The organism is Rhodococcus daqingensis (genome assembly GCF_042665615.1).
GTDB classification, from domain to species: Bacteria; Actinomycetota; Actinomycetes; order Mycobacteriales; family Mycobacteriaceae; genus Rhodococcus_G; species Rhodococcus_G daqingensis.
The window spans coordinates 227,343-271,390 of sequence record NZ_JBHTCS010000010.1 but is presented as its reverse complement, the minus strand read 5'-3'; the positions used below and the strand labels follow the sequence as shown (position 1 = coordinate 271,390).

General features: G+C 69.1%; 39 protein-coding genes and 1 pseudogene (1 of these 40 only partly in view). 24 read left to right on the top strand and 16 right to left on the bottom strand.

Annotation, left to right across the window (positions count from 1 at the left end):
* Positions 1-284: 284 nt before the first annotated feature.
* Both otsB and kstR read right to left on the bottom strand, forming a co-directional pair.
* Positions 285-2,825 (bottom strand): trehalose-phosphatase, encoded by a 2,541-nt coding sequence (gene otsB, locus ACFQS9_RS09010; protein WP_378403667.1) that lies wholly within the window; start codon positions 2,823-2,825, stop codon positions 285-287.
* A 14-nt stretch (positions 2,826-2,839) separates the two neighbouring features.
* A complete protein-coding gene (kstR, locus tag ACFQS9_RS09005) occupies positions 2,840-3,502 on the bottom strand; it encodes a cholesterol catabolism transcriptional regulator KstR (protein ID WP_378403665.1) in 663 nt (220 codons plus the stop codon).
* A 129-nt stretch (positions 3,503-3,631) separates the two neighbouring features.
* Between kstR and ACFQS9_RS09000 the strand changes: the two genes are divergently transcribed.
* From ACFQS9_RS09000 to ACFQS9_RS08975, 6 genes are all read left to right on the top strand, one after another.
* Complete coding sequence (locus tag ACFQS9_RS09000) at positions 3,632-5,782, top strand: acyl-CoA dehydrogenase family protein (RefSeq protein WP_378403663.1); 2,151 nt, start codon at positions 3,632-3,634, stop codon at positions 5,780-5,782.
* A gap of 126 nt (positions 5,783-5,908) precedes the next feature.
* On the top strand, positions 5,909-6,973 hold the full coding sequence (locus ACFQS9_RS08995; protein WP_378403661.1) for an acyl-CoA dehydrogenase family protein: 1,065 nt from the start codon (positions 5,909-5,911) through the stop codon (positions 6,971-6,973).
* Positions 6,958-8,118, top strand: coding sequence for an acyl-CoA dehydrogenase family protein (locus ACFQS9_RS08990; RefSeq protein ID WP_378403659.1), 1,161 nt, complete (start codon positions 6,958-6,960; stop codon positions 8,116-8,118). Before ACFQS9_RS08995 ends, ACFQS9_RS08990 begins: the two co-directional genes overlap by 16 nt.
* Positions 8,115-9,161 carry a bifunctional MaoC family dehydratase N-terminal/OB-fold nucleic acid binding domain-containing protein gene (locus ACFQS9_RS08985; RefSeq protein WP_378403657.1) on the top strand — a complete coding sequence of 349 codons (1,047 nt, stop codon included), beginning with the start codon at positions 8,115-8,117 and terminating at the stop codon, positions 9,159-9,161. Before ACFQS9_RS08990 ends, ACFQS9_RS08985 begins: the two co-directional genes overlap by 4 nt.
* The gene (locus ACFQS9_RS08980; RefSeq protein ID WP_027502878.1) at positions 9,158-9,568 is read left to right on the top strand and encodes a MaoC family dehydratase; all 411 of its coding nucleotides are present in this window, start codon (positions 9,158-9,160) and stop codon (positions 9,566-9,568) included. Before ACFQS9_RS08985 ends, ACFQS9_RS08980 begins: the two co-directional genes overlap by 4 nt.
* Entirely contained in the window at positions 9,565-10,734 is a 1,170-nt protein-coding gene (locus tag ACFQS9_RS08975) for a lipid-transfer protein (RefSeq protein WP_077042935.1), read from the top strand. The genes ACFQS9_RS08980 and ACFQS9_RS08975 overlap by 4 nt, the downstream gene beginning before the upstream one ends.
* A gap of 33 nt (positions 10,735-10,767) precedes the next feature.
* On the opposite strand, the gene ACFQS9_RS08970 is transcribed toward ACFQS9_RS08975, so the two are convergent.
* Positions 10,768-11,379: a TetR/AcrR family transcriptional regulator gene (locus ACFQS9_RS08970; protein ID WP_378403654.1), complete on the bottom strand. Its 612-nt coding sequence runs from the start codon at positions 11,377-11,379 to the stop codon at positions 10,768-10,770.
* A 52-nt stretch (positions 11,380-11,431) separates the two neighbouring features.
* Between ACFQS9_RS08970 and zapE the strand changes: the two genes are divergently transcribed.
* Entirely contained in the window at positions 11,432-12,388 is a 957-nt protein-coding gene (gene zapE / locus ACFQS9_RS08965) for a cell division protein ZapE (RefSeq protein ID WP_378403652.1), read from the top strand.
* A gap of 15 nt (positions 12,389-12,403) precedes the next feature.
* Here the strand turns inward: zapE and ACFQS9_RS08960 are convergent, their stop codons facing one another.
* Positions 12,404-13,324 (bottom strand): bile acid:sodium symporter family protein, encoded by a 921-nt coding sequence (locus tag ACFQS9_RS08960; RefSeq protein WP_378403650.1) that lies wholly within the window; start codon positions 13,322-13,324, stop codon positions 12,404-12,406.
* Positions 13,325-13,515: 191 nt separating this feature from the next.
* Between ACFQS9_RS08960 and ACFQS9_RS08955 the strand changes: the two genes are divergently transcribed.
* The 6 genes from ACFQS9_RS08955 to ACFQS9_RS08930 all read left to right on the top strand — a co-directional run bounded on the left by ACFQS9_RS08955 (position 13,516) and on the right by ACFQS9_RS08930 (position 18,452).
* Complete coding sequence (locus ACFQS9_RS08955) at positions 13,516-14,259, top strand: SCO6745 family protein (RefSeq protein WP_378403648.1); 744 nt, start codon at positions 13,516-13,518, stop codon at positions 14,257-14,259.
* A 93-nt stretch (positions 14,260-14,352) separates the two neighbouring features.
* Positions 14,353-15,276 (top strand): DUF4129 domain-containing protein, encoded by a 924-nt coding sequence (locus tag ACFQS9_RS08950; RefSeq protein ID WP_378403646.1) that lies wholly within the window; start codon positions 14,353-14,355, stop codon positions 15,274-15,276.
* Positions 15,258-15,743, top strand: coding sequence for a hypothetical protein (locus ACFQS9_RS08945; protein WP_378403644.1), 486 nt, complete (start codon positions 15,258-15,260; stop codon positions 15,741-15,743). Before ACFQS9_RS08950 ends, ACFQS9_RS08945 begins: the two co-directional genes overlap by 19 nt.
* Entirely contained in the window at positions 15,740-16,699 is a 960-nt protein-coding gene (locus tag ACFQS9_RS08940; RefSeq protein ID WP_378403642.1) for an AAA family ATPase, read from the top strand. The genes ACFQS9_RS08945 and ACFQS9_RS08940 overlap by 4 nt, the downstream gene beginning before the upstream one ends.
* Positions 16,696-17,937, top strand: coding sequence for a DUF58 domain-containing protein (locus tag ACFQS9_RS08935; protein WP_378403641.1), 1,242 nt, complete (start codon positions 16,696-16,698; stop codon positions 17,935-17,937). Before ACFQS9_RS08940 ends, ACFQS9_RS08935 begins: the two co-directional genes overlap by 4 nt.
* The gene (locus tag ACFQS9_RS08930; RefSeq protein ID WP_378403639.1) at positions 17,934-18,452 is read left to right on the top strand and encodes a hypothetical protein; all 519 of its coding nucleotides are present in this window, start codon (positions 17,934-17,936) and stop codon (positions 18,450-18,452) included. Before ACFQS9_RS08935 ends, ACFQS9_RS08930 begins: the two co-directional genes overlap by 4 nt.
* Here the strand turns inward: ACFQS9_RS08930 and ACFQS9_RS08925 are convergent.
* The 3 genes from ACFQS9_RS08925 to kstD form a co-directional block, all read right to left on the bottom strand.
* On the bottom strand, positions 18,437-20,212 hold the full coding sequence (locus ACFQS9_RS08925) for a cholesterol oxidase substrate-binding domain-containing protein (protein ID WP_378403638.1): 1,776 nt from the start codon (positions 20,210-20,212) through the stop codon (positions 18,437-18,439). The two genes, ACFQS9_RS08930 and ACFQS9_RS08925, sit on opposite strands and share 16 nt — an antisense overlap.
* 107 nt (positions 20,213-20,319) lie before the next feature.
* Entirely contained in the window at positions 20,320-21,180 is an 861-nt protein-coding gene (locus tag ACFQS9_RS08920; protein ID WP_378403636.1) for a MaoC/PaaZ C-terminal domain-containing protein, read from the bottom strand.
* Positions 21,181-21,192: 12 nt separating this feature from the next.
* Positions 21,193-22,905, bottom strand: a complete 1,713-nt coding sequence (gene kstD / locus ACFQS9_RS08915; RefSeq protein WP_378403634.1) for a 3-oxosteroid 1-dehydrogenase — start codon at positions 22,903-22,905, stop codon at positions 21,193-21,195.
* Between the two features lie 126 nt (positions 22,906-23,031).
* Here kstD and ACFQS9_RS08910 point away from each other — a divergent pair, with 126 nt between their 5' ends.
* From ACFQS9_RS08910 to dmpG, 3 genes are all read left to right on the top strand, one after another.
* The gene (locus ACFQS9_RS08910; protein WP_378403632.1) at positions 23,032-24,627 is read left to right on the top strand and encodes an FAD-binding protein; all 1,596 of its coding nucleotides are present in this window, start codon (positions 23,032-23,034) and stop codon (positions 24,625-24,627) included.
* Positions 24,628-24,823: 196 nt separating this feature from the next.
* Positions 24,824-25,732: an acetaldehyde dehydrogenase (acetylating) gene (locus tag ACFQS9_RS08905; protein ID WP_378403630.1), complete on the top strand. Its 909-nt coding sequence runs from the start codon at positions 24,824-24,826 to the stop codon at positions 25,730-25,732.
* Between the two features lie 5 nt (positions 25,733-25,737).
* Positions 25,738-26,802, top strand: a complete 1,065-nt coding sequence (dmpG, locus tag ACFQS9_RS08900; RefSeq protein WP_378403691.1) for a 4-hydroxy-2-oxovalerate aldolase — start codon at positions 25,738-25,740, stop codon at positions 26,800-26,802.
* A gap of 86 nt (positions 26,803-26,888) precedes the next feature.
* On the opposite strand, the gene ACFQS9_RS08895 is transcribed toward dmpG, so the two are convergent.
* Positions 26,889-27,230 carry a hypothetical protein gene (locus ACFQS9_RS08895; RefSeq protein WP_378403628.1) on the bottom strand — a complete coding sequence of 114 codons (342 nt, stop codon included), beginning with the start codon at positions 27,228-27,230 and terminating at the stop codon, positions 26,889-26,891.
* Positions 27,227-28,405, bottom strand: a complete 1,179-nt coding sequence (locus ACFQS9_RS08890; protein ID WP_378403626.1) for a Rieske 2Fe-2S domain-containing protein — start codon at positions 28,403-28,405, stop codon at positions 27,227-27,229. Before ACFQS9_RS08890 ends, ACFQS9_RS08895 begins: the two co-directional genes overlap by 4 nt.
* A 193-nt stretch (positions 28,406-28,598) precedes the next feature.
* Here ACFQS9_RS08890 and hsaA point away from each other — a divergent pair, with 193 nt between their 5' ends.
* From hsaA to ACFQS9_RS08865, 5 genes are all read left to right on the top strand, one after another.
* Positions 28,599-29,774 carry a 3-hydroxy-9,10-secoandrosta-1,3,5(10)-triene-9,17-dione monooxygenase oxygenase subunit gene (hsaA, locus tag ACFQS9_RS08885; protein WP_378403625.1) on the top strand — a complete coding sequence of 392 codons (1,176 nt, stop codon included), beginning with the start codon at positions 28,599-28,601 and terminating at the stop codon, positions 29,772-29,774.
* Between the two features lie 11 nt (positions 29,775-29,785).
* Entirely contained in the window at positions 29,786-30,694 is a 909-nt protein-coding gene (gene hsaD, locus ACFQS9_RS08880) for a 4,5:9,10-diseco-3-hydroxy-5,9,17-trioxoandrosta-1(10),2-diene-4-oate hydrolase (RefSeq protein WP_378403623.1), read from the top strand.
* Positions 30,694-31,593: an iron-dependent extradiol dioxygenase HsaC gene (gene hsaC, locus ACFQS9_RS08875; RefSeq protein ID WP_378403621.1), complete on the top strand. Its 900-nt coding sequence runs from the start codon at positions 30,694-30,696 to the stop codon at positions 31,591-31,593. Before hsaD ends, hsaC begins: the two co-directional genes overlap by 1 nt.
* Positions 31,594-31,607: 14 nt before the next feature.
* A complete protein-coding gene (gene hsaB, locus ACFQS9_RS08870) occupies positions 31,608-32,177 on the top strand; it encodes a 3-hydroxy-9,10-secoandrosta-1,3,5(10)-triene-9,17-dione monooxygenase reductase subunit (protein WP_378403619.1) in 570 nt (189 codons plus the stop codon).
* Positions 32,178-32,316: 139 nt separating this feature from the next.
* Positions 32,317-33,168 carry a hypothetical protein gene (locus tag ACFQS9_RS08865; protein WP_378403617.1) on the top strand — a complete coding sequence of 284 codons (852 nt, stop codon included), beginning with the start codon at positions 32,317-32,319 and terminating at the stop codon, positions 33,166-33,168.
* A gap of 70 nt (positions 33,169-33,238) precedes the next feature.
* Here ACFQS9_RS08865 and ACFQS9_RS08860 read toward each other — a convergent pair whose 3' ends face one another.
* Both ACFQS9_RS08860 and ACFQS9_RS08855 read right to left on the bottom strand, forming a co-directional pair.
* Positions 33,239-35,293: a neutral/alkaline ceramidase gene (locus tag ACFQS9_RS08860; RefSeq protein ID WP_378403615.1), complete on the bottom strand. Its 2,055-nt coding sequence runs from the start codon at positions 35,291-35,293 to the stop codon at positions 33,239-33,241.
* A gap of 151 nt (positions 35,294-35,444) precedes the next feature.
* A complete protein-coding gene (locus ACFQS9_RS08855; protein WP_378403613.1) occupies positions 35,445-35,951 on the bottom strand; it encodes a MarR family winged helix-turn-helix transcriptional regulator in 507 nt (168 codons plus the stop codon).
* Between the two features lie 118 nt (positions 35,952-36,069).
* On the opposite strand from ACFQS9_RS08855, the gene ACFQS9_RS08850 reads away from it, so the two are divergent.
* Together ACFQS9_RS08850 and ACFQS9_RS08845 are read left to right on the top strand one after the other, a co-directional pair.
* Positions 36,070-37,287: an MFS transporter gene (locus ACFQS9_RS08850; protein ID WP_378403611.1), complete on the top strand. Its 1,218-nt coding sequence runs from the start codon at positions 36,070-36,072 to the stop codon at positions 37,285-37,287.
* Positions 37,288-37,543: 256 nt separating this feature from the next.
* Complete coding sequence (locus ACFQS9_RS08845; protein ID WP_378403609.1) at positions 37,544-37,987, top strand: SRPBCC family protein; 444 nt, start codon at positions 37,544-37,546, stop codon at positions 37,985-37,987.
* 3 nt (positions 37,988-37,990) lie between these two features.
* Here the strand turns inward: ACFQS9_RS08845 and ACFQS9_RS08840 are convergent, their stop codons facing one another.
* Positions 37,991-38,686 carry an acetoacetate decarboxylase family protein gene (locus tag ACFQS9_RS08840; protein WP_378403689.1) on the bottom strand — a complete coding sequence of 232 codons (696 nt, stop codon included), beginning with the start codon at positions 38,684-38,686 and terminating at the stop codon, positions 37,991-37,993.
* Between the two features lie 47 nt (positions 38,687-38,733).
* A pseudogene (locus ACFQS9_RS08835) lies at positions 38,734-39,578 on the bottom strand (SDR family oxidoreductase).
* 135 nt (positions 39,579-39,713) lie between these two features.
* On the opposite strand from ACFQS9_RS08835, the gene ACFQS9_RS08830 reads away from it, so the two are divergent.
* Positions 39,714-40,886, top strand: coding sequence for a cytochrome P450 (locus tag ACFQS9_RS08830; RefSeq protein WP_378403607.1), 1,173 nt, complete (start codon positions 39,714-39,716; stop codon positions 40,884-40,886).
* 69 nt (positions 40,887-40,955) lie between these two features.
* Here the strand turns inward: ACFQS9_RS08830 and ACFQS9_RS08825 are convergent, their stop codons facing one another.
* The 3 genes in view from ACFQS9_RS08825 to ACFQS9_RS08815 are tightly spaced (each overlapping or abutting the next) and all read right to left on the bottom strand, a layout consistent with a single transcriptional unit that may run on beyond the window.
* Positions 40,956-42,077: an acyl-CoA dehydrogenase family protein gene (locus ACFQS9_RS08825; protein ID WP_378403606.1), complete on the bottom strand. Its 1,122-nt coding sequence runs from the start codon at positions 42,075-42,077 to the stop codon at positions 40,956-40,958.
* Entirely contained in the window at positions 42,074-43,063 is a 990-nt protein-coding gene (locus ACFQS9_RS08820) for an acyl-CoA dehydrogenase family protein (RefSeq protein ID WP_378403605.1), read from the bottom strand. The genes ACFQS9_RS08825 and ACFQS9_RS08820 overlap by 4 nt, the downstream gene beginning before the upstream one ends.
* A protein-coding gene (locus ACFQS9_RS08815) for an acyl-CoA dehydrogenase family protein (RefSeq protein WP_378403603.1) crosses the window boundary here: on the bottom strand, positions 43,060-44,048 show its 3' portion. It continues 151 nt past the right edge of the window; only the last 989 of its 1,140 coding nucleotides appear in the window; its start codon lies off the right edge, out of view; the stop codon is at positions 43,060-43,062. Before ACFQS9_RS08815 ends, ACFQS9_RS08820 begins: the two co-directional genes overlap by 4 nt.

Sequence of the window (44,048 nt, the reverse complement as noted above, 5' to 3'; positions counted from 1 at the left end):
CCCTCCAGCGCCGATGGTACTGCACTCGACAGGGTGTGGGAGAGTAGGACACCGCCGAACATAAATTGCGAATGCCTCGCATTGCAGTCTTGAAAGAGACTGCAATGCGAGGCATTTCGCATATCCAGGGCACGAACCCACCCCCTCCGGGGCCGGCGAGAGTGCACCCACCGGACACCGCACCCGGCCGATGCCCCGACACCTGCACACTCGACCGGACCCCCGGCCGGCGAGTCCGCACCTACCGGCACGAGCTCACCTGACGGGGTTCGTCGCTACGGAATTCAGCTCAGCAACTGGGCACAGCGCAGCAGACCGAGATGGCTGTAGGCCTGCGGGTGATTGCCGAGCGACCGCTCGGCCACGGGGTCGTATTCCTCTGCGAGCAGTCCGGTGGGGCCGGCGGCGTCGACCAACTGGGCGAACAGGGCCTCGGCGTCCGAGCGTTCCCCGATCAGGAGGTAGGCCTCGATCAGCCAGGCCGCGCACAGGTGGAACCCGCCCTCGCCGCCGGGCAGACCGTCGTCGTGGTGGTACCGGTAGACCGTCGAGCCGCTGCGCAGCTCCGCCTCGGTGGCGCGAACGGTCGCGACGAACCGCGGATCGGCGGGATCGATGAGCCCGGAGAGCCCGATGTGCAGCGTCGCGGCGTCCAGGTCGGTACCGTCGTAGGCCGCCGTGTACGAGCGCGCGCGGTCGCTCCAGCCGCGATCCTTCACCTCGTCGGCGATCTCCGACCGCAGCGACGACCACCCGGGTTCGGACTGTCGCCCGAACCGCTCGGCGAGGGTCAGCGCCCGGTCGACGGTGACCCAGCACATGACCTTCGAGTACACGTGGTGGCGCGGGTTGCCACGGATCTCCCAGATCCCGTTGTCCGGTTCCGCCCAGCGGCGCTCGACCGCGGAGACCATGGCCTGCACCAGGTTCCAGTCGGCGTCGGTGAGCACATCGATGATGCCCGCCTTCTCGCGCGCCTGGGCGAGATGCGAGATCAGGTCGACGATGGGGCCGAAGACGTCCAGCTGTACCTGTGAGTTCGCGGCATTGCCGACCCGGACCGGACGCGAGCCGGCGTAGCCGGGCAGGGAATCGAGCACCGCCTCGGGTGGCAGGTTGGCGCCGTAGATCGTGTACAGCGGGTGCAGGCGTTCGGGTCCGGGCAGCGTCTCGAGGACCCCGTGGACCCACTCCAGGAAGTCCTCGGCCTCGCTCAGCGAGCCGAGCGAGACGAGTGCGGACGCGGTCAGCGACGCGTCGCGAAGCCAGCAGTAGCGGTAGTCCCAGTTGCGGACGCCGCCGATCTCCTCGGGCAGGGAGGTGGTGGCCGCGGCCAGGATGGATCCCGAATCCGCATGCACGAGGCCGCGCAGCGTCAGGGCGGAGCGCTTCATCAGCCCACGCTTGCGGGCGGGCAGGGTCAGGGAATCGGCCCACTCGCTCCAATACGACTCCGCGGTCGCCCTCCGCTCCGATTCCGGCGTCGACGACGGTTCCAAGTCCGAGGTACCGCAGCGCAATTCGAGGACGATCGGCCCCTGTGACGGGTCGATGACGGCGCTCGCGGTCTGCTGGACGCCGTCGCTCGTGATCTCCCACTCGACACCGGGGGAGCGCAACACGAGCGGATCGGTGGTGCCGTACACCCGCAGTCCGTCGGCTTCCTGCTCGAGATGCACCTGCACCTGTCCGAACTCGGGACGCGGAGCGAACGTCACCACGGCCTTGGCCTGGCCGGTGATCACGCGGATCAGGTCGGTGCGGCCCTGGACGACGTCGTGCGGCAGGTAGTCCGTGACCTGGAGGCTCGCCCAACGGGTCTCGACGGTCATGGTGCCGTCGACGTACCGCTGGCTCAGTGGCAGCGCCTCCCGCTGGGGGCCGACGGTGAAGTGTCCGGCGCCGTGCCCGCCGAGCAGGTGCGCGAACACCGCGGCGGAATCGGGCTCCGGGTGGCAGAGCCAGGTCAGGTTGGCGTCGGGGGTGAGCAGCGCGACCGTTCGGGGGCTCGCCAGCATGCTCAGACGCTCGATCGGGGTGGCGCTCTCGCCGTGCAGCCAGGTCCGTCGCTCCTCGAGCAGGAACGCCAGCGCGGCGGAGACGTCCTCGGTGCTCGACACCCGGAACTCGGCGAGCGATTCGCCGTCACCGACCTTGATGCCGAGATCCGGGCCCTGAAGCCGGCTGAAGGCCTTCTCGTCCGTGACGTCGTCGCCGAGGAAGACCGTGGCCGACGCACCCTCGCGATGCCGGAGGATGTCCAGGGCCTCGCCCTTGTCGGTGGCGATGACGGCCAGTTCGATGACGGCCTTGCCCTCCGTGACCTGCACGCCGGGCCAGGTTGCCGCGCCCTCGCGGACCCGGGACAGTGCCGCTTCCGCGACCTCGGGACCGGCGTTGCGGACGTGCAAGGCGGCGCTGGCAGGCTTGATCTCGACGGTGACGCCCGCGCCGGCAGCGGCCACCATCTGCAGCTCCTCGGTGATCTCGCGCAGCAGCCGTTTGGCGTCGTCGTCGATCTCGTGCACGAAGCCGACATCGAATTCGGATCCATGGCTGCCCACCAGCTGTACCTCGACGGGCAGCCGGGACAGCATCGCCAGGTCCCGCAGCGCGCGGCCGGAGATCACCGCAGCGGCGGTCGCGGGCAGGCTCGCGAGTGCCCGCAGCGCTCGAACTGCTTCGGCGTGTGGGAAGGCTTTGGCTGGATCGGAGACGATGGGCGCCATCGTGCCGTCGTAGTCGGACGCCACGAGGAGCCGAGGCGTCCTCGCAACGGATACGAGACGCCTGCGGAGCTCGACGGGTAGGTCTTGCGCACTCACTGCGCAAAGTCTACTTACGCGGCGCCCGGATCCTTGTAGCCTCCGCCGAGAAGGAGCTCCACGGTCAGTTCCAGCCGCTTGGCGACGTCCGTCGCCGAGGAACGCCGGGTGAGCCATGCGACGAGGTTCGAGAGCCACACATCGGAGATGACGCGAGCGATCGCGAGCTGCTCCTCGGTCGGCTCGCCGTCGCTCATGGCCCGTGCGAACAGCGAGTCCATCAGCTTGCCCACCTGGTCGACCTCGGCGGCCGCGGAGGCGTCGGCGAACATGAAGGCACGGGTCATGGCCTCGGTGAGCAGCGGGTCGCGCTGCATCGCCCGGGTGATCTGACCCAGGATCAGGTGCATCCGCTCGATCGGGGTGTCGCCGGGGGGCGCCTTCTTGCGCGCGTCGATCTTCTCGAACTCGCGGGAGAGCGACGACACGAGGAGGTGGACCTTCGACGGGAAGTACCGGTAGAGGGTGCCCACCGCGACATCGGCGCGTTCGGCGACGGCGCGCATCTGCACGGCCTCGTAGCCGCCCTTGGACGCGAGGGCCAGGGTGGCGTCGAGGATTCGCTTGCGGCGCTCGCGCTGCGCGTTGGAACTGAGATCCTCGTCGGTCAGCGTCGAGACGGCCCCGTTGGTCGAGGCGGTCTTAGCCGCGGAACGGGTTCGAGATGAGGAGGTCATCCACAGATTCCTTGATATCGGCGAGTGGGTCGGTTCTTGCAGTTCGCGCCAGGTCTTGACTCTTACCCGGCCCACATATTAGAACACGTTCTAGACAAATTTGTCAGCAATGAAAGGTTGGCCTCCCTTGTGACAATCGCCACGACAGACGAGCAGCGTGCCGTCCAGGAATCGATTCAGGCCTGGGCCCGCGCGACGAACCCGATCGAGACGCTACGGCAGGGGCCGGCCGACTCGTGGCGGTCGCACTGGTCCGCCATCGCGGACCTGGGCCTGTTCTCCGTCGCGCAGGCCGAAGAGGTCGGCGGCGCGGACGGCGAGATCGTCGATCTCGCGGTGATGCTCGAGCAGGCGGCCGCGGCCCTGGCCGCGGGGCCGGTGCTCTCGACCGCGCTCGCCGCGCTGGTCGTCGGCCGCAGCGGTGAGGCGGCGGCCAAGCAGTGGGGCCCCGAACTCGCGGAGGGCAATCTGCCCGTCGGCGTCGTGGTCGACGGTGTCGTGTCCGCCGAGGCCGATGGTGACGGCGGGCTGGTCCTGACCGGCGTGGCCGGGCTCGCGCTCGGCGGCGCTCCCGGCGTGGGTGTGCTGCTCGCGGCCGCGCGCGGCGACGACATCGTCTGGTGTCTCGTCGACGCCGAGGCGGCCGGGCTGACCGTCGAGGCGTTGGAGAACGTCGACGTGAGCACCCCGCTGGGCCGGGTGTCCTGTGCCGGTGTCCGCGTGGGTGCGGACCGGATCGTTGCCGGGCTGCGTCCCGGTTTGGTCAGGGACCTGACCGCGACGCTGGTCGCCGCGGAGGCCGCGGGAGTCGCCGGATGGTGCCTGCGGACCGCCGTCGACTACGCGAAGATCCGCGAGCAGTTCGGCAAGCCGATCGGCTCGTTCCAGGCCATCAAGCACCTGTGCGCGGAGATGCTGTGCCGCGTGGAGCAGGTCCGGGCGGTGGCCTGGGATGCCGCCGTCGCGGCCGAATCGGACGCGGAACTGCCCATCGCGGCCGCCGTCGCCGCCGCCGTGGCGCTCGACGCCGCGGTCGACACCGCCAAGGACTGCATCCAGGTGCTCGGCGGCATCGGGTTCACCTGGGAGCACGACGCGCACTTCTACTTGCGTCGAGTGCTCTCGCTGCGACAGCTGCTCGGCGGCAGTGCGCTCTGGCGCGCGCGGGTCGCCGAGCTCACCCAGGCGGGCGAGCGCAGGCACCTGACCGTCGACCTCGGTGATCTGGAGGCCTCGCGGCCTGCGGTACGCGCCGAGCTGGAATCCATCGCTGCGCTGCCCGAGGCCGACCGCCGGATCGCGTTCGCGGAGTCCGGCTACCTCGCCCCGCACTGGCCCGAGCCGTACGGGAAGTCGGCGAAGGCCGCCGAGCAGATCCTCATCGGTGAGGAGCTGGTGCGCGCCGGGTTGGAGACCCCGAACCTGGTGATCGGTTGGTGGGCGGTGCCGACCATCCTCGAGCACGGCACGCCGGAACAGATCGAGCGCTTCGCGGTGCCGACGCTGCGCGGCGACGTCATCTGGTGCCAGCTCTTCAGCGAGCCGGGCGCGGGTTCCGACCTCGCGGCGCTGCGGACCACCGCCGAGAAGGTCGAGGGCGGCTGGCGCCTGCAGGGCCAGAAGGTGTGGACTTCGCTTGCCCGGGAAGCGGATTGGGCGATCTGCCTGGCGCGCACCGACAAGGATGCGCCCAAGCACAAGGGCATCACGTACTTCCTGGTCGACATGCGCAGCGCCGGCATCCGCATCTCGCCGCTGCGCGAGATCACGGGCGACGCGCTGTTCAACGAGGTCTTCCTCGACGACGTGTTCGTGCCGGACGACGGCGTTGTCGGGCAGGTCAACGGCGGGTGGAAGCTGGCCCGCACCACGCTGGCCAACGAGCGGGTCGCGATGAGCGGCGGCTCCTCGCTGGGCAAGGCGATGGAGGAGCTGCTCGAGCTGGCCGGGCGCGGCGGGCCGAACGCGGTCACCGCGGACCGGACCGGATTCCTGATCGGCGAGGCCATGGTCGGCTCGCTGCTCGAGCACCGCACCACCCTGCGCCAGCTCGACGGACAGGACCCCGGACCCGAGTCGAGCGTGCGGAAGCTGGTCGGTGTGCGGCACCGGCAGGCGGTCGCGGAATTCGCTCTCGAGCTGGCCGGGACGGGCGGGGCCGTCGAGGGTCCGCTCTCCCGGGAGTTCCTGAACACCCGATGCCTCTCGATCGCGGGTGGCACCGAGCAGATCCTGCTCACGGTGGCCGCCGAACGGATCCTCGGGCTGCCGCGGGACTAGCTGCGGCGGGCGGTGCCCGGCACGGGGGCGAAGCGTCGCTCCCGTGCCGGGCCCGAACCGTTGTCCCCGGGCAGGGGAGCTGATACAACTAGAACAGGTTCTAACTCGTAGGCGGGATTGTTCAGCGTGGATTTCTCTCTGGATCAGACACAAGAAACGGTGGCGGAGATCGTCGTGGGGCTGTTGGCCCGCGAGGTCTCCGATCCCGCCGATACCAGCGGCTTCAACCCAGCGTTGTGGGAGGCGATGGCGAAGGCCGATCTGCTCTCGCTCGCCGTGCCCGAGCGGATCGGCGGCGCGGGCCTCGGCCTGTCCGAGGTGCTGCCGCTGCTCACCGAGACCGGCCGCGGCGCCGCGCCGGTGCCGGCGCTGGCGACCCTCGGTTTCGGCCTGCTCCCGGTGCTCGCACTGGGGACGCAGGAGCAGCAGGACGCGGTCCTCGCCGAGGTCGCGACCGGCCGGGTGCTCACCGCGGCCCTGAACGAGCCGGGTGCGGCGTTCCCGTCGTCGCCGTCGACCACCGCGGTCGCGGACGGTGACGGTGTCGTCGTCAACGGCCTGAAGGTCGCCGTTCCGTTCGCCGACCTCGCCTACCGGATCCTGGTGCCGACCGACGCGGGCGTCGTGCTCGTCGCGCCCGACGCCCCCGGCGTCACGCTGGCCAAGATCTCCTCGTCCTCGGGCAGCCCCGAGTTCTCGGTGCGGCTCGACGGTGTCCGGGTCCCGGCCGCCGAGGTCCTCGGCGGCGACAACGCCACCCTGTACCGGATCGCGCTCGCGAGCATCGGCGCGTACGCGGACGGACTGCTCGCGGGCGCCACCACGCTGACCGCCGAGCACCTGCGCACCCGTGAGCAGTTCGGCAAGCCCCTGGCGACCTTCCAGGCCGTGGCCCAGCAGATCGCCGACGTCTACGTCACCTCGCGGACCCTGCACGTCTCGGCGCTGGCCTCGGGCTGGCGGGTGGCCGAGGGCCTCGAGGCGGATGACGACCTCGAGGTGCTGGCCTACTGGATCGCGGCCGAGGTGCCCGCCGCGATGCGCACGCTGCACCACCTGCACGGCGGGCTGGGTGTGGACGTGACCTACCCGATGCACCGCTACTTCTCCATTGCCAAAGACCTGGCCCGCCTCGTCGGCGGCGCCTCATCTCGACTCGACCTCGTGGGGGCCCGGTGTTCATCGATCTGACACCCGAACAGCGTGAGCTGCAGGCGGAACTGCGCCGATACTTCGCAGGCCTGATCTCCCCGGAGGAGGCCGAGATCATGCTCACCGAGCGGCACGGCCCCACCTACCGTGAGGTCATTCGCCGGATGGGCAAGGACGGCTGGCTCGGCGTCGGCTGGCCGGTGGAGTTCGGCGGCCGTGGCTTCGGCGAGATCGAACAGCAGATCTTCGTGAACGAGGCTGTGCGGGCGGATGTTCCGCTGCCCTCGGTCACCCTCCAGACCGTCGGCCCGACGCTGCAGACCTACGGAACCGAGGAGCAGAAGCGCAAGTTCCTGCCCGCGATCCTGGCCGGGGAGGTGCACTTCGCGATCGGGTACTCCGAGCCGGATGCGGGCACCGACCTGGCCGCGCTGCGGACCACCGCGGTGCGGACGGGGGACGAGGCCACCGGGTATTACACGGTCAACGGACAGAAGATCTTCACCACCGGTGGCCACGATGCCGACTACATCTGGCTCGCCGTGCGCACCGGCGACGCGGACTCCCGCCACCGCGGCATCTCGATCCTGATCGTGGACACCAAGGATCCCGGTTTCACGTGGACCCCGATCATCACCGCCGACGGCGCGCACCACGTCAACGCCACCTACTACTCCGACGTCCGCGTGCCGGCGAGCATGCTGGTCGGGGAGGAGAACAAGGGCTGGAGGCTGATCACCACCCAGCTCAACCACGAGCGCGTCATGCTCGGACCGGCCGGCCGTGTCGCGGGCCTGTACGAGAAGGTGCACGAGTGGGCGGCCAAGCGGGACCTGCTCTCCGAACCGGACGTGCAGCGCGGCCTCGGCGAGATCCACGCGACCTACCGGCTGAACGAGCTCCTCAACTGGCAGGTGGCGGCAGCGACCGGCGACGTGGACATCGCGGACGCGTCGGCGACGAAGGTCTTTGCCACCGAACGTATTCAGCGTGTCGGACGGATCGCCGACGAGATCATCGGGGCGCACGGCGACCCCGGTGACCCGGAGACAGCGAAGCTGATGCACTGGCTGGACGTGCAGGTCAAGCGGAACGTGGTGATCACCTTCGGCGGCGGCGTCAACGAGGTGATGCGCGAGCTCATCGCGATGGCCGGGCTCGGATTGCCGAAGGTGCCCCGATGACCGCGACGGAGGTTTCAGTGAGCAACGGTTCAGCGAGCGACAAGGAAGCATCGATCCTCGCGGCGGCCGAGCGGGTACGGGCCGGCGGCGCCAGCAAGGCCCGCGCGGGCCGCGACCCGATCAACATGCCGATGATCCGCAACTGGGTGGAGGCGATCGGCGACGAGAACCCCATCTACGTCGACGAGGACGCTGCCGTCGCGGCGGGCCACGGTGGCATCGTCGCACCGCCCGCCATGGCGCAGGTCTGGACGATGCGTGGGCTCGGCGCCGTACGCGAGGAGGACGATCCGCTCGGCCGGATGACCGAGATCCTCGACGAGGCCGGCTACACGTCGGTGGTCGCGACGAACTGCGACCAGACGTACCACCGCTATGTCCGCCCGGGCGAAGAGGTGACCATCGAGTCGGTACTCGAAGACGTTGTGGGACCGAAGAAGACGGGCCTGGGCGAGGGCTGGTTCTTCACCACCCGCAACTTCTGGAAGGTGGGCGACGAGGTCGTCGCCGAGATGCTCTTCCGGATCCTGAAGTTCGCGCCCCCGGCGAAGGCAGAGGCGGAACCGGCTCGCGCCGAGGCGAGTTCGAGCCTGGGCGAGTCGCTCGACGACCTCGACCCGACCCGCATGCTGCGTCCCTCGCAGTCGCGCGACACCGAGTTCTTCTGGGAGGGCGTCGGGGCGCACGAGCTGCGCATCCAGCAGCGCCCGGACGGCTCGCTGCAGCACCCGCCGGTGCCGGCGATCTGGAAGGACAAGTCGGAGCGGACGGACTACGTCGTGGCCTCGGGGCTCGGCACCGTCTTCAGCTACGTCGTGCACCACGCGCCGAAGGTGCCCGGGCGTTCGCTGCCGTTCGTCGTCGCGCTCGTGGAACTCGCGGAGGGCGTGCGGATGCTCGGCGAGCTCCGCGGCGTCGACCCGAGCGAGGTCGCGATCGGGATGCCGGTGCAGGTGGAGTTCCTCGACCTGCCGGGCGACGACGAGACCGGACAACAGCCGTGGACGCTGTACGCGTGGCGTCCCGTGAAGGAGCAGGCATGAGTTCTACCCTGACCGCGACAGTGGGGGAGACCCTGCCCGCCCTGTCCATCCACGGCGACCCGACGTTCATCGTGTCGACGGCGTTGGCCACCAGGGACTTTCAGGATGTTCACCACGACCGGGACAAGGCGCAGCAGCGCGGCTCGAAGGACATCTTCGTCAACATCCTCACCGACACCGGGCTGGTGCAGCGGTACGTCACCGACTGGGCCGGTCCGCGCGCCGTGATCAAGTCGATCAAGCTGCGGCTGGGTGTGCCCTGGTACGCCTACGACACGCTGACCCTGACCGGTGCCGTCTCCTCGGTCGAGGACGGCCTCGTCACCCTCGACATCGTCGGCAAGGACAGTCTCGGTGACCACATCAAGTCGACGGTCACCCTCGTGATGGATGGAGCAGCCCAGTGAGCGAGCTGTCCGGCAAGGCCGCCATTGTCGGCATCGGCGCCACCGACTTCTCCAAGGACTCGGGACGCAGCGAGCTGCGCCTCGCCGCCGAGGCGGTGCAGGCCGCGCTCGACGACGCGGGCCTGAAGCCGTCCGATGTGGACGGCCTGACGTCGTTCACGATGGACACCAACACCGAGGTCGCCGTTGCGCGGTCGGTCGGGATCCCGAACCTGAAGTTCTTCAGCAGGATCCACTACGGCGGCGGCGCGGCGTGCGCGACCATCCAGCAGGCCGCGATGGCGGTGGCCACCGGCGTCGCGGATGTGGTCGTCGCCTATCGCGCGTTCAACGAGCGCTCGGGAATGCGCTTCGGGCAGGTCAATTCGGCGCTGGTCCAGCAGGTGAACTCCTCCGGCACCGACAACGCCTTCTCGTACCCGCACGGGCTCAGCACACCGGCGTCGTTCGTCGCGATGATCGCCCAGCGCTACATGCACGTGTACGGCGCCACCAGTGCGGATTTCGGGCGGGTCGCGGTCGCGGACCGCAAGCACGCGGCGACCAACCCGAACGCCTTCTTCTACGGCAAGCCGATCACGATCGAGGAGCACCAGGCCTCGCGGTGGATCGCGGAGCCGCTGCACCTGCTGGACTGCTGCCAGGAGACCGACGGCGGCATCGCCATCGTCGTGACCTCGCCGGAGCGGGCGAAGGACCTGCCGAACACGCCGGCGATCATCGCCGCCGCGGCGCAGGGCAGCGGGGCCGATCAGTACATCATGACCAGCTACTACCGGGACGGCCTGAGCGGCCTGCCGGAGATGGGGCTGGTCGGCGACCAGCTGTGGGCCCAGTCGGGGTTGCGTCCGCAGGACATGCAGACCGCCGTGCTCTACGACCACTTCACCCCGTACGTGCTGATGCAGCTCGAGGAGCTCGGCTTCTGCGGCCGCGGCGAGGCCAAGGACTTCATCGCTGACGGCGCCATCGAGCTGGGCGGGCGGCTGCCGCTGAACACCCACGGTGGGCAGCTGGGTGAGGGCTACATCCACGGTATGAACGGCATTGCCGAGGGCGTCCGCCAGATCCGTGGCACCTCGGTGAACCAGGTTCCGGACGTGCAGAACGTCCTCGTGACGGCAGGCACCGGTGTGCCGACGTCGGGTCTGGTTCTGACGGCCTAGGCGGCTGCGCCGCCCGTGCGCGGTTGACGAGTCCTAGCGCTCGTCAACCGCGCACGGGCGCGTCAGCGCCTTTGCTATCGGCGCGGCGAGTGCCGCGATGCTCTCGGGGGTACCCGGCGCGGGGCCTTCGAGTGCCCTGGCGCCGACGGTCCGGTCGAAGACCAGGCCCTCCAGGAGGGCGATCAGGTCCGCCGCGTCCCGCACGGGATCGCCGGTGCCGAGCGCGCGGGTGAGCTCGACCGCCCGATCCCGCGAGAACAGGCTCACCGCCAGGGCGGCCTGGATCTCCTTGTCGTGCACCATCTCCAGCATGAGCGCGTACCGGGCCCGGATGTCGCGGGCGCGGCCGGCGAGCAGTCCGTCGACATAGCCGGCGATCCCGTGGGCGATCTCGGCGATGCCCGTGTTCGGCGCGGGCGGTTCCGGCCGGGAATCGGCGAAGGCGCGTCGTGACCGGTCGGTGAGGTGGCCGACCGTCGCGACCAGCAGGTCGCGTTTGGTCCGGAAGTAGTAGGACGTCGATCCGGACGGCAGTCCCAGGTGCCGGTCGGTGCCGCGGTGGGTGAGTGCCCGGATGCCGTCCGCGGCGATGATGTCGAGCGCGGCGTCCGCGATGCGCGCACGCCGGTCCGTCGTTTCCGTCATTGTCGCTCCGATCACGTTGACCCATGAAACTCTACATTTGTAGAGTCGAGCTGTGAAACCGAACCGAGTGGATGTGTTCGACCGGGCCGCGCACGCCGCCGGGTTCGTGCTCGATCCCGCGCAGCGGGCGGCCGCCGAGCGCTTGGCCGCGATGGATCCCGCGACCGGTCGCGGTATCTACCTGTGGGGCCCTGTCGGCAGGGGCAAGACCTGGCTGATGGACGTGTTCCGCGACAGCATGGGCGGCATCCCGAGCCGGCGCGTGCACTTCCACGCATTCTTCCGCCGACTGCACGAGCTCGCGCACACCGACGGGATCGAACGGGCGATGGACCGGCTGCTGGATCGCTGCGAGATCTTGTTCTTCGACGAGTTCCACGTGCACGACGTCGGCGACGGCGCGCTGTTGACCAGGCTGCTCGGGGCGCTGCGCGAGCGCCGGGTGACGCTGGTGGTCACCTCGAACTATCCACCGGACGGGCTGATGCCGAACCCACTGTTCCACGAGACCTTCGTGCCGACCATCGAGGTGCTCAAGGCGCGGATGGAGATCGTCGAGGTCGCGGGCGCCGTCGACTACCGGGGGCAGGGGACCGGTGCGCGGCGATTCGGCGCGGGGCGGTACCTGTCCGACGCGGCCGGCCTGCAGTGGCCCGCGGCAGGTGATCGCGTGACGCTTCGCCCGACCACCCAACCCATCACGGCGCTCTCGGCGGCAGGCGATCTCGTCTGGTTCGAGTTCGCGGACCTGTGCGAACGTCCCACCTCGACGCTGGACTACCTGAGCCTGGCGGCGGCATACCCGCGCTGGGTGCTGAGCAGCGTGCCGCCGATGGTCGACGCGAGTCCCGATGGGGTGCAACGATTCTGCAATGTCGTCGACATCCTCCACGACCAGGACGCCGAGCTGACCCTGGTCGGCGCGGACTGGCGGGTATCGGGACCCGAGCCGGTCGCGGGTGGACTGGACCTGGCGCGCACCCGCAGCCGGCTGGCCTTGCTGGGCTGAGGCGACGCCCAGGGCCTAGGTGGCGGGGTCGAGGTCGCGATCGGTCGACGAGCGCGATGGCGCGCGGTCGCCGTCGCGATCTCCGCCGCGGGTGATCAGCCACCCGAAGACGGCCGCGACGGGGAACATGACCACGCCGTACACCGCGGCGGGGACCGCGATGCGGGTGCTGTCGAGCAGGCTGATCGCGATCGTGATCGCCAGCGTGCTGTTGTGGATGCCGATCTCCATCGAGCTGGCGATCGATTGGCGGCTGGCGATGCCGAGCCTCCGCGGCAGGACGTAGCCGATGCTCAGGCTCAGGACGCAGAAGATCAACGTGATCAGTCCGACGTCCGCCAGGTACCCGGTGACGTTCTCGCGCTCGGCGATCACCGTGCCGACGATGACCAGTGCGAGGACCACGGCCGACCCGATCCGAACAGGGCGGTCCATCCGGTCCGCGAAGGCGGGCCATGCCCGCCGGACCCAGACGCCGATGGCCACCGGGATCAGCACGATCGCGAAGATCTGGATCACCTTGGAGAACTGCAGTCCGAGCGAGCCGGTGCCGTCCGACGGTGCGAAGTGGCCGAGGGCGAAGTTGGTGATCAGCGGGAGCGAGACCACCGCGATCACCGAGTTCACCGCCGTGAGTGTGACATTCAGCGCCACGTCGCCACGGAAGAGATGGCTGAACAGATTCGCCGTGGTCCCGCCGGGTGACGCGGCCAGCAGCATCATGCCCACCGCCAGGAGCGGGGGCAGATCGAACAACAGCACCAGTCCGAATGCTATCGCGGGCAACAGGATCAACTGGCAGACGAGCGCGATCGCGACGGCCTTGGGGTGCCTGGCTACGCGGGCGAAGTCCCCGACGGTCAGGGACAGGCCGAGCCCGAACATGATGATCGCCAACGCGAGCGGCAGCGCAACCGTGGACAGCCCGGAATTCATCGCAGATCCCCGTTCCTGGAAGTCTCGCGACGTACGGGCGCCGCGGCAGAGTCTCGGCGCAAAGATACGGCCGCCGGCGGTGGAATGCGGCAAATCGCCGACATTCGTGACGGCGGTCGGTGTCGGCGCCCCGCCGACTATGACGGATGGCATAGTCTCGCTGGGGCGGTATCCGGGAGAGGTGGAATCCAATGACGGTCGCGAACGCGGTCAAGGACCAGATCCAGCAGATCGGCGGGGGATTCATGTTCTCCCGCGAGGCCAAGGAGTTCGGCAGGAGTACCGGCGTGGACGGCTTCATCGGCCCGTACATGCGGGGCAGGTGCGGCGTGCTGGGCGAGGTCGACGCCGACGTGGTGACGGCCGCCGCGGGATTCTTCCCGGCCGCAGGCGTGCGGGCCGCCTGGGAGTCGGTGGCCATGCCCGCCGCCGAGGCGGCCCGGGGGTACGCGCTCGCAGCGCAACGGTTCGGTGTCCGCAAGCTCGACTCCTTCGACGGCGCCGAGCGGCTCGCCGAACTGATGGAGGCGGTGGCGGTGAACGCTGATCCCGCGGGTGTGCCGCTGTTCGCGGGCTGGCGCGCCGTGCCGCTGCCCGAGGATCCGCGGGCCCGGCTGCTCCAGCTCACACACGTCCTGCGGGAGCTGCGCGGAGGGCTGCACCTCATCGCCGTGAGGAGCCAGGATGTCAGTCCCCGGGACGCGGTCCTGATCGCCGGATCCCCGCTGGCCAGCGGTCCCGATCAGGCCGCGCTCTACGGCTGGCCCGCTCCCTACGACGCCCCGAACGAGGACGTCCGGGCCAGGTGGGTGCGCGCCGAGGAGATCACCGATCAGCTCACCTCCCAGGCGTTCGACGTCCTCGACGAATCCGAGGGCAAGGAACTCGTCACCCTGCTCGCCGACGCTTACGCGGGAGTCTTCGCACCCCGCTGACGCGGGCCGGAGACATCCGCGGATCCGCCCACGGGGCGCAGATGGCCGCCCGCATCCGTCGATCTCGTGAGGGTGCCGTGCAACGATGGAGGGGTGGGCACGGCGGTCGGTCGCACGGCCACGGTTATCGCGTTGATCGTGGTTGGCGTCCTCGCGCTCCGGGGCTACCTGCCCGAGGCCGAGGAGCCGTCCCCGGCACCGCCGCGGACCGACGGTACGGCCGCGCTGGTCGTCATGCTCATCCTGTCCGCGCTGGCGGTCCTCGTCGCCACGATCGCGCTCGTCGCGGTGCTGGTGCTGGGCCCGTCACCCAAGCCGCCCCACCCCGCGCCCACCTGGGTGGGTCACAGACCGGCGCCCGGTCAATGGTGGCGCGGGGCGGCGTGGTTCGGGTTCGCCGGGCTGGTCGTGGTCGCCGCGCTCGCCCTCGCGCCGGGGCGAGACCGGGTGCCCCCACCCGCTCCGGATCGCCGAGCGACGGATCCGGACCTGCCCCCGGTCGCGCAGCTTCCGGCCCCGCGCGGAAGCGAGATCTGGCCGGACGTCCTGCTGGTGTTGCCACTGTTGATCGCGCTGTTGTCCGCCGGAGCGATCGCCCGCGCGCGGCTCATGGTGTCGGCCCGGAACGCCCCGAGCGTGGACGACACCGCCCCCGCGGCGAGGAAGGTGACCGCCGAATCATTGGAGCGGGCTGCGGAGCTGGGCCTCGTCGAGGTGGCGAACACCGGGGCGGACCCCCGTGCGGCCATCATCGCCTGCTATCTGGCGATGGAGCGTGGCCTGCGCGAGGCCCCCGATGCGGCGCCCCTCGAGTCGGACACGCCCTCCGAGGTGCTGGCGCGCGCGGTGCGTCACGGCGCGCTGCACCGGCAGAGTGCCAGGGCGCTGGTCGGCCTCTTCGAAGAGGCCAGGTTCAGCGGGCACGAGATGACCGAGCGGCACCGAGAGACGGCGGCGGACCTGTTGCGCTCGGTGCTGGCCGACCTGAGGGAAACACGATGCGCCGCATCGCCGTGATCGGGATCGGCCTCGTCGCGATGCTCGAGTTGGCGACGCTGCGGGTCGGGGGGTCGGCACCGTGGCTGATCGCGGTGGGGCTGTCGGCGGCCGTCGTGATCTTCGCGATGCGTCGGGCCGTGGACGCGGCGCGGACGCCCGAGGAAGACGTCCCGGCCCAGAACTCCCAGCAGGAGATGTTGCGGCGCTGGCGGCTTCGCACCGAGACGCTGGTGAGCTGGGCGGATGGTTCGCGCGCGGACTGGGACCGGCACCTGCGTCCGATGCTCGCCCGGGAGTACATGCACGCGAGTGGGCCGCGCGCGGCCCGGGCGCACGCCGAGATCGGGTCGGCGGGAGTGGCGGCGTTCGGGGCGGACCTGTGGCAGTGGGTGGACCCGACGGGAGCGGGCCGGGGCGACCCGGGCGGCCCGGGTCCCGGGCGCGGCGCGCTCGAGCGCATCCTGACCCGGCTGGAGCGATTGTGACCGCCGCGACGCAGGCGACCACGGCCCGAGCCGAGGCGGTGCTCGCGGAGGTCGAGCGGGTGGTGGTCGGCAAGCGGGACGCGATCACCACCGTGCTGCTCGTGGTCCTGGCGGGTGGACACCTGCTGATCGAGGACCTGCCCGGGCTGGGGAAGACGTTGATCGCGCGATCCTTCGCGGCCGCGCTGGGGCTGGAGTTCACCCGCGTCCAGTTCACGCCCGACCTGCTGCCCGCGGACCTGCTCGGCTCGACCGTCTACGACATGCAGTCGGGACGGTTCGAGTTCCGCGCCGGACCGGTGTTCACCAACGTCCTGCTCGCCGACGAGATCAACAGAACGCCACCGAAAACCCAAGCGGCGCTCTTGGAATCGATGGCCGAGGGTCAGGTCAGCATCGACGGTGTCACCCGCAGGCTGCCGGAGCCGTTCATCGTGCTCGCCACCGACAACCCGATCGAGTACGAGGGGACCTACCCGTTGCCGGAAGCGCAGCTCGACCGGTTCATGCTGCGGCTGCGGCTGGGTTACCTCGGCGCCGAAGACGAACAGGCGATGCTGCAGCGTCGCCTGGACCGCGGGGCCGCCGTGGTGACCCTGCGGGCGGTCGTGACGGCCGAGGAACTGCACGCCATGCGAGCCAGTGTCGAACAGGTCTCCGTACACCCGGACGTGCTCCGGTACGTCGTGTCGCTGGCCGCCGCGACACGCTCACATCCCCAGGTGGAGGTGGGCGCGAGCCCTCGGGCCGAGCTCGACCTCGTTCAGCTCGCCCGCACACGAGCCCTGTTGGGCGGCCGGGACTACGTCATCCCCGAGGACGTCAAGGCGCTGGCCGGGCCCGCGATGGCGCACCGGATCTCGCTGCGACCGGAGATGTGGGTGCGCAGGATTCACCCCGAAGAGGTGGTCGCCGACATCCTGCGCCGGCTGCCGGTGCCCAGGGCGAGCTCGTGAGCACCATCGAGTGGCGAGCCTCGCCCGCGGCGGCGGCCCTGGCCACCTGCTCGGCGACCGCGCTGGTCGTCGCGCTCGTCGGTGGGCGGCCGGAGCTGCTGGCCTTCGCCGCCGCGATGCTCGGCGCGCTCGCGGCGCGCGCCCTCCTGCCCCGCCCCGCCGAACAGGTGACCGTGCTCGGTGAACCCGCAGCGGTCCGGATGTTCGAGCGAGAGGCGGTGCGGCTCACGGTCACGGCGAACCAGGCGGCCGGACGGTCGGCCTGCGTCGTCCGGGCGATTCCGCAGCGGGGTTTGGAGTTCGGCCGGGAAGGCGAGGACCCGACCACAGCGCAGACGAGCCTGCTGATCACGGCCGGGCGATGGGGGAGTTATCGGCCGCGGGTGGCCGTCGACACGACCGCGGCAGGTGGGTTGCTGGCGGGTACCGCGGTGGCCGAGGTGGCCAGGGTGGATGTCTTCCCGCTGGTGGATCCGGGCCAACCCGGGATCCCGCCGACGGACCTGCCCGATCGGTTCGGCGCCCATCCGACCGATCGGCACGGGCCCGGGGTCGAGTACGCGGACATCCGTGCCTACGTGCCGGGAGATCAACTGCGAGCGGTGAACTGGCCGGTGAGTGCGCGACGCCGCGCCCTGCACGTCACCGAACGCCGGACGGACCGCGCGGCGGACGTCGTCGTGCTGATCGATGCGCACGCCCAGGCCCCAGGGCCCGCGGACGAGAGCCTGGAACGGTCCGTCCGAGGCGGCTGCCAGGTCGTGCAGGCGGCGCTGCGGCGTGGCGACCGCGCTGCCGTCGTGGTGCTCGGAGCCCGATCCCGGTGGCTCGGACCAGATCTCGGCCGCCGGCAGTTCTACCGCATCGTCGAGGTCGTGCTGGGATCGGGGGAGCGAACCCTGCCGCTCGAGGGCACCCTCGTGCCGCGTCCCGCCGTGCCGCCCGGCGCCGCGGTGATTGCCTTCTCCACCCTGCTGGACACGGACTTTGCGTTGTCCCTCATCGATCTCCGCAAGCGCGGCCGTTCTGTGGCCGTCGTCGACGTGCTCACCGGCCCGCCATTCGTCGAGGAGCTCGCACCGGCCGTCGCCAGGATGTGGCGTCTCGAACGCAGGAACATGTATCGGGATCTCGGCGTCCTCGGCATCGACGTGGTCGGCTGGCAGGAGGGTACGGCGCTCGAACGGGTGCTGGCCGGGCTCGGCCGCCGACGCAGGCCGGTGGTGGTGCCGCCATGACCGAACTGCCCGCGCCTGGGGTGATGGCCCTCGCCGCCGGGTGGTCGATGAGTGCGGCCGTCGTTCCGCACGCTCCGGCACCGGCGCTGGTTGCGGCCGGGCTCGCCGCCATCGGGGTGCTCATCGCCAGGTGGAGCAGGATCGCGGTCGTCGGGGCGGTACAGGCGGCGCTGCTGGCACTGGTACTGGGCGACCCGACACCGGTGCAGGCGGGCCTCGCCGGCGTGGGGGCGACGATCTTCGTGTTGGCCGCCCATGCCGCGCACGCGCCGGTGGTCCCGGCGGCCGAATCCGGCCTGGTGGTGGCGGTGGCCGTCGTGACGGCGTCCGTGACGGTCTCGGTCTTCCTGTTGCCCGCCGAGATCCCCTGGATACCGCTGGTCGCGCCCCTCGCCTGCCTCGCGGTGTACGCGCTCGTCCTCGCGCCCTATACGGGAATGGGAAACGACGAGGGGCCGCGCTCGCGATCGGCGAGCACGGCCCCTGACGGGTCCAGCGGTTACGGCAGCAGCTGATCCATGAAGGAGTTGCTGTAGATCCGGTGCGGGTCGAGCGTGTTGAACGTCGCCCGTGCGGTGTCCCAGTTGTCGCTCGCGGGCACGCCGTCGCGGTAGCTCTGCGGAAGCGCGCCGCCGATGATTGCGCCGTCGGTGTACGGGTTCGCGCCGAACGCCCAGCCCTTCGACCACTCGGGGCGGAAGGTGTAGTCGTTGCCCGTGTAGTGCGAGCGCATCCACTGCTCCATCTCGCGGTAGAACTCGAACATGCCGGGGGTACCCGGGACGCCGAGCACGTTCAGCCAGATCGCGGTGTCCCACTCGGGATGGTCCGGGCGCGGACGCATCGCCGAGATGGTCGGAGCGCCTGCCGACGGGACCTTGACGTCCGCGGCCTGGTCGAGGCCGCAGCAGCGGATCTCGACCGGACCGTTGAGCGGGTACTGGCCCTTGGACTTGTAGAACTCGATGCGCTCGTTGAACCAGTGGGTGAAGTCGTGGATGACCTGACCGATGTTGGCGCGATTGGTGATGACCGCGCCGCCGCCCTCGGTCAGACGGAGCGTGGTGGCCTTGATGTAGAACTGGATGTCCTTCGACCAACCCCAGATGTCGTTGGCGTTGGTCGCGGCGAGCCCGGCGACGGTGGTGGTGTACATCGTCTGGCCGAACAGCGGTGCGATGCCGGGAGCGCCCGCATTCATCTGTCCGAGAAGGTCGGTGATCACCTCGGGCAGGTTGTCCGAGAACGGGTAGTTGTACGGGCCGGTGACCTCGCGAGACCCGGCGGGCTTGTTCGGCGCGAGCGACCACACCTTGAGCCACGGCTTGTCGGTGAAGGGGTACCAGATGGCCTCGACGCCGCCGTTCTGTGCGACGTAGCTCTCGAAGGTGCGGCCGGGGGCGCCCTTGGCGCCGAACATCTCGGTCCACTTGATGTCGGTGTAGCTCTGGCACCGCATCCGGAAGTTCGGGCCAGCCTGCAGGGTCACCGAGGTGAGGAAGGTGCGACCGAGGTTGGTCAGCAGCGGCTTGATCTGAGGATCGTTGCGGGAGTAGGTCTTCTGCACGTAGGCGGAACCGTCCCAGACCACCGCGGTCAGCGAGGTCACCAGGTTGCTCAGCGACCCGTAGGTGTGACCGGGTACGGTGCCCTGCCCTGCGGCGGGCAGGGCGGCGCCGTGTGCATCCACGGCCAGCGAGCCCGCGATGGACAGCACGCCCGGAGCGGGGAGATTCGCGAAGCCGAGGCCCTGTGCCTGCAGCGCGGTGGTGATCGCGTCCAGGGTGGCACCCGGGCCCGCGGTGACGGTCGCCGGGGAGCCGCCTGCGTTGACCGAGATGCCGTTCAGGTGCTTCATCGTGTCGACCAGGATGACCTTGTCGACGGGGGCACCGTTGACGACGGTCAGCGGCGTCCAGCCGTGCATGGCGCCGCGCGGGCGCAGCTTGTACCCGTTGGCATGCGCCCAGTTCGCCAGGCGGACAACGTCCTCGGGGGACTTGGGATGACACGTCCACACGGAGTCCAGCATGATCTCCTTGGACCAGTTCTGGTACGCCTGCTGCGCGAGTTCGATGCCGTCCGGGAAGTTCGGCGGTGCGGGAAGCGTCGGCCCGCCAAGCGAACCCGAGCCGCCTGCCGAGCCCGACGAGCCGAACGGAATGGCATAGACGGGCGTCCACGCGCCCGCCGCCGTCGCTGCCAGGGCCCCCGCCCCTGCAGCGAGGAATCCCCGCCTGGATAAGCCGAGACGCTTATCGTTCGATTCCGGCATGCGTTTACTCCAGTCGTATGTGAGAGAGGGGGAGTTGCTTTCGTTGGAGCTGGGCGGCCGGTCGGCCGTGCTGGGAACGGCCGACCGGCCTTGTCGTGCTCGCTGGATCAGGCGAGCGTGAGGACCACGTCGGCCAGGGCAGGCGAGTCGCTGCGCTCGAGAACGCTTGCCGAGATGAGCAACTGGCCGGCTTCTTTCCAGATCCGGATCTTGAGGGTCTCGCCCGGGTAGACCACCCCGGCGAAGCGGGCCTTGTAGCCCTTGACCTTCGATGTGTCAGCGTCCAACGCGGCGTCGACGGCGGCCTTGCAGACCATTCCGTACGTGCACAACCCATGCAGGATAGGCGCAGGAAAGCCTGCCGCGCTGGCAAATTGGGGATCTGAGTGCAACGGATTGCGGTCGCCGCACATCCGGTACAGCAGCGCCTGCTGCGGCAGGATCGGTGCCTCGACCTCGAAGTCGGGGGCCCGGTCGGGCAGCTCGACGGACTCCGACGGGCCGCGCTCGCCACCGAAGCCGCCCTCGCCGCGCGCGAAGATCGACGACCGCGCGGTCCACAGCGGGTTCCCGTCCAGGTCGGTGGTGGTGGACTCCTGGACGATGACCGCGGCCTTGCCCTTGTCCCACACCTCGGAGATCCGGGTGGTGGTGCGTGCACTTCCCTCGGACGGAATCGGCTGGTGCACGGTCACTTCCTGGCTGCCGTGCACCACCTTGGCGAGGTCGATCTCCACGCCGGGGAAGGACACCTTCGGCGCCTCGGTGGCATGGATGTTGGCCACCACGGTGGCGAAGGTCGGCAGCACCTGCGGCTTGCCGTCCTCGAGGTAACGCAGCTCCTTGGCGTCGAGCGGACGCGCGCCGGCTCCGATGCCGAGGTGGTACAGCTGCACGTCCGAGCTGGTCCAGGAGAACTCCTGGGTGGGCAGCTCGGCGCCGATCGCGATGTCGGGGTCGATGGGCAACGTAGCTTCCTGTCAGTTCGAAGTAGCAGGGGCGGTAGAGGATTCGGCGCTCGCGCCCGACTTCGCCTTCGCGGCGATGTCGAGGACCGCGAGGTACGCGAAGGTCATCGCGGGTCCGATGGTCGCGCCCGGGCCGGCGTAGGTGTGGCCCATCACCGGCGCGCTGACGTTGCCCGCCGCGTACAGGCCCTCGATGACGGTGCCGTCCTCGCGCAGCGCGCGGCCGTCGACGTCGGTCTGGATGCCGCCCTTGGTGCCCAGGTCGCCGGGCACCATCTTGATCGCGTAGAAGGGGGCCTTGCTGATCTCCGCCAGGCTCGGGTTCTTCAGGCGGGGATCGCCGTAGTAGGCGTCGTATCCGCTGTCGCCGCGACCGAAATCCTCGTCCTTGCCGTTGCGGGCGAAGCCGTTGAAGCGCTCGACCGTCTCGGTGAGGGCGTCGACGGGCAGGCCGGTCTTCTCGGCGAGTTCGGCGATGGTGCCCGCCTTGACCACGATCCCGGCCTTGAGCCAGCGACCCGGGAAGGGGGAGCGCGGCGTGATGCCCGCGAAGGTGTAGCGGTTGCGGTAGCGCTGGTCCAGGATCATCCAGGTCGGGATGTTCTCGCCCGGGCCCTCGCCCTGGCCGTACTTGCCGCCGTACATCATGTGGGTGGCCTCGACGTAGGGGGCGGCCTCGTTGCCGAACCGCTTGCCGCGGGTGTTGACCATCATCGAGCCGGGCAGGGTCCGCTCGGACAGGGCGAACCACGGGCCGCCGGTCAGCGGGATGGACGGACCCCACCAGGCGTCGTCCATGAAGTCCACCGCGGCACCGACCTTCTGGCCGGCCACGATGCCGTCGCCGGTGTTCGCCTTGGCGCCGACCGTCCACTCGGTGGTGATCGGGGCGCGCTGGTACTGCTTGCGCATCTCCTCGTTGTGCTCGAAGCCGCCCGAGCCCAACACGACGCCGTGCTTGGCGCGGATGACCTGCTCCTCGCCGTCGACGAGCACCTTCACGCCGCGGACGGCGCCGTCCTCCGTGTACAGCTCGGTCAGCGGCGTGTTCAGCAGGATCGGCACGCCCGCGTCGCGCAGACCGATGCGCATGCCGGCGACCAGGGCCTGCCCGCGGACCAGCAGGTCCTTGCCGGTGGCCTTGGCGGCCAGGAATCGCATGCCGACCTTCATCGCGCGCATGGGGCCGCGGCGGTTGCGCATCAACAGGTTCAGCCACTTGTAGTCGGCCTGGGTGATGACGAAGTTCTTGGGGGCCTTGACGTAGTCCGGCTCCAGGTTCTTGCGGTCGTCGCCGAGCTGGTTGCCGTCGAAGGGCGTGGGCTCCACCGAGCGGCCGCCGAGGCGTCCGCCGGGGGCCTCCGGGTAGTAGTCCGAGTAGCCGGGCACCCACTGCAGCTTCAGCGCGCTGTTCTTCATCACGAACGAGAGCATTTCCGGCCCGCGGTCGAGGTAGGTGTCGATCCGCTCGGGCGCGACGACGTCGCCGATGATGCTGTGCAGGTACTCGCGGGCTGCCTCGCGGGTGTCGGTGACACCGTCGGCCTCGAGCACCTCGTTGTTGGGGATCCAGACGCCGCCGCCGGACCTGGCGGTGGATCCGCCGTAGTGTGCGGCCTTCTCGACGATGACGACGCTCAAACCCTGGTGGGCGGCGGTCAGGGCCGCGGTCATGCCTGCCGCGCCGCTACCGACAACGACGATGTCGTATTCCTGCTTGCTCATGTAGAACACGTTATAGAATGATGTGGGTCTCAGTCCATGCTTTCTGCCAGGAAGTATTGCCGATCTGTGTCTTGACAACCGGAACCAAACGAAAACACGTTGCAGCTACGCGGAAGGCGGTGCGCGGTGTCCTGGGACCTTTCCGCGGATGTCGTGGTGGTCGGGGTCGGCGTGGCGGGTGTCTCCGCCGCTCTGGAGGCCGTCGACGCGGGCGCCGACGTGATCGCGCTCGACCGCTGCAGCGGCGGTGGGGCCAGCACGATCTCGGGCGGCATCGTCTACGCAGGCGGCGGGACGTGGGTGCAGAAGCAGGCCGGGGTGGCGGACACCTCGGATGCGATGTTCGCCTATCTCAGTCGCGAGGTCGGGGACGCCGTGAGCGAGTCGACGCTGCGCAAGTTCTGCGACGAGAGCCCGGCGATGATCGACTGGTTGTCCGGACACGGCGTGCCGTTCGAGGCGTCGCTGTGCCCCTACAAGACCTCGTACCCGAGCAACCGCCACTACCTGTACTACTCGGGAAGCGAGGCGGCGGGCGGATTCCGCGACGTCGCGAAGCCCGCCCCCCGCGGCCACCGGGCCAAGGGCAAGGGGACGTCGGGAAAGATGCTCTACGGGCCCCTGATCGCCTCGGCGTTGTCGAGGGGCGTCCGATTGGAGCAGCAAACCCGAGCGAGCGAGCTGATCATGGACGACACTGGGACCGTGGTCGGCGTGAAGTGCCTGAGCCTGCGCGGGGCGCCCAAGAGGGTGCGCGCCCGGCATTCGGTGCTGACCTCCCTCTCCGCCAAGCCGGGTATCTACTACCCGCCGATGCGCCGGGTCCTGCAGAAGAGGATCGAGGCGATCGAGGCGCGATACGCCAAGCTGATCCGCATCCAGGCCCGATCGGGTGTGGTGCTCAGCGCAGGCGGGTTCATCGCGAACCGCGAACTCGTCGCCGAACACGCGCCGTCCTACCGTGGGGGCCTGGCGCTCGGCACCGCGGGCGACGACGGTAGCGGTATCCAGATGGGTACCGCCGTCGGCGCGGCGACCGACAAGCTCGGCAACATCTCGGCCTGGCGTTTCATTGTCCCGCCCGGCGCGTTCCTCGGTTCGGTGCTCGTGAACGAGAAGGGCAACCGGATGGTCGATGAGTCCCGGTACGGGGCCGCTCTCGGGCACGCGATGATCGCCGAGAACTCCGGGCAGGGCTGGTTGCTCGCCGACGCCGAACTCGTCGCGGAGGCACGCTCGCAGCTCGGCACCCAGACCATGTGGTTCCAGCGCGTACAGGCCGAGACCCTGCTCCGCACCGAACGCACCGTGGGCAACACCCTCGACGAGGTCGCGGCAAAGGTCGGGATCGACGCGGCCGGGTTGGCCGGGACGGTCGCGGCGCACAACGACGCGATCGCCTCGGGTGGGGCAGACCCGATGGGCAAGCCCGCCGACTTCGTGCGGCCGGTGCGCACCGCGCCGTTCTCACTGTTCGACGTGTCGTTGAAGAAGAGCCTGACCAATCCGCTGCCGATGCTCACCCTCGGAGGCCTGGTCGTGGACGAGGAGACCGGCGAGGTCACCTCCACCGCGGGTGCGGCCATTCCGGGCTTGTACGCGGCGGGCCGGACCGCGGTCGGGATCTGCTCGAACTCGTATGTCAGCGGACTCTCGCTCGCGGATTGCGTCTACTCCGGCCGCCGGGCCGGCGCGCATGCCGCGCAGCGCGGAGCCGTGTAGCCCGCCAGGTACCGACGAAGGGACTCGATGATGCTCTCGACCGAGTTGCACACCGAGATCACCGATCGTCCGTGCGCGGGTACGACATCCGCTGCGGATTCACCCTCCAGGCCGGCTTCACCCGACTTCACCGGACACGGTTCCGTGTCGCTGCAGTTCAGGTAGTGATCACCCGCAGGCTACGAAGGAGAGATCAGTGGCATCGAAGAAGGCATCCGTCGCCATCGTCGGGTCGGGCAACATCAGCACCGACCTCCTGTACAAGCTGCAGCGCTCGGAATGGCTCGAGCCACGCTGGATGATCGGCATCGACCCGGCCAGTGAGGGCCTCGCGCGGGCCCGCACGATGGGTCTCGAGACGTCGGCCGAGGGCGTCGACTGGCTGCTGGCGCAGGCCGAGAAGCCGGACATGGTGTTCGAGGCCACCTCGGCCTACGTGCACCGCGAGGCGGCGCCGAAGTACGCCGAGCTGGGCATCCGGGCGGTCGACCTGACCCCGGCCGCCGTCGGGCCCGCCGTGGTCCCGCCCGCCAACCTGCGTGAGCACCTGGACGCGCCGAACGTCAACATGATCACCTGCGGTGGCCAGGCCACCATCCCGATCGTGTACGCGGTCTCCCGCGTCGTCGCCGTGCCGTATGCCGAGATCGTCGCGTCCGTCGCCTCGGTCTCGGCCGGCCCCGGAACCCGCGCGAACATCGACGAGTTCACCAAGACCACCAGCCGCGGTGTCGAGGTGATCGGCGGAGCCGCGAAGGGCAAGGCGATCATCATCCTGAACCCGGCCGATCCGCCGATGATCATGCGCGACACCATCTTCTGCGCCATTCCCGAGGACGCGGACCGCGACGCGATCACCGAGTCCATCCATCGGGTGGTCGCCGATATCCAGCAGTACGTGCCCGGCTACCGACTGCTCAACGAGCCCCAGTTCGACGAGCCGAGCGTCGTCTCGGGCGGCCACGCCACGGTCACCACATTCGTGGAGGTCGAGGGTGCTGGCGACTTCCTGCCGCCGTACGCGGGCAACCTCGACATCATGACCGCGGCAGCAACCAAGGTGGGCGAGGAGATCGCCCAGCAGCTCCTGACGGTGAGGGCGTGAGCGACATGAGCGAGAACAAGGCGAAGTGGGACAACCCCATTCATTTCGACAGTTCCTGGGACATCCGGGTCACCGACACCTCCCTGCGTGACGGGTCGCACCACAAGCGGCACCAGTTCACCGGCGACGAGGTGCGGGCAATCGTCGGCGCACTCGATACGGCGGGCGTGCCGGTCATCGAGGTCACCCACGGAGACGGCCTGGGCGGGTCCTCGTTCAACTACGGCTTCTCCAAGACGCCCGAGCAGGAACTGATCAAGATCGCGGTGGACACCGCGAAGCGGGCGAAGATCGCCTTCCTGATGCTGCCCGGACTCGGCATCAAGGAGGACATCATCGAGGCGCAGGACAACGGCGCGTCGATCTGCCGCATCGCGACCCACTGCACCGAGGCGGACGTCGCCATCCAGCACTTCGGTCTGGCCCGCGAGCGTGGCCTCGAGACCGTCGGGTTCCTGATGATGGCGCATTCCGTTCCGCCCGAGAAGCTCGCGGCGCAGGCCCGGATCATGGCCGACGCCGGCTGCCAGTGCGTGTATGTCGTCGACTCCGCGGGTGCGCTCGTACTCGAGCAGGTCGCCGACCGGGTCGAAGCGCTCGTGCAGGAACTCGGCAACGACGCCCAGGTCGGTTTCCACGGACACGAGAATCTCGGTCTCGGGGTGGCGAACTCGATCGCGGCGGTGCGCGCAGGCGCCAAGCAGATCGACGGCAGCACCCGTCGCTTCGGTGCGGGTGCGGGCAACGCGCCGGTCGAGGCGTTCGTCGGTGTCTGCGACAAGATCGGCGTCAAGACCGGAGTCGACTTCTTCGCGATCGCCGATGCCGCGGAAGACGTTGTCCGCCCGGCGATGCCGGCCGAGTGTCTGCTCGACCGCCAGGCCCTGATGATGGGCTATGCGGGGGTCTACTCCAGCTTCCTCAAGCATGCCGAGCGCCAGGCGGCGCGGTACGGCGTCTCCGCCGCCGAACTGCTCGTGCGGGCGGGCAAGCGCAAGCTGGTCGGCGGCCAGGAGGACCAGCTGATCGACATCGCGCTCGAGCTGCAACGGGAAGCGGCGGCGGTCTAGGCGGGCCGCACCCCAGCGCAACACGGGACGAGAGAGGGCGCGCATCCATCCGGATGCGCGCCCTCTCTCGTCTGTGTTTCTGTCCGCTACCCGGCGTCGGTGTCGCGCACCTCGAGGATGCCCTCCATGACCGCATGGTTGATGCTGTTCAGCAGTCGCGGGCAGGTCTGCTGAGACCCGGTTCGCCCGCCGGAGCTGGTGAATTCCGGACACACCTGCGCCGGGTCGGCCTGCCACTGGATACTGGTGTGCTTGAAGCTGTTCTTTCGAACGAGAACGCAGGTGCCGCAGGCGCGGCACTCCACCTCCTGCAGTCCGTCCTCGAGATAGGTGCGCAGGTCGACGGCGGTCTGTGCGCGGACGGCCTCGACCCGGGCCGGGCTGTCGGCGAAGTCGGGGGCCTTGGCCCAGGTCGAGGACATCGTCACACGCCCGACTTGCTCGCGGACTCGGCGGCGGCCTTCTCCTCCGCCTGACGGGCCAGGTTCTCCTCGACCTCACGCTGCCAGGCCTCAACGGCCTTGGTGGTGTCGATCTCGAACTCGAAGCGCTGCGTCATCTTGTCCTCGACGTCGGCAACATCGACATAGAACTGCTCGTACCACCGGCGGAGCTGGTAGACGGGGCCGTCCTCCTCGCACAGCAGCGGATTGTCGATCTTGCTCTTGCTCTTCCAGATCGCGACGTCCTGCTCGAAGCCCATCGCCACACCCTCGGTGAACTTGCGCGAGAGCTTGTCGGTGGTGGCCTCGTCCAGACCCTGGGGCTTCTGCACACTCACGCCGTACATCAGCATGAACGAGTCCTGCGTGACCGGGTAGTGGCAGTTGATCAGGATGCTCTCCGCCTTGAACCCGCTGTAGTCGTTGTGCAGCCAGTTGATCATGTACGACGGGCCGAAGTACGACGCCTCGGAGTCCAGCACGGACTCGCCGTACTGGGTGCCCATGCTCTGCACGTCCGGGCGTCCGTGGTTCTGCAGGTACTGGGTGGCGACGTGGCCCTCGAAGACGTTCTTGAAGTACTTCGGGAACCCGAAGTGGACGTAGAAGAAGTGCGCCATGTCCACCACGTTGTCGACGATCTCGCGGCAGTTCGAGCCCTCGACGAGAATCCGGTTCCAGCGCCAGTCGGTCCACTCGTCGGTGAACACCTCGGGCAGGTGCGGGATCGTCACGTCCTCCGGCGGCGGGTTGCCCTCGGGGTCGTTCCAGATGAACAGCTGCTTGTTCTCCTGCAGCGTGATCCACTTGCGGGTGCGTGCCAGCGGCGGGACGCGGCGGGCGTAGGGGATGCCCGTGCACTTGCCGTTGCCGCCCCAGCGCCAGTCGTGGAACGGGCAGGCGACGGAGTCGCCCTTGATGCTGCCCTGGCTCAGGTCGCCGCCCATGTGCCGGCAGTACGCATCGAGCACCTGAAGCTTGTTCTGGCTGTCGGCAAAGACGACGAGCTTGGTGCCGAACGCCTCCACCGCGTGTGGCTTGCCGTCCAGGAATTCGCTCTCCAGTCCGATGCAATGCCACCCGCGGGCGAATCGAGTCGGGTTGGTGCCGACGTCGATCTCGCGAATGCCCTTGCCGGATGCGCCGCTACTCTGCGTCATCTTTGCCCCTCACATCCCTTCGTTCTTGTACTAGAACACGTTATAGAAGTCGAGGTGATTTTGCCAGAAGATTCGCCAGTTTGATCCAGTCTGAGCTTTCTGACCTGCGGCAGTGACCGCCTCTCGACACAAATGGGAACGTGTTCTAGTCTCAGGGGATCAGTGAACCGTCGAACACACGAGGGAGCGTCCAGTGAGTGACCATGCCAGTCACGAGGTGATGCAGAGGATCGATGCGCTTCTGCCCACGCTGCGCGAGCGCGCACAGGAGACCGAGGAACTGCGTCGCATTCCAGACGACTCGGTGAAGGCGCTGCAGGAGGCCGGTTTCTTCAAGCTCGTCCAGCCCAAGCAGTGGGGTGGCTACGAGTGCGACCCGGTGACCTTCTACACGGCAGTCCGCAACATCGCCAGCGCGTGCGGTTCCACCGGCTGGGTGGCCGGCATCATCGGCATCCACAACTGGCACCTCGCGCTGTTCGACCAGCAGGCGCAGGAGGACGTGTGGGGCCAGGACACCGACGTTCGGATCTCCTCGTCCTACGCGCCGATGGGCGCGGGCGAGGTCGTCGACGGCGGCTACAAGGTCAACGGGGCGTGGGCCTGGTCCTCGGGCTGTGACCACGCGAGCTGGGTGGTCGTCGGCGGACCGGTGATCAAGGACGGGCGGCCCGTCGATTTCGGCAGCTTCCTGATCCCGCGCGAGGACTACGAGATCGACGACGTGTGGAATGTGGTTGGCCTGCGGGGCACCGGCTCCAACACCATCGTCGTCAAGGACGTGTTCGTGCCGCGGCACCGCTTCCTGAGCTTCAAGGCGATGAGCGACCTGACCGCGCCCGGCCTGGTGAACAACACCGCGCCGCTGTACAAGATGCCGTGGGGAACCATCCACCCCACCACGATCTCCACTCCGATCGTCGGCATGGCATACGGCGCCTACGATGCCCACGTCGAGCACCAGGGCAAGCGGGTGCGCGCGGCCTACGCCGGTGAGAAGGCAAAGGACGACCCGTTCGCCAAGGTCCGGATCGCCGAGGCCTCCAGCGACATCGACGCCGCCTGGCGTCAGCTCTCCGGCAACGTCGCCGACGAGTATGCGCATCTGCTTGCGGGCGAAGAGGTTCCGCTCGAACTGCGACTGCGGGCGCGCCGCGACCAGGTGCGTGCCACCGGCCGCGCGATCGCCTCGATCGACCTGCTGTTCGAGAACTCCGGCGCGACCGCGCTGGCGAACGGCACGCCGATCCAGCGTTTCTGGCGCGACGCCCACGCCGGCCGCGTGCACGCCGCCAACGACGCCGAGCGCGCCTACGTCATGTTCGGTGGCGCCGAGTTCGGCCTCCCGCTCACCGACACGATGGTCTGAGGCGGGCCGACGTGACGACGACAGAAGCCGAGATCACCTTCGAGTCGACCTCGAGGTACGCCCAGGTCCGTCCGGATCTCAAGCTGCACTACCACGAGGCGGGCGTCGGCAACGGCCCGACGATCGTGCTCCTGCACGGCGGCGGACCGGGCGCGTCCTCCTGGTCGAACTTCTCCAAGAACATCCCCGTGCTGGCCGAGAAGTTCCACGTGCTCGCGGTGGACCAGCCCGGTTACGGTCAGTCCGACAAGCCGACCGAGCACCCGCAGTACTTCCGCCACAGTGCGTCGGCGCTGAAGGACCTGCTCGACACCCTCGAGATCACCGACCGCGTTCACCTGCTCGGCAACTCGCTCGGCGGCGGCGCGGCGGTGCGGTTCGCGCTCGACTACCCGGACCGTGCCGGACGGCTGGTGCTCATGGGCCCCGGCGGCCTGAGCGTGAACCTGTTCGCGCCGGACCCGACCGAGGGTGTGAAGAACCTCGGCAAGTTCAGCTACCAGCCCACGCGGGAGAACCTCGAGGCGTTCCTGCGGATCATGGTGTTCGACCAGAAGCTGATCACCGACGAGCTGATCGACGAGCGGTTCGCCGCGGCCAGCACGCCGGAGTCGCTCGCGGCGGCGAAAGCGATGGGCAAGTCGTTCTCGAGCTCCGAGTTCGAGCTCGGCATGCTGTGGCGCGACGCCTACAAGCTGCGTCAGCGCGTGCTGCTGATCTGGGGCCGCGAGGACCGGGTGAACCCGATCGACGGTGCGCTGGTGGCGCTCAAGATGATCCCGCGGGTGCAGTTGCACGTGTTCGGCGGCTGTGGGCACTGGGCGCAACTCGAGAAGTTCGACGAGTTCAACCGTCTGGCAAGTGATTTCCTTCTCGACAGTGACATTCCCCGAGGCTCCGCCCGAGAGGTAGGCAACTGATGGGTATTCGTTCGCTCGCGTACATGCGCATCGAGGCCACCGACATGGCGGCCTGGCGTGAGTACGGTCTGAAGGTCCTCGGCATGATCGAGGGCAAGGGCACCGACGCCAACTCCCTCTACCTGCGGATGGACGACTTCCCGGCCCGCCTGGTGATCGTGCCGGGCGAGCGCGACCGGCTGATGGTCTCCGGCTGGGAGACGGCCAATGCGGCCGACCTGCAGGAGGTCCGGGACAACCTGTCCGCGGCGGGCGTTCCGTTCAAGGAGGGCACGGCCGACCAGATCGCCGACCGTCGGGTCGCCGAGCTGATCGTCTTCGAGGACACCTCCGGCAACACGCTCGAGGTGTTCCACGGCGCTGCCCTTGAGCACCGCCGGATCGTGAGCCCGTACGGACACAAGTTCGTCACCGGCGAGCAGGGCCTCGGTCACGTCGTGCTCACCACGGACGACGACCAGGCCTCGCTGCGGTTCTACCGCGACGTGCTCGGGTTCAAGCTGCGCGACTCGATGCGACTGCCTCCACAGATGGTCGGGCGGCCCGCCGACGGAGACCCGGCCTGGCTCCGGTTCCTCGGCTGCAACCCGCGCCACCACAGCCTGGCGTTCCTGCCGCTGCCGAACCCGACCGGCATCGTGCACCTGATGGTCGAGGTGGAGAACTCCGACGACGTCGGCCTCTGCCTGGATCGCGCGATGCGCAAGAAGGTCAAGATGTCGGCCAGCCTCGGCCGGCACGTCAACGACCTGATGCTCTCGTTCTACATGAAGACGCCGGGCGGCTTTGATATCGAATTCGGTTGTGAGGGGCTCGAAGTCGAGGATGACAGCTGGATCGCTCGGGAGAGCACCGCGGTGAGCCTGTGGGGTCACGACTTCACGGTGGGAATGAAGTAGTGAGTTCCTCCGAGGTGGCATCAGAGACTGGCGCGACGATCGATCCGCGCCAGTTCCGCACCGTGCTCGGCCAGTTCTGCACCGGCGTCACCATCATCACCACGGTCGACGACGGCGAGCCGGTCGGCTTCGCGTGCCAATCGTTCGCGGCGCTGTCGCTGGATCCGCCGCTGGTGCTGTTCTGCCCGACCAAGGCGTCGCGGTCCTGGGCGGCGATCGAGCGCAGCGGCAGGTTCTGCGTCAACGTGCTCGCGGAGGAGCAGCAGGAGGTGTGTGCCCGGTTCGGTTCCCGCGAACCGGACAAGTTCGGTGGAATCTCCTGGGAGGCATCGCCTCTCGGGTCACCGATCATCGACAGGTCGCTGGCACACATCGACTGCACGGTGGAGACCGTGCACGACGGCGGCGACCACTTCGTGGTGTTCGGTCGGGTGCACTCGATGAGTGAGATCAAGACCGAGCGTCCGCTGCTGTTCTACCGAGGGCAGTACACCGGCATCGAGCCGGATAAGACGGTCCCCGCGCCCTGGCGCGACGACCTGGAGGCGTTCCTCACCGCGACGACCGAGGACACCTGGCTGTAGGGCACCACCGAAGACGACTGAAGGGCACCTCTGTGAGGGGAGGTGCCCTTCAGTCGTTTCACGGGGCGGGGCCGCGAGTCGGCTCAGACCTCGAACTCGGCTGAGGTGCCGGTGAATCCGGTGAGACCGTAGGGTTCTCATGACAGAGAGGCGGAACGCGATGCACGTGTCCTGTGGACGACGACAGGCGTTGGCAGGTGTGATGGGTGCGCTCACCCTTCCCCTGATCCTCGTCGCACCTGCCGCTGCCGATCCGGCCGCAGCTGGCGCGACGCATGTCGGGGTCGTGGAGGCACGGTCATGTGCCAACCTGGGTGTCACGATCCCGCTCGACCCGGGGCAGGCCGAGAGGGCACGGGCGATGCTCCCGGCCGGGTTCGCCCTCGCCGCGCTGCCCACGATGCTGGTCGAGACCTCGACCTGCGCGGGTGCGAACGTGAACGGAACCGAGATCGGCCGATTCCACCTGTCCGAAGCCGCGCTGTCGGTCGAGCCGCCGCGGCCGATCGCGTCGCCGCGCCTGGGTGAGGCCCTCGCCGAGAACATCTACATGATCTCGCAGTTGGACACGAATGAGTTGCTGTCCGAGTTCAAGTCGGGGCTCGGCTATCGCAGTGAGCTCGTGGACATCACCCTCGACCTCGGCGCGCCCGATCAGCTCGGCAGGCTCGCCTCGGCGACGGCTGGCGGTGAACTTGCGCCGACCGCGGCCACCGCACAGTTGACGCCGTCACTGCTTCCCGACGACGTGCGGGTACCGAACCCCGGGATTGTGTACAAGTTGTGGACGCGGGATGCGCAGGGCCGCTACGTGGTCACCACGAACGCGAACATGACGATCGACCGCCCCGCGGCGGGTGTGGGGACCGTGATTGCTCCGGAGGGCACCGTGGTGCACCGGATTCTCGGCGGGGACAGCGCGAACGGTGTCGCCTTCTCCGGTCGCGCGGAGCGCTTCGTCAACGACACCTTCGTCATCCCCGCGGGCTGACCGCGCAGGGTCTCGTGTCCGACCCGCGGACGCCCTCGCCCGCCTCGGCTTCGAGGCGGGCGAGAGCGTGTCAGACGGTGAACTCCGCGGAGGTGCCGGTGAACTCGGAGATCTTGCCGTCGCGGCTCTTCTGATCGCCGAAGTGCTGGATCCGATAGCGGCCCGAGGGGGTGTCCGCGGGCACGTCCCAGGTGATCCGGGCGATCGATCCGTTCTGGCCCTCACGCCGCCAGCGGTATTTGGTGGACCAGTCGCCGTCGTCGGCGTGCCGGATCCAGCGCCCGCCGTCCCGGCGCTGCACCTCCAGGAAGGTCGCACCGTGGCGGAGGTTGTTCTTGGGGTGGCCGGTGACGAACTCGACGACCACCTGCTCACCGGCCGCGGTCCGTGGGTTCGGCTGGACCAGGATGTCGCCGAACCGGCGTCCGGGCGTGGGTTCGTCGAAGGTGACGCCGGCGACGAAGTTCGGCTGGAACGCGGACATGTCGCGGGGTGCCGGTCCGCGCGGGACCTCGCCTCCGGTGCGCAGGGCGACCGCGAGCCGGGCGTAGCCCTGCTGGTAGGCCGGAAGGGTGTTGCGGCCGAACAGGGTCGAGCCGCCCTCGTACTGCTGGGCCTCGTACTCCTCCGGCGTCGTGCAGTAGCTCGAGTAGGAGTTCGCGTAGCCCTGGAAGATCACGTTCTCGAGGGGTACGCCGAGTTCCTCGGCGACGGTGCGGCGGATGCGGAGGCCGGAGACGATGGTGAACTCGGCGGGCCCGCCGACCACGTAGATGTCGCCGATCCGGATGATCTGGATCTTCAGCACGTGGGGTACCCAGCCGTCCGGCGGGAGCAGGCCGACGGGGACCAGGACCAGCTTGGGTGCCTGGGCGTCCGCCAGCCAGTTCGGGACCGGGGCGTTCATCCCGCCGAGCGCATCGACCATCGGGTTGCGAGCGCCCTCGGGGAAGAGCGGGATCGCGGGGCCGTCCTCGATGCTGCCCGCGCTCATCGCGGCGCCGACGCATGCGGGCGCGGTGCGGCGCTGCTGCCCGTCGGGGGTGAAGCGGCCGTCGACGACCTGATCGGCCATGTCGAGGTACATCACCCGGCTGTCGACGGTGGTCGAGGACATCGGGTCGGCGTCGGCGTAGGCCTTGCGCGCCGCGGCGACCTGACGCTCGCCGATGATCCGGGTGTTCTCGAACTCGTCATCGGTCGGGCCCTTGCCGGGCTCGAGATGCAGATTGGGCGACATGTCGCCGGAGTTGGTCTGCGGGAAGGCCGCGACGAAGTCCGGGGCGCCGTCCAGGTAGCGGACGCCCTCGAGGTCGTGCTCCCAGAAATAGGCCGCGGCGCCCTTGTTGTCGCCCGAGATGAGGTAGTTCTCGTTGGTCAGGGACGCGCAGTGTGTGGCGAACCAGTTGATGGCGCCGATGTCCTTGCCGCCCTGACTGATCCGCAGGGTCCGCATCGACGAATCGATCCCCAGTGGGTAGTAGTCCTTGTCGCGTTGCGGGTTCCGGTCGAACGCCACGCGGGACCGGTTGACGCTGGCATCGGTGAGCTCGCTGCGGCCGTAGGCGACGGAGCCGGGGGAGAGGGTCTTGTGGGCGGTGGTGATCGCCTCGACGATGCCGTTGACCTCGGAGTCGAAGACCTGCTGCTGGAAACCCATGATCGCCAGGTTGTAGGCGTAGTCGTGCGACGCCCCGCCGCACGCGGCGTGGGAGTGCACAGCGGTCAGCATCACGTTGCGCTCGGTGTACGTGTCGCCGAAGGCATCGTGCAGGCGCCGGAGGACGGCGTCGTGCACGGACTGGAAGACCATGCAGGTGTCGACGCAGACGTAGACCACGCGCGCGTCGGCCGCGTCGGCGAACACGTACGCGCGGGCGCGGGTGCGTTGGTGCAGGCCCTGGGCGACCTGCTCGAAGCTCGAGTAGCCCATCATCCCGTTCTCGGCCACCGGGCCGGTCACGTCCGAGATGCCGACTCCGACACGGAGTCCGGCGCCCTGCGGGGCGCGGCGTCGGCCGGCGGGGGACGGGGTGGAGGCGAGGGCGGGGCCCGCGCCGATCGCGGCGAACGCGGGGCCTGCCGCGGCACCCGCGAGCACAGTCCGTCGACTGATCGTGACCACTGGGATCCTTTCGGGGAATCGGGCACCGTGTTGGTCAAGTGTCCAGATGACAGCACACACCACCGCAGCCCGGTTGGCAAGACCCTTCGGCGACATATCGTCCGCGGCCTTCGGCGGGATCAGAACGCGATGCGGCGAAGGCTGATTCGGGTCATTCGATGCTGGTGTCGCCGAGAGCCTCCAGGACCTGCCGAAGTCCGTCGGCGGTCTCGTCGCACACCCCTCGATCGACGTCGGCCAGCAGGAGGGCGTAGTTCGCGAAGTGGGCTTCGATCACCCCGCGCCCCACCTCCTGGCCCTGCTCGGTGAGTCGGATCTTGACGATGCGCCGGTCCTCGCCGTCTCGCACGCGTTCGACCAACCCCTTGGCCTCCATGCGGTCGATGCGGTTGGTGATCGCGCCGGAGGTCACCATCGAGGCCTTGATGAAGGCGCCCGCCGTCAGAGCGTAGGGCGGCCCCGATCGCTGCAGGGTGGCGAGGACGTCGAACTCGCCTGCCTCGAGGCCGTGCTGCGCGGCCGTGGCCTTGGCTGACTTGTCCACGATCCGCGCCAATCGCTGCGCCCGGGCGAAAAGCTGAACCGGCCAGAACTCCTCGACCAGGTCGGGGCGCTCCTCGGCCCATTGATCGAGGATCGCGTCTACGGCGTCGCTCATCGGTTCTCCTTCCACGTCGGCAATTTATCTCAACCTCAAGATACTTGACGTCGAGAGAGCTGTCTGCTTCTATTTATTTCAACATTAAGACAGTCAAGGTTGAACGACAGGAGCCGGCATGACACTGCTCACCCGCACACGTCCCGACGAATCCCGCGCCGTCCCCGCGCGACAGATCCCGGCGCTCTGGCTGGCACTGCTGGCGACGCCGCTCGCCGCCAGTGCGAACAGCCCGGTCCTGATCCTTCCGGAGATGGCCGACTCGTTCGGCGTCCGAACTGCGACGGCGACCTGGCTCGTCACGGTCTTCGCCTGGGCCATGGCGGTCGGCACCCCGCTGATGGCCGCGCTGCTGCGCCGCCGCGGACCGCGGCTCACCCTCGGCGTCTGCGCCGCGCTGATCGTGGCAGGCACCGCGCTCGTCGCCGTGGCGCCCTGGCTGCCGCTGGCGATGGCCGGCCGCGCGGCCCAGGCGGTCGGTGGAGCGGGCCTGGCCACCGTCGCGATGACCCTCGCGGGCTCGGCGCGCAGGATGGGCGTCATCACCGCGGGCTTCGGAATCCTCGGCGCGACGGGGCCGCTGCTCGGCTCGCTGATCGCCGACGTGGCGTCCTGGCGTGCGGCGCTTGCGATCTCGCTCGTGGCTCTCCTTGCCATCCCGGCCGTCGTCCGCCACCAGCCGGCCTTCGCACCCGCTCCCTCCGCCCCCTTCGACGCGCAGGGCGCGGCACTGCTCGTGCTCACCGCGACCGCCCTGGTCCTCATTCCCCGGTACCCGGCACCGGCCGTGGCCGCCGCGTTGGTGATCGGAGCCCTCCTGGCGGCCCACATCCGACGGCGTCCCGACGGCTTCGTGCCCGCGGCCCTGCTGCGCAGCCCGGCCTTCACCCTTTCGGTGACGCTCGTGTGCGCACTCGCGACCTCGTACTTCGCACTGCTGTTCACGATCCCGCAGCTGCTGCGCGATCGGACCGACTGGTCCAGCTCGATCATCGGAGCCGGCCAGCTCGTCGCCCTGCTGATCGGCTCCGTGCTCTCCCTGCTGCTGGCCACCGCCGCGGCGCGGATCGGCCGGGCTCGAGTTCTCGCCGCCTTGATCGGCGTCGGCACGCTGGCTCTGCTCACCGCCTGCCTCGCGCCGTGGGCGCCGCTGCTCCTGCTGGCGGCCACGCTGGCCGTTTTCGCCACCACCGCCGGGCAGGCCACGCTGTCGGTCTATGCGACCGGTGCCGCACCGGAATCGCAGCGCCCCACCGCAATCGGCCTTTTCAACCTCTGCTACCAGCTCGGCGGCGCCTTCGGCCCGGCGATCGCAGCCCTGATCGCCCTGAGCTGACCGACATCCGGATTCGGCGCGCGGCGGGGCAGCGGGACTATTGTCATCCGACCTGCGGGTCTACTATCGGAACTGCCAGAAGTATCGATGGGAAATCATCGGATCACGCACCGGGCGACCTTGTCGGCCACGGTGGCGATGCCGAGTTGCGCCAGCCGTCTCCCGGGAAACGCCGAGTGGTTTCCGGGGTGAGTCCGCGCCGAATCATGTTGCGCGGTGCAGTGGTAACGAAAAGCGGAGCTAGGCAGGGATCATCATGGCCAAGACACTGAAGACCGAGGAATCGATCACCATCGCACGCCCGGTCGCGGAGGTATTCGACTACATGTCGAACCCGGAAAACGCCCCCGCTTGGAACAGCAACCTCGTCGATTACGCGCAGGAATCCGGCAAGCCGGACGAGGTCGGTTCGGTGATGTCGTTGACGGCAAAGGTCGCCGGACTGAGGCTGGAGGCTACCGAGGAACTCACCGACTACCAGGCGAACAAGCATCTCGGGTTCCGCTCGAAGAAGTCGAAGGTCGGCTACGAGCGCGAACTGGACTTCGCCGCCGACGGTGCGGGTACCCGCGTGACCTGGCTTTCGGAGGCCGAGGCCGGCACCGGCCTGTTCAAGTTCGCCGATCCCATTGTGCAGAAGCTCCACTCACACGACGTCCGGGGTAGCCTCGCGAAGGCGAAGACGATCCTGGAATCCTGACGCTCACACCGTTTTCGCGTCGCCGAACGTCATCTTCAGGTCAGGGATGGTGGTGGTCATCAGCGCGCGGCGCGGCAGTCCGATCACGCGCAGCTCGTCGGCAATCGGGTGCGACCCCAATGTCAGTGTCGCGCCGCCGATCCGGGAGCGGACGCCGGACGGGTTCATGTCCCACGGGGTGTGCCGGGTGACACCGTCGAGATGTGAGTACGCCTCGACGGCGGTGCCGCCTCCCGATCCGGGCAGTGCGAAGCCCGGCTTGATGCGCAGTTCGGCGATCAGCCGGCCGTCCTGGCTGACCGATGCCCGCTTGGACCGGCTCGCGTGATCGGCCTCGAAGTCCGCCAGCACCTTGGGAAATCCCCAGATCCCACGACCGGCCGCCATCGTGAACTCGCCGTCGACGGGCAGCTGATGGATCAGCGCGCCCGCCCGGCCGGTCGCCAGCGACCTGAGGTCCGATACGACGGAAGGCCTGCCGATGTCGCGATGGTTGCGGACCATGAAGCAGACACCGAACTCGTTGTAGGGGCCCAGGTCTCCGTCCACGTAGTCGACGAACACCAGCGCGCACAGTCCGCGGCCGGGGCGATACCGGAGGATCTCCAGCCCGGTGTGGTCGATCAGCGCCTGCGCCGGGGCGGTCGGGACCGAGTAGATGGCCATGAACGCCGTCGCCTGCCGGATCTGCACCGGCATTTCGACGCGTTTGCCGAGTACGTCGTGGGAGGTGGCGCTGTGGGAGGTCACTGCGTCACCACGCCGCGCAGGCCGTCGACGCCGTAGACCTGCTCGAGCATCGAGCTGAAATCGGGTCCGCGCCGCAACATCTGGCCGCCGTCGACGTTGATGATTGGCCGGTGATCCAGGTGGACTCGTCGCCGAGCAGGAACCGTGCCAGTGCCGCGATGTCCTCCGGCTCGCCGATGCGGGGCAGGGGAGTGCAGGCCTGGTAGTCCTCGAGCAGTGGCCCGCCCTCGGTGATCAGGGCGACCAGATCGGTGCGGGTGAGCCCGGGTCGGATGCAGTTGACCCGGACGTTGCTGGCGCCCAGTTCATCCGCGCCGAGCTGGACGAGATGGTCGACGCCGGACTTCGAGACGCCGTATGCGCCGAACCAGCGGTGGGTGTTGCTGCTCGCGATGGAGGAGATCGCGACGAACGATCCGCCGCCGCCGCGGACCAGCTCGCGGGCGGAGTGCTTGAGGGTGAGCATGGTGCCGGTGACATTCAGTTCCACGGTGCGGCGCCAGGCATCGACGTCGATCTGGGTCACCGGGGCGATGGTCTCGTTGCCGCCTGCGCAGGCCACCGCCCCGTCGAGGCGACCGGTCACTGCCGCGGCGGCCGCGACCGCGCCGATCACCGCGTCCTCGTCGGTGACGTCGGCGGCGTGATGGGTGATCGACCCGTCGTGGGCGGGCGTGACCGACGCGGCGGCCTTGATCAGCTTCTCCTCGGAGCGTCCGCAGATGGTCACGTGGGCGCCGGAACCGGCCAGCAGGGAGGCGACACCGAGGCCGATTCCGCTGCCGCCTCCCGTCACCAGGATCGACTTGCCCCGCACAGCACCCGTGCCGTTCGCGTCCACCGCGACTCCCTCCGTTGTGCAACCTGTTCTACCACCGCCGCGGCGATTTGGATATGCAATGCCGCTGGCAGGAATAGGCTCGATTCACCCGGTGCGAGCAGGTTCGAAGAACGGCGGAGCGAGGGAGTGGACGGCATGCGACCCGACATCGAACTGGCCGACGGACGGTTCTACGCGGGGGAGTTCGGTGATCCGCGCCGGGACTACGCGTGGATGCGGGCCAACGAGCCGGTATTCCGTGATCGGACCGGGATGGCGGCGGCGGCGAGCTATACCGCGGTGGTGGACGCCGAACGCGATGCGGGGCTGTTCTCCAACGCCGGCGGCATCCGTCCCGAGATCGGCCCGCTGCCGCACATGATCGACATGGACGACCCGGATCACCTGCAGCGGCGCAAGCTGGTCAACACCGGCTTCACCCGCAAGCGGATCGAGGCGAAGATCGACGACATCGGCCGGATCTGCGACCAGCTGATCGACGCGGTGATCGACCGGGGGGAGTGCGACTTCGTCCGGGATCTGGCAGCGCCGCTGCCGATGGCCCTCATCGGCGACATGCTCGGCGTGCGGCCGCAGGAACGCGCGATGTTCCTCCGGTGGAGCGACGATCTGATGAACGGACAGGGCAGCAACGTCTCCGCGGACACGATCGACAGGATGATGTCGTCGTACGGAGCGTACGTCGACTTCACCATGCGGACTATCGAGGAGCGGCGCGCGGCGCCGACCAACGACCTCACCAGTGTTCTTGTGCACGCCGAGATCGACGGACAGCGGCTCGCCGACGAGGAGATCGTCGCCGAGACACTGCTGATCCTGATCGGCGGCGATGAGACGACCCGGCACGTGCTCAGCGGCGGCATGGAGCAGTTGCTGCGCAACCCGGAGCAGCGCGACAGGCTCGTCGCCGACCGGTCGCTGGTCCCGCAGGCGCTCGACGAGATGCTCCGCTGGGTGTCGCCGGTGAAGAACATGTGCCGCACCGTGACCCGGGACGTCGAGTTCCATGGGACCGGGCTGCGCGAGGGCGAGAAGATCATGCTGCTGTTCGAGTCGGCGAACTTCGACGAGACGGTGTTCGAGAACCCCGAGGTGTTCGATGTCGCCCGGGATCCGAACCCACACATCGCGTTCGGGTTCGGATCGCACTTCTGCCTGGGCAACCAGCTGGCCCGTCTGGAGGGCCGGATGATGTTCGAGCGGCTGCTCGAACGCATACCGGCGATGGAGCTGGCCACCGACGGGCCGCTGCCTGTCCGGCCCGCCAGCCACGTCACCGGTCTAGAGGAGATGCCGGTCCGCTGGTGATGCACTTCGCGCAGTGGTGCGGTTACGGAGTCGTCAGCGTCCGTAACCGCACCACTGCGGCGGAGCCGCCTACAGGCCCGCGAGCGACTCCATCTCCTTGATGAACTGCTCCGGCTGGCCGAGCAGCTGCGCGCTGCCGTGGGCGCGCTTGAAGAACAGGTGCGCGTCGTGCTCCCAGGTGATCGCGATGCCGCCGTGCAGCTGGATGGCGTCACCGGTGACCGCGAGCAGCGCCTCCGAGCAGTACGCCTTCGCGACCGCGGCGTCCGCAGCCGCGGACGGCAGGCCCTCACTGAGCGAGTACACCGCCGCGTACGACGCAGACCGGGCCGTCTCCACCAGGAAGTACAGGTCCGCCATCCGGTGCTTGAGGGCCTGGAAACTGCCGATCGCGCGACCGAACTGGACGCGGTCCTTGCTGTAGTCCACCGTCATCTGCAGGCAGCGCGCCGCGGCGCCGACCTGCTCGGCCGACAGCGCGACGATCGCGACGGTGCGGGCCCGCTCGAGCGCCGCGGACGCGTCGCCCTCGGTCAGGCGCACGGCCGGCGCCGAGGTGAACTCCACCAACGACATCGGACGGGTCAGGTCCATCGTCGGCAGCTGGCGGCGCACGACGCCGTCGGCGGACGGGTCCACCTCGAACAGACCGATGACACCGTCGACCGAGGCGGCGACGATCAGCACGTCGGCGTGATCGCCGTCGAGCACGTAGTGCGCGGTGCCCGAGACGGTGTACCCGTCTGCCTCGCTTCCGGACGCCGCGGCTGCGACCTCGTCACTGCGCCAATGTCCCTCGGGGCCCACCCAGCAGAGCGCGGCGACGGACGAGCCCTCGGCGATGCCGGGCAGCAGCCGCTCGCACGCCGCGGTGTTGCCGGTCGCCAGGATCGCCTGCGCGGCCAGCACCGCGGAACCGAACATCGGCGACGGTGTCAGCGCGGCGCCGAGCTCCTCGAGCACCAGGTGCTGCTCGACGAGGGTCGCGCCGAAGCCGCCGAACTCCTCAGGGATCGCGAGCGCCGCGACACCGACCTGCTGGCACAGCACGTCCCACAGACCGCGGTCGAACGCCTCGCCGGACTCGAGTGTCTTGCGCAGCGCGGCCGCGTCGGCGCGCTTGCCCAGCAGCTGGGCGACCGTCTTTCGCAGCTCGAGCTGCTCCTCCGTGAACACTCCGACCCCGCTCACAGCGCGCTCGCAATCCGTGCGCGGTGCGCGGAGGCGGTGCCCCACGCGGACTGCAGTGCCCGCACCTTGGTCAGCCACAGCGACAGATCGCACTCGAGGGTGTAACCGATCGCGCCGTGCACCTGGAGCGCCTTGCGTGAGGCCAGGTAGGCCGCGTTCGCGGCGGCGACCTTCGCGGCCGAGGTGTCGCGGGCGATGGTGTCGGACCCCTCGGCGAGGGAGATCGCCGCGCCGTACACCAGCGGGGTCGCCATCTCGACGGCGACCTTCGCGTCGGAGAGGTGATGCTTGACGGCCTGGAAGCTTCCGATGACACGACCGAACTGCGCACGGTTCTTCGCGTACTCGGTGGCGGTGTCGATCATCGCGTGACCGGCGCCGATCAGCTGCGCCGAGACCGCGAGAACCGCGAGGTCGTAGGCCTTCTCGGCGGCCGCGGCGACGTCGGGTCCCTGTGTCAGGGTCTCCACGGCCTCGACCTCGAACAGGCGGCGGGCCGGGTCGACCGACTCGAGCTGCGTGGTCGCGCGGACCAGTTCGAGGGTGTCACCCGAGACCCGCAGGACCGGGTCGGCGAGGTCCGCGTCGAGTGCCCGCGGGGTGGACGGCTCGAGCACCAGCGACGCGAGCGAGGTGCCCTCGGCGATGCTGGGCAGGAACCGCTTGGCCAGCGACTGGTCGCCCAGCGCGGACAGCAGCGCCGGGACCGCGGCGGCGGTCTCGACGAGCGGTCCGGGGACCGCGGCGCGGCCCAGCTCGATGAACGCGACAGCCAGGTCGGCGGGGTGCGCGGCGATGCCGTCGAACTCCTCGGGCACCGCGAGGGCGGTCACGCCGGTCTCGGCGAGCTGGGTCAGCAGCTCACGACCGGAGGCGGTGTCGTTCTCACCCCAGGAGCGAACGACGGCCGGGGTGTTGGCGCCGGCGAGCAGGCCGCGGAGGCTGTCCGCGAAGTCACGCTGCTCGGTGGACAGGGAGAATTTCATCGATCCGCCTTCGGGAGTCCGAGCAGCCGCTCGGCAACGATGTTGCGCTGAATTTCGTTGGTGCCGGCATAGATCGGGCCGGACAGCGAGAACAGGTAGCCGTCCTGCCACCGGCCGGCGAGCTCGCCGTCGGCGCCGAGCAGGTCGAGGGCCGTCTCGTGGATACGGACGTCGAGCTCGGACCAGAAGATCTTGTTGATCGAGCCCTCGACCCCGAGCGGCACACCCTCGAGCATGCGGGTGACGGTGCCCCAGGTGTGCAGGCGGTAGGCCTCGGCGCCGATCCAGGCGTCGACGACGCGGTCACGGGCGGCGGTGTCGGTGGAGTCCGCGTTGGCCTTCCACACCTCGACGAGGCGGTCGACGGCGGACATGAAGCGGCCGGGGCTGCGGAGCGACAGGCCGCGCTCGTTGCTGGCGGTGCTCATCGCCACGCCCCACCCGTTGTTGACCGCGCCCACGACGTCGGCGTCCGGGACGAAGACGTCCTCGAAGAAGATCTCCGCGAAGCCCGGCTCGCCGTCGAGCTGCGGGATCGGGCGCACGGTGACGCCGTCCTGGTTCAGCGGGAACATGAAGTAGGTCAGGCCCTTGTGGCGCTGCGCCTCCGGGTCGGTGCGGAACATGCCGAAGCCCCAGTCGGCGTATGTGGCGCGCGAGCTCCACGTCTTCTGCCCGTTGAGGATCCAGCCGCCCTCGGTGCGGCGGGCGGTCGAGCGGATACCGGCGAGGTCGCTGCCAGCCTCCGGCTCGGACCAGGCCTGCGCCCAGATGTCGTCGGCGCGGGACATGCGCGGCATGATGCGCGCGAGCTGCTCCTCGGTGCCGTGCTCGAACAGCGTCGGCGCGAACAGGAAGATGCCGTTCTGGCTGACCCGGCCGGGGGCGCCGGCCTTGTAGTACTCCTCCTCGAAGAGCACCCATTCGATCATCGAGGCGTCGCGTCCGCCGTACTCCGCCGGCCACGCGACGGTGGACAGGCGGG

Excerpts from the sequence above, each read along its gene's own strand:
- ACFQS9_RS08930 (WP_378403639.1), top strand. The coding sequence starts at position 17,934 with ATGACCGAACTGCCCGCGCCTGGGGTGATGGCCCTCGCCGCCGGGTGG.
- ACFQS9_RS08970 (WP_378403654.1), bottom strand. The coding sequence starts at position 11,379 with ATGACGGAAACGACGGACCGGCGTGCGCGCATCGCGGACGCCGCGCTC.
- ACFQS9_RS08945 (WP_378403644.1), top strand. The coding sequence starts at position 15,258 with ATGCGCCGCATCGCCGTGATCGGGATCGGCCTCGTCGCGATGCTCGAG.
- hsaC (WP_378403621.1), top strand. The coding sequence starts at position 30,694 with ATGGGTATTCGTTCGCTCGCGTACATGCGCATCGAGGCCACCGACATG.
- ACFQS9_RS08985 (WP_378403657.1), top strand. The coding sequence starts at position 8,115 with ATGACCGCGACGGAGGTTTCAGTGAGCAACGGTTCAGCGAGCGACAAG.
- ACFQS9_RS08980 (WP_027502878.1), top strand. The coding sequence starts at position 9,158 with ATGAGTTCTACCCTGACCGCGACAGTGGGGGAGACCCTGCCCGCCCTG.
- ACFQS9_RS08865 (WP_378403617.1), top strand. The coding sequence starts at position 32,317 with ATGACAGAGAGGCGGAACGCGATGCACGTGTCCTGTGGACGACGACAG.
- kstR (WP_378403665.1), bottom strand. The coding sequence starts at position 3,502 with ATGACCTCCTCATCTCGAACCCGTTCCGCGGCTAAGACCGCCTCGACC.
- ACFQS9_RS08855 (WP_378403613.1), bottom strand. The coding sequence starts at position 35,951 with ATGAGCGACGCCGTAGACGCGATCCTCGATCAATGGGCCGAGGAGCGC.
- ACFQS9_RS08955 (WP_378403648.1), top strand. The coding sequence starts at position 13,516 with ATGACGGTCGCGAACGCGGTCAAGGACCAGATCCAGCAGATCGGCGGG.
- ACFQS9_RS08925 (WP_378403638.1), bottom strand. The coding sequence starts at position 20,212 with ATGCCGGAATCGAACGATAAGCGTCTCGGCTTATCCAGGCGGGGATTC.
- ACFQS9_RS08820 (WP_378403605.1), bottom strand. The coding sequence starts at position 43,063 with ATGAAATTCTCCCTGTCCACCGAGCAGCGTGACTTCGCGGACAGCCTC.
- ACFQS9_RS08890 (WP_378403626.1), bottom strand. The coding sequence starts at position 28,405 with ATGACGCAGAGTAGCGGCGCATCCGGCAAGGGCATTCGCGAGATCGAC.
- ACFQS9_RS08845 (WP_378403609.1), top strand. The coding sequence starts at position 37,544 with ATGGCCAAGACACTGAAGACCGAGGAATCGATCACCATCGCACGCCCG.
- kstD (WP_378403634.1), bottom strand. The coding sequence starts at position 22,905 with ATGAGCAAGCAGGAATACGACATCGTCGTTGTCGGTAGCGGCGCGGCA.
- dmpG (WP_378403691.1), top strand. The coding sequence starts at position 25,738 with ATGAGCGAGAACAAGGCGAAGTGGGACAACCCCATTCATTTCGACAGT.
- ACFQS9_RS08960 (WP_378403650.1), bottom strand. The coding sequence starts at position 13,324 with ATGAATTCCGGGCTGTCCACGGTTGCGCTGCCGCTCGCGTTGGCGATC.
- ACFQS9_RS08830 (WP_378403607.1), top strand. The coding sequence starts at position 39,714 with ATGCGACCCGACATCGAACTGGCCGACGGACGGTTCTACGCGGGGGAG.
- ACFQS9_RS08850 (WP_378403611.1), top strand. The coding sequence starts at position 36,070 with ATGACACTGCTCACCCGCACACGTCCCGACGAATCCCGCGCCGTCCCC.
- ACFQS9_RS08840 (WP_378403689.1), bottom strand. The coding sequence starts at position 38,686 with ATGCCGGTGCAGATCCGGCAGGCGACGGCGTTCATGGCCATCTACTCG.